At 41.9% G+C, this 57,671-nt stretch carries 49 protein-coding genes (2 of these 49 running past the window's edge); 17 read left to right on the plus strand and 32 right to left on the minus strand.

Annotated elements, in window-relative coordinates:
• Window positions 1-12, minus strand: partial view of a TetR/AcrR family transcriptional regulator gene (locus tag QQK00_RS16160; protein WP_284218711.1) — the beginning only. Its footprint begins 651 nt before the window's first position; 12 of the gene's 663 nt are visible here — the first part of the coding sequence; the start codon lies at window positions 10-12; the stop codon falls past the left edge of the window.
• A 140-nt stretch (window positions 13-152) separates the two neighbouring features.
• On the opposite strand from QQK00_RS16160, the gene QQK00_RS16165 reads away from it, so the two are divergent.
• The 3 genes from QQK00_RS16165 to QQK00_RS16175 all read left to right on the plus strand — a co-directional run bounded on the left by QQK00_RS16165 (window position 153) and on the right by QQK00_RS16175 (window position 5,339).
• Complete coding sequence (locus QQK00_RS16165) at window positions 153-1,334, plus strand: efflux RND transporter periplasmic adaptor subunit (RefSeq protein WP_284218712.1); 1,182 nt, start codon at window positions 153-155, stop codon at window positions 1,332-1,334.
• Window positions 1,331-4,498, plus strand: coding sequence for an efflux RND transporter permease subunit (locus QQK00_RS16170; protein WP_284218713.1), 3,168 nt, complete (start codon window positions 1,331-1,333; stop codon window positions 4,496-4,498). The genes QQK00_RS16165 and QQK00_RS16170 overlap by 4 nt, the downstream gene beginning before the upstream one ends.
• Window positions 4,499-4,631: 133 nt before the next feature.
• Window positions 4,632-5,339, plus strand: a complete 708-nt coding sequence (locus tag QQK00_RS16175; protein WP_284218714.1) for a DUF2982 domain-containing protein — start codon at window positions 4,632-4,634, stop codon at window positions 5,337-5,339.
• A 41-nt stretch (window positions 5,340-5,380) separates the two neighbouring features.
• Here QQK00_RS16175 and QQK00_RS16180 read toward each other — a convergent pair whose 3' ends face one another.
• Window positions 5,381-8,497, minus strand: coding sequence for a response regulator (locus QQK00_RS16180; RefSeq protein ID WP_284218715.1), 3,117 nt, complete (start codon window positions 8,495-8,497; stop codon window positions 5,381-5,383).
• A 164-nt stretch (window positions 8,498-8,661) separates the two neighbouring features.
• Between QQK00_RS16180 and parC the strand changes: the two genes are divergently transcribed.
• Window positions 8,662-11,019: a DNA topoisomerase IV subunit A gene (gene parC / locus QQK00_RS16185; RefSeq protein ID WP_284218716.1), complete on the plus strand. Its 2,358-nt coding sequence runs from the start codon at window positions 8,662-8,664 to the stop codon at window positions 11,017-11,019.
• A 65-nt stretch (window positions 11,020-11,084) separates the two neighbouring features.
• On the opposite strand, the gene QQK00_RS16190 is transcribed toward parC, so the two are convergent.
• From QQK00_RS16190 to rpe, 8 genes are all read right to left on the minus strand, one after another.
• Window positions 11,085-11,891 (minus strand): DUF1338 domain-containing protein, encoded by an 807-nt coding sequence (locus tag QQK00_RS16190; RefSeq protein WP_284218717.1) that lies wholly within the window; start codon window positions 11,889-11,891, stop codon window positions 11,085-11,087.
• A gap of 43 nt (window positions 11,892-11,934) precedes the next feature.
• Window positions 11,935-13,404, minus strand: coding sequence for a succinylglutamate-semialdehyde dehydrogenase (gene astD / locus QQK00_RS16195; RefSeq protein WP_284218718.1), 1,470 nt, complete (start codon window positions 13,402-13,404; stop codon window positions 11,935-11,937).
• 24 nt (window positions 13,405-13,428) lie between these two features.
• Window positions 13,429-14,472: an arginine N-succinyltransferase gene (gene astA / locus QQK00_RS16200; protein WP_284218719.1), complete on the minus strand. Its 1,044-nt coding sequence runs from the start codon at window positions 14,470-14,472 to the stop codon at window positions 13,429-13,431.
• A gap of 51 nt (window positions 14,473-14,523) precedes the next feature.
• On the minus strand, window positions 14,524-15,729 hold the full coding sequence (locus QQK00_RS16205; protein ID WP_284218720.1) for an aspartate aminotransferase family protein: 1,206 nt from the start codon (window positions 15,727-15,729) through the stop codon (window positions 14,524-14,526).
• Window positions 15,730-16,038: 309 nt separating this feature from the next.
• Window positions 16,039-17,229 (minus strand): HDOD domain-containing protein, encoded by a 1,191-nt coding sequence (locus tag QQK00_RS16210; protein WP_284218721.1) that lies wholly within the window; start codon window positions 17,227-17,229, stop codon window positions 16,039-16,041.
• A 3-nt stretch (window positions 17,230-17,232) separates the two neighbouring features.
• The gene (locus tag QQK00_RS16215) at window positions 17,233-17,811 is read right to left on the minus strand and encodes an anthranilate synthase component II (protein ID WP_284218722.1); all 579 of its coding nucleotides are present in this window, start codon (window positions 17,809-17,811) and stop codon (window positions 17,233-17,235) included.
• A gap of 3 nt (window positions 17,812-17,814) precedes the next feature.
• Window positions 17,815-18,822, minus strand: a complete 1,008-nt coding sequence (gene trpS / locus QQK00_RS16220; protein WP_284218871.1) for a tryptophan--tRNA ligase — start codon at window positions 18,820-18,822, stop codon at window positions 17,815-17,817.
• Window positions 18,823-18,869: 47 nt separating this feature from the next.
• Complete coding sequence (gene rpe / locus QQK00_RS16225) at window positions 18,870-19,526, minus strand: ribulose-phosphate 3-epimerase (protein WP_284218723.1); 657 nt, start codon at window positions 19,524-19,526, stop codon at window positions 18,870-18,872.
• Window positions 19,527-19,823: 297 nt separating this feature from the next.
• Between rpe and QQK00_RS16230 the strand changes: the two genes are divergently transcribed.
• The 3 genes from QQK00_RS16230 to QQK00_RS16240 all read left to right on the plus strand — a co-directional run bounded on the left by QQK00_RS16230 (window position 19,824) and on the right by QQK00_RS16240 (window position 21,157).
• Complete coding sequence (locus QQK00_RS16230; protein ID WP_284218724.1) at window positions 19,824-20,489, plus strand: TorF family putative porin; 666 nt, start codon at window positions 19,824-19,826, stop codon at window positions 20,487-20,489.
• Window positions 20,490-20,657: 168 nt separating this feature from the next.
• On the plus strand, window positions 20,658-20,954 hold the full coding sequence (locus tag QQK00_RS16235; RefSeq protein ID WP_284218725.1) for a hypothetical protein: 297 nt from the start codon (window positions 20,658-20,660) through the stop codon (window positions 20,952-20,954).
• Between the two features lie 11 nt (window positions 20,955-20,965).
• Window positions 20,966-21,157 (plus strand): DUF2970 domain-containing protein, encoded by a 192-nt coding sequence (locus tag QQK00_RS16240; RefSeq protein WP_284218726.1) that lies wholly within the window; start codon window positions 20,966-20,968, stop codon window positions 21,155-21,157.
• Between the two features lie 16 nt (window positions 21,158-21,173).
• Here QQK00_RS16240 and QQK00_RS16245 read toward each other — a convergent pair whose 3' ends face one another.
• Together QQK00_RS16245 and QQK00_RS16250 are read right to left on the minus strand one after the other, a co-directional pair.
• On the minus strand, window positions 21,174-23,561 hold the full coding sequence (locus QQK00_RS16245) for a putative bifunctional diguanylate cyclase/phosphodiesterase (protein ID WP_284218727.1): 2,388 nt from the start codon (window positions 23,559-23,561) through the stop codon (window positions 21,174-21,176).
• 313 nt (window positions 23,562-23,874) lie between these two features.
• A complete protein-coding gene (locus QQK00_RS16250; protein WP_284218728.1) occupies window positions 23,875-24,447 on the minus strand; it encodes a DNA N-6-adenine-methyltransferase in 573 nt (190 codons plus the stop codon).
• Between the two features lie 403 nt (window positions 24,448-24,850).
• Here QQK00_RS16250 and QQK00_RS16255 point away from each other — a divergent pair, with 403 nt between their 5' ends.
• Window positions 24,851-26,926: a putative bifunctional diguanylate cyclase/phosphodiesterase gene (locus QQK00_RS16255; RefSeq protein WP_284218729.1), complete on the plus strand. Its 2,076-nt coding sequence runs from the start codon at window positions 24,851-24,853 to the stop codon at window positions 26,924-26,926.
• 7 nt (window positions 26,927-26,933) lie between these two features.
• Here QQK00_RS16255 and QQK00_RS16260 read toward each other — a convergent pair whose 3' ends face one another.
• From QQK00_RS16260 to pilM, 8 genes are all read right to left on the minus strand, one after another.
• A complete protein-coding gene (locus tag QQK00_RS16260; protein ID WP_284218730.1) occupies window positions 26,934-28,475 on the minus strand; it encodes an SPOR domain-containing protein in 1,542 nt (513 codons plus the stop codon).
• Between the two features lie 75 nt (window positions 28,476-28,550).
• Window positions 28,551-29,624: a 3-dehydroquinate synthase gene (gene aroB, locus QQK00_RS16265; protein ID WP_284218731.1), complete on the minus strand. Its 1,074-nt coding sequence runs from the start codon at window positions 29,622-29,624 to the stop codon at window positions 28,551-28,553.
• 26 nt (window positions 29,625-29,650) lie between these two features.
• The gene (aroK, locus tag QQK00_RS16270) at window positions 29,651-30,166 is read right to left on the minus strand and encodes a shikimate kinase AroK (RefSeq protein WP_284218732.1); all 516 of its coding nucleotides are present in this window, start codon (window positions 30,164-30,166) and stop codon (window positions 29,651-29,653) included.
• Between the two features lie 255 nt (window positions 30,167-30,421).
• Window positions 30,422-32,173 carry a type IV pilus secretin PilQ gene (locus QQK00_RS16275; protein WP_284218733.1) on the minus strand — a complete coding sequence of 584 codons (1,752 nt, stop codon included), beginning with the start codon at window positions 32,171-32,173 and terminating at the stop codon, window positions 30,422-30,424.
• Entirely contained in the window at window positions 32,166-32,705 is a 540-nt protein-coding gene (locus QQK00_RS16280) for a pilus assembly protein PilP (protein WP_284218734.1), read from the minus strand. The genes QQK00_RS16275 and QQK00_RS16280 overlap by 8 nt, the downstream gene beginning before the upstream one ends.
• Window positions 32,698-33,306, minus strand: a complete 609-nt coding sequence (locus QQK00_RS16285) for a type IV pilus inner membrane component PilO (protein ID WP_284218735.1) — start codon at window positions 33,304-33,306, stop codon at window positions 32,698-32,700. The genes QQK00_RS16280 and QQK00_RS16285 overlap by 8 nt, the downstream gene beginning before the upstream one ends.
• Window position 33,307: 1 nt before the next feature.
• Entirely contained in the window at window positions 33,308-33,895 is a 588-nt protein-coding gene (locus QQK00_RS16290; RefSeq protein ID WP_284218736.1) for a PilN domain-containing protein, read from the minus strand.
• Complete coding sequence (gene pilM, locus QQK00_RS16295) at window positions 33,883-34,947, minus strand: type IV pilus assembly protein PilM (RefSeq protein ID WP_284218737.1); 1,065 nt, start codon at window positions 34,945-34,947, stop codon at window positions 33,883-33,885. Before pilM ends, QQK00_RS16290 begins: the two co-directional genes overlap by 13 nt.
• 139 nt (window positions 34,948-35,086) lie before the next feature.
• Here pilM and QQK00_RS16300 point away from each other — a divergent pair, with 139 nt between their 5' ends.
• On the plus strand, window positions 35,087-37,849 hold the full coding sequence (locus tag QQK00_RS16300; RefSeq protein WP_284218738.1) for a penicillin-binding protein 1A: 2,763 nt from the start codon (window positions 35,087-35,089) through the stop codon (window positions 37,847-37,849).
• Between the two features lie 69 nt (window positions 37,850-37,918).
• Complete coding sequence (locus QQK00_RS16305; protein WP_284218739.1) at window positions 37,919-39,613, plus strand: NAD-dependent malic enzyme; 1,695 nt, start codon at window positions 37,919-37,921, stop codon at window positions 39,611-39,613.
• Between the two features lie 43 nt (window positions 39,614-39,656).
• Here QQK00_RS16305 and QQK00_RS16310 read toward each other — a convergent pair whose 3' ends face one another.
• From QQK00_RS16310 to QQK00_RS16345, 8 genes are all read right to left on the minus strand, one after another.
• Window positions 39,657-39,884: a VF530 family protein gene (locus tag QQK00_RS16310; protein WP_284218740.1), complete on the minus strand. Its 228-nt coding sequence runs from the start codon at window positions 39,882-39,884 to the stop codon at window positions 39,657-39,659.
• Window positions 39,885-39,954: 70 nt separating this feature from the next.
• A complete protein-coding gene (gene argA, locus QQK00_RS16315) occupies window positions 39,955-41,259 on the minus strand; it encodes an amino-acid N-acetyltransferase (RefSeq protein WP_284218741.1) in 1,305 nt (434 codons plus the stop codon).
• A gap of 11 nt (window positions 41,260-41,270) precedes the next feature.
• The gene (argH, locus tag QQK00_RS16320) at window positions 41,271-42,662 is read right to left on the minus strand and encodes an argininosuccinate lyase (RefSeq protein WP_284218742.1); all 1,392 of its coding nucleotides are present in this window, start codon (window positions 42,660-42,662) and stop codon (window positions 41,271-41,273) included.
• A gap of 23 nt (window positions 42,663-42,685) precedes the next feature.
• A complete protein-coding gene (locus QQK00_RS16325) occupies window positions 42,686-43,900 on the minus strand; it encodes an argininosuccinate synthase (protein WP_284218743.1) in 1,215 nt (404 codons plus the stop codon).
• Between the two features lie 9 nt (window positions 43,901-43,909).
• A complete protein-coding gene (locus QQK00_RS16330) occupies window positions 43,910-44,839 on the minus strand; it encodes an ornithine carbamoyltransferase (protein ID WP_284218744.1) in 930 nt (309 codons plus the stop codon).
• A gap of 18 nt (window positions 44,840-44,857) precedes the next feature.
• Window positions 44,858-45,676 (minus strand): acetylglutamate kinase, encoded by an 819-nt coding sequence (gene argB, locus QQK00_RS16335; protein ID WP_284218745.1) that lies wholly within the window; start codon window positions 45,674-45,676, stop codon window positions 44,858-44,860.
• Window positions 45,677-46,702, minus strand: a complete 1,026-nt coding sequence (gene argC, locus QQK00_RS16340; RefSeq protein WP_284218746.1) for an N-acetyl-gamma-glutamyl-phosphate reductase — start codon at window positions 46,700-46,702, stop codon at window positions 45,677-45,679. It lies immediately after the preceding gene.
• Between the two features lie 313 nt (window positions 46,703-47,015).
• Window positions 47,016-47,759: a Spy/CpxP family protein refolding chaperone gene (locus QQK00_RS16345; RefSeq protein ID WP_284218747.1), complete on the minus strand. Its 744-nt coding sequence runs from the start codon at window positions 47,757-47,759 to the stop codon at window positions 47,016-47,018.
• 279 nt (window positions 47,760-48,038) lie between these two features.
• On the opposite strand from QQK00_RS16345, the gene QQK00_RS16350 reads away from it, so the two are divergent.
• Genes QQK00_RS16350 through trmL form a run of 4 tightly spaced genes read left to right on the plus strand, consistent with a single transcriptional unit; the run spans window position 48,039 to window position 51,757 of the window.
• On the plus strand, window positions 48,039-48,722 hold the full coding sequence (locus QQK00_RS16350) for a response regulator (RefSeq protein ID WP_284218748.1): 684 nt from the start codon (window positions 48,039-48,041) through the stop codon (window positions 48,720-48,722).
• A gap of 48 nt (window positions 48,723-48,770) precedes the next feature.
• Window positions 48,771-50,240: a HAMP domain-containing protein gene (locus tag QQK00_RS16355; RefSeq protein ID WP_284218749.1), complete on the plus strand. Its 1,470-nt coding sequence runs from the start codon at window positions 48,771-48,773 to the stop codon at window positions 50,238-50,240.
• Window positions 50,241-50,282: 42 nt separating this feature from the next.
• Window positions 50,283-51,272 (plus strand): alpha/beta fold hydrolase, encoded by a 990-nt coding sequence (locus QQK00_RS16360; RefSeq protein ID WP_284218750.1) that lies wholly within the window; start codon window positions 50,283-50,285, stop codon window positions 51,270-51,272.
• A gap of 20 nt (window positions 51,273-51,292) precedes the next feature.
• A complete protein-coding gene (gene trmL, locus QQK00_RS16365) occupies window positions 51,293-51,757 on the plus strand; it encodes a tRNA (uridine(34)/cytosine(34)/5-carboxymethylaminomethyluridine(34)-2'-O)-methyltransferase TrmL (protein WP_284218751.1) in 465 nt (154 codons plus the stop codon).
• 34 nt (window positions 51,758-51,791) lie between these two features.
• Here trmL and gpsA read toward each other — a convergent pair whose 3' ends face one another.
• From gpsA to QQK00_RS16385, 4 genes are all read right to left on the minus strand, one after another.
• A complete protein-coding gene (gpsA, locus tag QQK00_RS16370; RefSeq protein WP_284218752.1) occupies window positions 51,792-52,799 on the minus strand; it encodes an NAD(P)H-dependent glycerol-3-phosphate dehydrogenase in 1,008 nt (335 codons plus the stop codon).
• Window positions 52,800-52,833: 34 nt separating this feature from the next.
• Window positions 52,834-53,340: a protein-export chaperone SecB gene (secB, locus tag QQK00_RS16375; RefSeq protein WP_284218753.1), complete on the minus strand. Its 507-nt coding sequence runs from the start codon at window positions 53,338-53,340 to the stop codon at window positions 52,834-52,836.
• Window positions 53,341-53,401: 61 nt separating this feature from the next.
• Window positions 53,402-53,659 (minus strand): glutaredoxin 3, encoded by a 258-nt coding sequence (gene grxC / locus QQK00_RS16380; protein WP_284218754.1) that lies wholly within the window; start codon window positions 53,657-53,659, stop codon window positions 53,402-53,404.
• 26 nt (window positions 53,660-53,685) lie between these two features.
• Window positions 53,686-54,111 (minus strand): rhodanese-like domain-containing protein, encoded by a 426-nt coding sequence (locus tag QQK00_RS16385; RefSeq protein ID WP_284218755.1) that lies wholly within the window; start codon window positions 54,109-54,111, stop codon window positions 53,686-53,688.
• Window positions 54,112-54,433: 322 nt separating this feature from the next.
• Between QQK00_RS16385 and gpmI the strand changes: the two genes are divergently transcribed.
• The 3 genes in view from gpmI to QQK00_RS16400 are tightly spaced (at most 30 nt apart) and all read left to right on the plus strand, a layout consistent with a single transcriptional unit that may run on beyond the window.
• Complete coding sequence (gene gpmI / locus QQK00_RS16390; protein WP_284218756.1) at window positions 54,434-55,963, plus strand: 2,3-bisphosphoglycerate-independent phosphoglycerate mutase; 1,530 nt, start codon at window positions 54,434-54,436, stop codon at window positions 55,961-55,963.
• Window positions 55,964-55,993: 30 nt separating this feature from the next.
• Window positions 55,994-57,199, plus strand: a complete 1,206-nt coding sequence (locus QQK00_RS16395) for a murein hydrolase activator EnvC family protein (RefSeq protein WP_284218757.1) — start codon at window positions 55,994-55,996, stop codon at window positions 57,197-57,199.
• Window positions 57,200-57,207: 8 nt separating this feature from the next.
• Window positions 57,208-57,671: the 5' portion of a UPF0149 family protein gene (locus QQK00_RS16400; protein ID WP_284218758.1), read on the plus strand. Its footprint extends 163 nt past the window's final position; the window shows 464 of its 627 coding nt (coding positions 1-464); its start codon is at window positions 57,208-57,210; its stop codon lies off the right edge, out of view.

Raw genomic sequence — 57,671 nt, forward strand, 5'->3', positions numbered from 1 at the left:
CTTTTTCGACATCTTTTTGCTTCTCTACTGCTTTCCATCTTGGAACATGATCAAAATTTAACATTATCAAACTAGACAGTCTAGTATTTATATTCTAGGATGTTAGTCCAATGGCGCATAAGTTTGTTTCAGGTTTCATATAGGTATCATTTATGGCACAAAACGTTAGTAAAATAATCGCAATTACGATGATCAGTTTTGCTTTGCTCACATTACTAATGCTTTCTTCCGGTGATCACAAGGCCGTTGCATTTACTGAAAATGAATTAAAAGTATTGAACAACGCAAAAGTCAATGTGGTGCGCACCATAGTGCAGTCAGATTATACAAAGCAGCAACTTGTTTATGGGCAAGTGCAGGCTGCACAGCAAACACTCATAGGCTTTGAACGCAACGGTATTGTCGCAAAATTGAACGTGGAAAACGGTAGTAAAGTCGAAAAAGGGGAGCTGCTCGCTTTACTCGATACTGCAAGAATTCGATCACAAAAACAAGAACTTGAAGCTGAGCTAAATAAAGCAAATGCAGAAGCAAAGTTAGCTGAGTTAAGCCAACAGAGAGTTCGTAATTTAGTACAAAATAAACTTGAATCTGAGCAGCGACTGGATGAAGAAAGTGCCAGAGTCGATGCCGCAAAAGCGCAAGTGGCTGCGGTTCAAGCGAAGCTACTTACCTTGCAAGTAGCGTTTGACAAGTCCATGCTCTTCGCCCCGTACTCTGGGCAAATCATATCTCAGTTTATTGATGTCGGCACGCCAGTAAGTACTGGGCAAGGGGTGTTCGAAATTATAGATAATGGTCCTTTAGAGGTTCATCTTGGATTACCAAAATCTACTGCGTTTACGCTCGAGCCACAGCAAAACATTGTGCTAGATATAAGGGGGGAGAAGGTATCTGGTACAGTTAAATCTATCTCGAGCAATAGAACGCTACGTACCAGAACTATTGAGAGTGTTATTACCTTAGATTTGCCAGACCTTGTTTCTCAGGAGGGGGAATCTCAAAATATTGCATCACAGGAGATTGTGCCGGGGGATTTGGCATCATTTAGTTTAATGCGTTCAATCGACGAAACTGGAATATGGTTACCCATTTCTAGCTTAGCCAATGGAATTCGAGGCTTATGGACAGTGTTTGTCGTTGATGAAAATGACGGCATATTGACGTCACGCTTGGTCTCTATTGAGTATTCAGACGGTACTCATGTCTATGTGAAAGGCGCACTTAAAGAGAACGACTTGGTTGTTATTGATGGTACTCATCGCTTAACACCAGAACAAACGGTGTCTAACGTAAATATTGTAAACATTGAGCTAGCTAGGGTAGACAAGTGAGTACTTCATTACCGCCGAGCAAGGGAGAAAGTAGATCTTCGGGCACTAAACGATCCCAAAAACATTATTGGTACACGGCATTTTTCCGACGTGGGCATTTGCTTATATTAAGTATCATCATTATTTTGGTAGCGGGTGTATCGGCATTGCAGAGTCTGCCTCGCTTAGAAGATCCAAGAATTGATTTGCGCAATGTGTCGGTGTTCACAAGTTTTCCTGGGGCTTCTGCAGAGCGTGTCGAGGCGCTAATTTCAGATGTCTTAGAAGATGAATTACGTCAGTTATATGAAATAAAAAAGATAAATTCTACATCTAAAGCCGGCTTTTCTGCCTTAGCGATTGAGCTACAGGATTGGACGGATGATTCGAACAATCAACAGATTTTTTCGAAAATAAGGGATGCTATCGACGACGCCGCTAAATCGTTCCCACAAGGTGCAGGTCAACCTATACTCGAAGACAAACGCGGTGCAACGGCGTTCACGATTATGTATGCAATTACGCCATCCGCGGATACGTTGAGTGACATTGCCTACATGGGTAGAATGGCGGATGAATTAGCAGACAGATTACGAAACGTAAATGGGACTGAATTAGTTAGAGTGTATGGCGCGCCCGATGAAGAAATTACCGTCAACCTAGATATTCAACAATTAGCATTGTCCGGTATCAGTTTGGCACAAGTGAGCCAAAGAATTGCGTCAGCAGATGCAAAGTTGCCGGCGGGCGTGCTACAAAATGATGCTAGAAACATGCGCATACAAGTATCAGAACCCCTTTCTTCTGTCGATGTCGTGGCAAATATTCCGGTTTTGACGCATGACAACAGTTATTTGCGGGTAGGTGATATTGCAGACATTCAGCGCAGTGTAATAACGCCAGAAAAAGAAGTGGCGCTGATGGATGGTGTGCGGACGATCTTTGTTGCTGCCAGAATGCAACCCTCAACGCGAGTGGACCGTTGGACAAACGCGATTAAGGACAAAGTTGAGGTATTTAATCAGATGTTTACAGGCAGTATTGCCGCCGAAGTTGTATTTGAACAAAATAGATATACTGAGGACCGCTTAAATGAGTTAAGCAATAATTTGTTGTTAGGTTCTGCTGTTGTGATGTTTGTTGTGCTGTTTTTTATGGGAGCAAAAGCAGCGTGGATTGTCGGCTTAGCTCTGCCCTTGTGCGCTGCATTCACTATTTTCTCTTTAAGCTTTCTCAATCAACAAATTCATCAGATGTCCATTTTTGGAATAATCATTGCGATAGGTTTGTTGATTGACAATGCGATTGTTATTACCGACGAAATCCGGCTTAATTTGCTTGATCAAAGCTTGTCTCGCTTAGCGGTGCTCGAAAAGAGTGTTAAGCATTTATTCTCTCCCTTGTTTGCATCAACGCTGACGACAATTCTTGGGTTTATGCCGATATTTCTATTGAACGGTAATATCGGCGATTTTATTGGCCCAATCGCTATTAGTGTTGTTATGGCGCTTGTTGGTTCTCTTGCTATCTCGCTGACGGTGATTGCGGCATTGGCAGCCAGATATTTACCTCGAGACGCAAGTACTGAACATCAGTGGTATCGTCGCGGTTTTCAGTGGCCTGAGGTGTCTGCTACATTTCGCCTTTGGTTGGCATGGATGCTTGGCAAACCTATTGTTGTATTGCCGTTGATCGTGATTTTCTGTGTCAGTGGTTTTGCATTGTCTTCGCGCTTAGACAATGTCTTTTTTCCTAGTGCAGACAGAGATCAATTTGAAATTTATGTGTTTTCTCCAAATGGCGGGAGCATTGAAAATACGCTCAATAGCACCTTAGAAATCGACAAATATATCCGTGCTAAAGGTCAAGTATCTCAAGTGACATGGCTCATTGGAGGGTCAACACCATCGGTTTACTACAACCAAGTGATGAATCGTGACAACAGCCCTAATTTTTCAAATGCTGTGGTTACCACTGAAACGGTTGAGCGCGCTACCGAGCTTATTGCGGAGCTACAGTTTGAGCTGCAAAATACGTATCCTGATATGAAAGTTGTCGTCAGAAAATTTGGCCAAGGGCCGCCGATTGCTGCGCCAATTGAGGTGGATATTTTTGGCCCAGACCTGGAAGTGCTTATTCAGTTAGGTGAGAAGGTTAGGCTAGCCATGACCAAAGTACCTGGGATTACGCAGACCATTCCATCAGTTTCAAATAACGAAGTTGAACTGGCCTATGACGTTAGCGAGAACGATTCGTATCTTATGCAGTTGGCCTCGAATCAAGTGGCTTTGCAACTGCAACAGGCTATCTCTGGCGCAAAGGGTGGTTCAATATTAGAAGGTACAGAAGAACTACCTGTTTCTGTGAGGCTTTCTAAGGACTCTCGGCAAGATTTGCGCGCAATTGAGAGTTTACCGCTGCTGGCAAATGGTATCACTAGTGTCGATGCACTAGGTGCAATACATATGGTGCCTAGCGTCAGTGCAATTACGCGTTTAAATGGGGAGCGAGTAAACAAAGTTACCGCTTATCTACTTCCAAATGTTCCTGCCGTTACTGCGAGTCAGCAGTTACGAGAAATACTAGATAACGGTGGATTAGAACTTCCTTTAGGGTACCGAATAAAAATGGCGGGCGATGCAGATGAGCAAGCACAGGCATTAGGCAAACTCTCCACTTATGCGCCTGTCTTGTTAGTACTAATGCTGACGGCATTGATTTTGAGTTTTTCTAGCGTACGTTTTGCCGGTGTCATTGGTTTGGTTGCGATATTATCAGTCGGATTGGGCTTTTTTAGTTTATGGTTGTCCGGTTTACCTGTTGGCTTCAATCCTTTATTAGGAAGCGCTGGTTTAATAGGTGTAGCCATTAATGGGTCGATTGTCATTATTGCTGCAATCGCAAGTAATCCTGAGGCAATGAAAGGAGAGATAAACGCGGTGGTAGAAGAAACCATGAGTTGTAGTCGACATATATTATCTACGACATTTACGACCGTGGGTGGATTGATTCCGCTACTACTATTTAGTGAAGGCTCATTCTGGCCGCCCTTAGCGGTAGTGCTAGCGGGTGGTGTTGGGTTTTCTATTATCCTTTCCTTAGTGTTTACACCCACCTTAATCACGCTACTATGCCATTTACGTGAAAAACGTCGACAGCTAGTGCATAATTTTAAACATCGTTAAGCGTTAACTTTTGAGTGAACATTGAATAAACCGTTTCAGCACGTTAAAAAATGGTGGAATACTGAATGTGCTTTTTGCCGCCGTTCTCGGTATATCATTGTCTGGGGTTTGTTAATGGTGTTATTGTATTTTTATGTCTGGCAATAAAACGTTCAACGACGATAAGAGCGACGAAATTTTGATTCGCGCATCCTCCGCCAATAATGGTTTTACTACCAGTTTGATTGGCATTGCCTTGTTATTGTTTGGCACGACTGGATCGGTATTGCTTCCTGAGGTGTTTTTTCTTGCTGCTATTTTGATCATGGCAGCAGGTATCGTTGCCGTAGTGATGGGGTTTTTCAAACTCAAAGAACCTAAATATAGTTTGTCGATTTCGCGAGAATCGTTGACTTACTTCCATCGTCGTGGCCAGTGGAAGGTAAATTGGGACAATATTCAACGCTTTGATATTCCTCGTGTGCAAAAAGGCTTATCTCAAGTGGAACTAGAAATGGTGGGTATAAGGCTGAAAGACGCTGAACAAGTGCTTGGTGAAATATCCCCAAGGCTAATTACTCACTTACTTATGGAACAACGTCCGTTAGTCACTCAGATAGATAGCGCCAATTGTGCAGATGGGAAGTGTTACGGCGATGATTTAATTGAAGACACTAAATATAAATTAAAAGACGGTAATATTATCAACGGGATATCTGCAATGTTTGCTAATCGTATGCGGAGGCTTCAAACCGGGCTAGGTTATGATATATATATTTCAGCCAATGAGTTAGACCGCAGTCCACAAGCATTTATTCATTTATTGTCTGAGTGTCAAACATCCAGAACGAACGGGCAATAACAATCGGTCAATAACAGTCAGTCAATAACCGCTAGCCAACGCTACCGGCAAATACGCAGTTTGCGCTTGGGCCATTCATTGACTATATGTTGTATTTCCATCAGCAATTCTGAAGTTTGGTCGTCGTGACTTAACTGAGGGGATTGCTTTAGTAATACTTCTAAGTCATGACAATATGTTTGTAACTTTGGTACGCCGGTGTAGCAGCACGCGCCATGTAATTTATGGATGTTAGCCAACAGTTGCTCATTACTTTCTTGTCCCTTTAATGGCTCTAATATGGAGAGCTGTATTTTTAGGTGTTCGACAAATTCATCCATAAAGGATATCGCAAGGTTTTCGCTGTTATTTGAGCGTGAGACGGCAAGCCGCCAATCAATGCTGTCTTGAGAGAGTTCACAAATTTCAACCACCTCTTCGTTCAAGGTTTGTTTTGGCACATGGGTGTCTTCGCACCACTGATTCACTATTCTGACTAATTCTGGCAACTTAATCGGCTTTGACAAGAAGTCATCTAAGCCGTTATTTAGGAAATTTTGTTTTTCTTCACTTAGCGCGTGAGCGGTGACAGCAACTATTGGTGTGCCGATGTTATACGTTGTTTTACGAATATGTTTACTCGTTTGTATACCATCCATATTTGGCATTTGAATATCCATTAAAATAATGTCGTATTCTATTTGTTCGCACTTTTGGATGGCTGAAGGCCCATCATAGGCTAAGTCGAGCGTTACCGGTGAGTTTTTAAGCCAAGTCTCGATGAGACGCAAATTAAGCTCCATATCATCAACCGCCAACATACGCACAGGTGGCAGGTTGATGACGCTTGGACGAGCGTTAGACTGATGCGTCTTCGATGATGGGCCTTCCAAAAATTCTAATTTTCGTGCCGTTAGGGGCAATCTAAGCATGTAAGGCAGTGTATTTACATGGCCAAATAATTGCGAACTTGGCACTGGGCCTGAATATAAAAGTGTGATTGCAGCGGGGTTCACCATGCTTAGTTCGTTTAGCCACTTTGCTCTAAAGTTGATGTATTTTTGTGGTAATGTCATAAATACATAGGTGTTTGAATGCACGTGCTGTACAGCTATTTTTAGTGTCTCGAATGATGCAACGTCGAAGCCTGCTAACAGGAGCTGTTTAACGATAGACCGTCTGGATTCTCCCCATTTATCAATGACAACAGCATTTTTCTTAACAAATGAGCTTAGATGTTCTGAACCATATGCTTCGTCTTCGACCTTAAATGGAATCGTAATGGTGAATTTTGAGCCCACGGTCGGCGTGCTGGTTACTTCCACTTTACCGTCCATCATGTGGGCAAGCTCCTGGCAAATGACCAGCCCTAAACCGGTCCCTTGGTAGGAGCGGTTTAAATCATCGTCTAATTGATGAAAAGCTTTGAAGATTTTATTGATATCATCTTGACTTATGCCTATCCCAGAATCCTTAACCTGCATTTCGAGTATCGCTTGCTCATCAGAGGTTTCGAGTACTTTCACCGATAAACCGACAAAACCGTAGTTGGTAAACTTAAGCGCATTACTTATTAAGTTAGTAAGTAATTGCTTAACTTTAAACGAGTCGCCCAATAGTAGGTTGGGTAAATCACCAACGTCATATAAAAACTCTAGTTGTTTTAAATGCGCCGTTTTCGACATTGTGGCTGCGATATCTTCAAACAATTCTTTGGGAGAAAATGGACGTTGATTGAGCGTCAGTTGGCCAGCCTCCATTTTAGAAAAGTCAAGGATGTCATTGACGATAGTCAGCAAGTCTGTTGCAGCAGAATTGATGATTTTTACATGCTCGTCTCGTTCTGCAGGGTTATTTCCCGCTTCTAATTCCTTGCTAAAACCAACAATTGAATTTAGCGGCGTGCGAATTTCATGAGACATATTTGCCAAAAATTGAGATTTTACTTCACTCGCTTTAACGGCATCTTTCCTTGCGATATCCAGGTGTACATTTTGTTCTTCGATGATAAAAAAATTGTTTTCTGCATCTGCTTTTGCTTGAGTCACTTCCAGTTTTAGTTCGTATTGATTTTTGTCGACAATGGCATACAAAAAAGCACAAGCCTGAAAGCACAAGATTGCCTGAAATACCTGCGCATAAAACGTAAAACTAGGAATCATGCCTGTTATGTACAGAGTGCTTAATAGACAACCAGTAGCGCAGGTTATCCAACCTAGCAATATCGGTTTTACGGGCGTGTACCCGCGCAAGTAGGCGATTGTGCCGATCCAAAAATTTATACCAATAGAAATGACAATAATGGCACTTGATATTGCGAGTTTCACTGGATGGGAAGGAATACCACCGACAAACAGTATTAGCATTACGGCAACTACGAATAAATATACCTTTAATATTTTTCTCAAAATTAAGGGGTAATCACTACTGGGTATGAGCGTTAAGGTAAATATGCTCGAAGTGATGCAGACAAGAAGCAACAATTCTTCTGAATGAATAGCCGAAATAATGCGTGACAAATATTCGTTAATTAATACTGCATGGCCGCTCCATTGAAATTGCCAAAGTAGAACTAACGTTATATGCAAAAAAAACAGCACATTAGTCATGCTTACATTACCAAAAGAATAAAAAATTGCATATCCGGCCAATAGTAAAATGGCACCATAAAAAACGCCCCATAGCAAAAAGTCGAATTGATCAATTTGATTGCTAATGGCCTCGTTAGTGGCATAAATTGGCACGCGAGTGGTTAAACTGTTCGACGAAGTATAAATATAAAGTTGGTACTCCTTATTTTCCTTTAAATCGGCTATAAAGGTTGGCAATGGATATGTGCTTGTTTTATTTGATATTCCATCAGTCGAGCTGAAGAGTAATGTGTCATTCTCAAAAATATAGATGCGCACATCGTTTAGTTGAGAAGAGCGGAGCGAAAATGTCCATCGCGTATCATTACTTTTATTTATTATCGGCGCGTAAAACCAGAGACCTTTGTCAACAAACCCAAAATTCGTTTTGTTTGTGTTGGTATCAGGAAGGTATTCTTGATATCGCTTAAAATAATATATGGATACGTCGTCAGCGCGGTGTTCATGTACACTAAATTTCGAGGTGATTTCTTGATGGCGTATACTGTCGTCCAAAATGATTGCAGATAAATCAGTTTGAGCGTCCACGCCAGAAAGAAACATGGAAATAAAAAACAGCGTGAATAATTTACTGGCTAAAATACGCAATGGGACGTTAAGCTTTTATTAAAATTAATATACTATGTAGTCTAATATAGTGCGTATACGCTTGGATGTATACAAGCCAAATTGGATTATGACAGCCCTCTTTTATGAATAACGATATAACAATAAATAGCGATGGTGTTGAACAAGTCTCACTAGGGCGTTTTACCGAAGACGCTTACTTGAATTATTCAATGTATGTGATTATGGACCGGGCACTCCCTCATATTGGCGACGGACTTAAACCCGTTCAACGGCGTATTATCTATGCTATGTCCGATTTAGGACTGAGTGCCACGGCGAAATATAAAAAATCGGCTCGCACGGTGGGTGACGTATTAGGTAAGTTTCACCCTCATGGGGATTCGGCCTGCTATGAAGCGATGGTATTGATGGCGCAACCTTTTTCTTATCGATACCCATTGGTTGATGGACAAGGAAACTGGGGAGCGCCGGATGATCCAAAATCCTTTGCCGCTATGCGTTATACTGAAGCGCGCTTATCGAAATTTTCTGAAGTTCTGTTAAATGAGGTTGGGCAAGGCACGGTCGATTGGGCACCAAACTTTGATGGCACATTAAACGAGCCTAAAGTCTTACCAGCACGTTTGCCGCATATTTTACTCAATGGGATTACAGGTATCGCGGTTGGTATGGCGACTGATATCCCACCCCACAATGTCAGAGAGTTAGCCAATGCTTGTGCACACTTGCTTGATAATACAAAAGCGGACTTATCTGATTTATTGACGTTTGTTCAGGGGCCAGATTTTCCTACTGACGCAGAAATAATAACGCCTAAAGACGATATTCGAAAGATCTATGAAACGGGTCGAGGGAGCTTAAAAATGCGTGCCGTCTTCCATGAGGAAAACGGTGAAGTGGTAATTACTGCCTTACCACACCAAGCGTCCGGCGCAAAAATACTCGAGCAAATCGCTGGACAAATGCAGGCGAAGAAATTGCCATTTGTGAGTGATTTGCGCGATGAATCCGATCATGAAAATCCAACACGCTTAATTGTGACGCCACGTTCAAATCGCGTGGATGTTGAACAAGTCATGCAACATTTGTTTGCAACGACTGATTTGGAAAAAAGTTACCGTGTTAATCTAAACATGATTGGCTTAGATGCTCGGCCAAGAGTCAAAAATCTACATGATATTTTGTCTGAGTGGTTAGTGTATCGAAAAGATACGGTCACCAGACGTCTGCAATATCGTCTGGACAAAGTTCTAGCGCGTCTTCACATATTAGATGGCTTACTCATTGCGTTTTTGAATATCGACGAAGTCATTGCCATTATTCGCCACGAAGAAGAGCCAAAAAAAGAATTAATGGCACGTTTTGGATTGAGTGATAAGCAAGCTGAAGCAATCTTAGAATTAAAATTGCGGCACCTTGCTAAACTTGAAGAAATGAAAATTAAGGGCGAGCAAGACGAGCTAGCGAAAGAGCGAGATTCGCTACAGTTGTTGTTAGGATCTGACAGACGTTTAAAAACGTTAATCAAAAAAGAAATATTAGCAGATGCCGAAAAATATGGCGATGAGCGTCGTAGCCCGATAGTTGCTAGAGGCGAAGCTAGGGCCTTGACCGAAAAAGAGCTGGTCCCGTCTGAGCCAGTCACTGTAGTGCTTTCAGAAAAAGGCTGGGCGCGCTGTGCAAAAGGGCACGATATAGATGCGCCGAATTTAAGTTATAAATCCGGTGATACTTATTTACACAGTGCTAAAGGTCGAAGCAATCAACCGGTAGTCTTTTTAGATTCTTCTGGTCGCACATTCTCATGCGATGCGCATAGTTTACCGTCTGCGCGCAGCCAAGGTGAGCCTATCACCGGTAGGTTTAGCCTGGTCGCAGGCGAAAATGCAGAACACGTCATTATGGGGGATGAAGCACAGCAATATTTGGTGGGGTCGGACGCCGGTTATGGTTTTGTTGGCAAATTTAACGATATGCTCACTAAAAATAAAGCGGGTAAAGCGTTTGTTTCCTTGCCTGTTGGCGCAAAAGTGATGAACCCGCAGGAAGCCGTTAATGTTGATACCGACTGGTGTTTGAGTATTTCAAATCAAGGCAGAATGTTATTGTTTCCGCTGAGAGACTTACCCGCTCTAGGGAAAGGTAAAGGGAATAAACTGATGAATATTCCGTCTGCAAAAGCTAAGAGTAGGGAAGAGTACTTAACGCAGCTCGGCGTAGTACCAGAGAATGCTAGTCTTAAAATTATCGCAGGGAAGCGGGCAATGACTTTATCGCCTGCTGATCTCGCGCATTATCAAGGCGAGCGTGGTCGGCGAGGGAATAAATTACCGAGAGGTTTACAACGGGTTGATGAGATTGAGATAGTACTTGCTTCAGCGAGTGATACTTCAATGAGTGGTGCACCAGGTGATATTACGGAGACGATAGAGCCGCAGCAGGTTAATATGCCTAATAGCAATTCGAATGACGACGTCTAAAGCTTAATATCGTTGTTTACTTACAAAAAGGGCGATGAGTATAATCGCCCTTTTTGCTACATGTGTTATGAGGCGTTTGTACTCTCAAATATTTTATCTGCCGATGCCGCAACAAAGCCTTGATAGAGTTCGCCTGTCGGTAGTATAAAACGCTCTGCAAACTCGTAAAAGCAGCTGGGTATGACTAGTGCTTTATCGCTGAACTCTACCGTGGCTTTGTCGGCCATTGTTGACGATTGTGCTAAACAGACGTCTTTGCCACCTTTTACTTCACCACCTGACGTGTTTAAGGTAAAGCCAGCGCTTTTTAATATGTCATTTATTTCTTCAAGTGTATGTTTTTTTGCTAAGTGATTAATGCTGACAGTAAAGTGGTTTGCACGATACCCCCAAGCAGCCATCCATGCCGCGTATTCTGATTCAGCGAGAAGTGTTTTATAGTCTTCGCTAGACACTTGCCAATGCGTGCCTGAATATAAAAAGTCATCTGCTTCGGTAATGTTATCCGGCATTTGTGCAAGCATCGAACTAATAATGCCTTGTGTCGCCGCTGACATTTCTTCGCTTTTTAACTCACTGATAAACACCTTGGGTTTTGTAAGGTCTGCGTGTTCAAAATGCTTTGCATTAAGTTTCTTTGCGCTGAAGTCATATTCCCCCTTGGCTTCATAGCCTAACGACAAAAAGTGTTTGGCGAGTACCGCTAAGTTCACTTTAGCATGATTAAACGTACGCAAGGCAATGTGGTCGTTGACGATTGTTGTTGCGCTTGTTTTCTCTTTTAACAATTGGTGTATTGCCGTCGCTGAGGGAGTTATGCGGATATAGTCTTGCCACAAACCAGTAAATAGATCATCAATAGTAGCGTGCATATTTTGGTTCCTCTATCCTTATAATAAGTGCATTAGACATTGCTTAAATGTTTAAGCCAGGGCTAAGCGTGGCTGGAAGCTCAACTTCATCAAGCTCTACTGATGCCACTGGGTATGCGCAATAATCGGCAGCGTAATATGCACTAGCCCGATGATTCCCACTTTCCCCAATACCGCCAAACGGCGCTGCACTGCTTGCGCCGGTAATTGGTCGATTCCAATTGACAATACCTGCTCTAATACGTGGCAAAAAATAATCGTAGTCTTCTTTCTTGTCGGCAAGTAAGCCCGCTGATAGTCCAAACTTAGTATTATTTGATTCTTTGATAGCCTCATCCAAGGAAGAATAGCGATAGACTTTAAGTAAAGGGCCGAAATGTTCTTCGTCTGGCAAGTTTTTTACTTCATTCACATCAACAATTCCTGGGCTGACGAAGCCGGTATTATTATCGATGTGTCGGAGTTCAACTAATATTTTGCCGCCCAGCGCTACGATGTCATTCTGCGCTTTGACCATCATTTTCGCCGCACGAACAGAGATCATCGCGCCCAAAAAGGGTTGTGATTCGTCATCATATAGCCCTATTTTTATCGTGTTGGTGGCGCTAATTAACTTGCTGAGTATTGCGTCGCCATTGGGTGTTGCGGGCAAAAATAGCCGACGTGCACAGGTGCAACGTTGACCAGAAGTGACAAATGCTGACTGAATAATATCGTGCACCGCTGCATCAATATTGTTTACTTCGGTTACAACGAGAGGATTATTCCCCCCCATTTCTAAGGCTAAAATTTTCCCGGGTTGTCCTGAGAACTGTTCATGCAATAGTTTTCCCGTTGTTGAACTGCCGGTAAAAAACAAGCCGTCAACTTGTGGGTTACCCGCTAGCGCCTTTCCAGTCTCAACCTGTCCTTGTACCAAATTGAGTACACCTGCGGGTAAGCCCACCTGTTCCCAAAGTTGTACCGTAAATTCAGCGACTAAGGGCGTTAAATCACTAGGCTTAAATACAATTGTATTTCCTGCTATTAGTGCAGGGACTATATGCCCGTTTGGAAGATGCCCAGGGAAATTGTAAGGGCCAAAAATTGCCACGACGCCGTGGGGGCGGTGACGAAGTATCGCTTTTCCCGCAGGCATTGGGTTTTCAATCGTGCCAGTGCGCTCGTGATACGCTTTTTCTGATATACCCAATTTACCAATCATGGCACCCACTTCTGTCGCGGTTTCCCACTCGGGTTTACCCGTGTCTATTGCGATAATCTTGGCTAGTTTGGCCTTGTTTTCTGTAAGTAACTCACCAAACCGCTTAATGTAAACTAGTCGCTCGTCTACCGATAACATTGACCAAGAAGTAAACGCTTTCCGGGCGGCGGCAACGGCTGTGTTTACTTGCTCGTTTGTGGCTTCATTGCCTTGCCACACTGTTTGATTTTTTGCTGGATCAATGGATGTAAAAGGATCGCCCGATCCTGCCACCCATTCACCATTTATGAAATGAACATTCTGTCGCATGCTTTAATCTCCAAATATGGATTTTTATTTTCTTCCTGCACAAGGGGCATGATAAACGGTGTCCCCATCAACCACTTGAAGCGCATCAGCACATTCTTGAGGTATCAGAAGTTCATCGAATGAATGCTTAGTTGTGTCTACTGGCACTAAACATGCCCTAAAACCAGCGACTTTATTATTTATGACTAAGCGTTCTTGTGTGGATTGTGATTGATTGTGCTCGTTGGTGATTTTTACCAAAGAGTGTTTGCTATTTTGTATGGTAGTTAGGTTGTGAATATCGGCTTCAACTGTGGGTCCTGCATCGAATATATCTACATAACCTCGACATCTAAACCCCTCTTGCTCTAGTAGGTGTAATGCTGGCTTTGTTTTTTCGTGTACCTTTCCAATACAAGCTTGTGCATCTTTAGAGAGTAAATTGACATAAATAGGATATTTAGGCATGAGTTCCGCAATAAATACTTTTTTGCCAATACCAGTGAGATAATCTGCCGTTGGGAAGTCCATAGAGAAAAAATGCGCTTCAAGCCATTCCCAGAAGGGGGATTTTCCGTTGTCGTCAGAGACGCCGCGCATCTCTGCTATTAATGTATCTGAAAAACGCTCAGGATGTTGCGCCATAAACAAAAAGCGAAACTTGGAGAGCAGCCGACCGGCCAAGCCCTTTCGGGCTTTCTCTCTCAAAAATAACGTGCATATTTCACTTACGCCAGTGTAGTCATTGCAGAACGTTAAAATCTCCACGGTATTGTGAATCCCTAACTCACGCGACGCATGAACTACTTTCCCTAGATGATAGTGATAAAATGCATCGTTTAATCCGACTGACGCCTCAATGCCCGATGTACCCAGTACTTCACCACTTTCAGTATCCTCTAGCACAAATAAATAACTTTGATTGCCTGGTTGGCTCGGTTGCGCTTGAAATGCAGCCTGCGCTAAATCAATTTTTTGTTGAATTAAGGCTTCGTTGACCGGCAAAGATGTAAAACCAATGCCTGACTCCTGGGCTATTTCGAAAAGCGCTGCATAGTCTCGCGCTTCAATCGGACGAATAATTAACATGATCAGCACTCACTCAAATGTTTTGTATTTGAAAATAGTGTTTAGCGAGAACTACTTCGCTACTAGACTAGCTATTCCGCGCTCAAACCTTGTGAGTCCTTCAATAATATCTTCATCAGGTATAATTAAAGAAGGCGCAAAACGTACTACATTTGCGCCAGCAATAAGGCACATTAAGTTTTGTTCGTTTGCGGCAACCATAAAGTCTCGAGCTTTACCTTGATAATCATTTGACAATGCAGAACCTAAAAGCATGCCTTTGCCGCGTATTTCAGTGAATACACGATATTTGTCATTGATTTCATGTAGCTTTTCTCTGAATAAGGCTTCTTTGCGTTTCACGCCTTCGAAAACGTCAGGCGTATTTATTATATCAAGTGCTTTTTCAGCAACGGCACAGGCGAGAGGATTACCGCCGTATGTGCTACCGTGGGTGCCGGCAGCTAAAGCCGCTGCCACGTTGTCTGTTGTCAGCATAGCGCCAATTGGAAAACCGCCCCCCAAAGACTTCGCTGTCGTCAGAATGTCGGGTGTTACGCCTAAGTTGATATACTCATAGAGTGCACCTGTACGACCCATACCTGATTGGACTTCATCAAAGATCAATAAAGCATTGTGTTTGTCGCATAAGGCTCGTACGCCTTCTACAAAGCTAAGATCTGGCACTATAATGCCGCCTTCACCTTGCATTGGCTCCATCATAACTGCACAAGTTTTGTCCGAAATGAACTCAGATAGCATCTCAAGATTATTGTATTCTGAATGCACTATATCGCCAGGTTTGGGACCAAAACCGTCGGAATACGCAGGTTGCCCGCCTACGGTTACTGTGAAGAAAGTTCTACCGTGGAACCCTTGTTTGAAAGATATTATTTCACTTTTTTGTTCACCAAAGTTGTCAAGGGCAAATCTCCGCGCAAGTTTAAGTGCAGCTTCGTTAGCTTCAGCGCCAGAGTTTGCAAAGTAGACCTTGTCTGCGAAAGTTGCATCCGTTAGCTTTTTTGCTAAACGCAGCGCTGGCTCATTGGTAAACACATTGCTTAAATGCCAAAGTTTATTCCCTTGCTCCGTCAATGCGCTGACAAGACCGGGATGACAATGTCCTAATACGTTAACCGCTATACCGCCTGCAAAATCAATATACTCACGACCATCCTGATCCCAAACGCGTGAACCTTCTCCTCGCACCGGCACCATAGCCGCTGGATTGTAATTCGGTACCATAACGTCGTTAAAGGTAGCTCTGGTCACTTGCATATTTACACCTCATTAGTAATGTCGAACTTTCATTTTAAAGTGCTGAGTATGCCAGAAAAAACATCAGTAGTCGCTAACATATATTGAGTAAAAACCTTGTTTTATAAGGCGTATGCAGTTGTTTGCATAAATTTTGAATAGTTATGCGAGAAGACATTTTGATCTCAAAGTGATTGCTATACCATCTAAAATGTCGATGAGAATTGATTTCTATTTGTCGGCTTTATTTAACGTACTTGTTCATGTTGAATATTCATGCAGAATATTTTTTCAAAAATATTGCGAATTACTCGAAAAAAATAATGCAATCTAGGTACTTTCAGCGATTTTTAACTCTAAGCCTGTTAAGTTGACGGTGCGCAAATTGCCCAAATCGGCCGCAGTAATACCAAAATTTCTTAGATATAACATGGATGCCTCTTTAGACATTAGCTGGTTCTTTTGCATGAGTTTAAACTGCATGTAGCCAGCTGACTTAAAAAGTAACTTAGCCAAAGGGTGTAGGTTGTGCTTTTCAACATATTTAAATGATACTTCTTTAATGCTCGCAATCCCAGCAACGCCTGGTGTAATGTTTAACCATCTTAAGTTAAGTGCGCTTACAATGTTATAAGACACTTTTGCGGCATACATTTTCCATAAACTCCTAATGTATTTATGCGAAGGCGATAGATTTGCCAGAGATTTCGCTAACATGCGATTATTCTTTTCTTTGGCTTCAATGATTTCCGCTCTTAGTTGCACGTCGAAGGCTTTTAAGTAGACGGTGGCGACAACGGAATGACCAATACTCGCTAACAAACCTAAATTAAAGCCTAAATGCGGTTTGACACCGAACTCTTTAGATAGCTCTCGGGCAACGTTGCCCGTACCAATCGTATACAGCCATAAATTTTTAAGTAAATCAGGTGTAAATTCAGAATTAGGGGGCATTACATGTTTCGAAACTAATACGGGGATTAACTGACGCAAACTATCAATACCAATAAAACTAAGGGCAGCTTTGGTGGTGTTAATAATGACTGCATGCCCTTTAGAATCAACACGTCGGTATTTAGGTTGTTTGACAAATTTGATAACCGCACGTTGTAACCATGGGAGTTCGTCTATGTGCGTAACGAGCTTAGATATCGTACATGCCTCCATGTACAATACATCTAGCAATTTACCTAAATGCAGGTTTATATCAAGGATTGAAGACAATATTGTGTCAGTGTCTTGTAGGCGTTGTTCAATATCTGCGATAAGTTTTTGATGGAATTGAGATTCAATTTTTAGTTGATGAGTCATTTCCTCGCCGGCTTCAATCTCCCGCTTCCTATTGGCAATTTCTTCGACCATGAGCAATTCGCGCCTTGCATCATGTTGCTCGGAGTCTTCAAGCATTTTCATTTTGTCTGTTTTTTTGCCAGATAACACTATGGCTTCGTCCAGCGATATCAAAAGCTGGAGAAAGCGATCGTTAAAAACACCTGCAAGTTGCGTTACGCTTTGTTTCATTTACTACCCAAATAAAATAAAGTTATTTAGTATTTCATGCCCAAATTCTGTTAATAACGACTCGGGGTGAAATTGGACGCCGTACACACGATTTATTTTGTCTTCGATAGCCATGATTTCTTTGTCTCCGAAATCATCACACCATGCGGTAACACGAAATGTGTTAGGCAAAGTGTTTGGGTCAATTAATAAAGAATGATAGCGAGTAGCGCTAAAGGTTGATCTGCATTCCTTAAATAATAATGACCCTTCCGCATTCTTAATGGTCGATATTTTTCCATGTCTTACAACCTTCGCAGTGACAATGTTTGCACCTGCGTGTTGTGCAATGGCTTGATGTCCTAAACATACACCCAGTATTGGTTTATGGCCCCAAAAAGCCTCAATAATAGGCAGTGTCATTCCTGACTCATTTGGAGAGCAGGGGCCAGGTGAAATAACAAGATGATCAAATGTCATGTTAATTAACGCATCAACACTTATTCGATCATTCTTATACACTTCGACTTGTTGACCCAACTCTTCAAAATATCTAACTAGGTTATAAGTAAACGAATCGTAGTTATCTATGATGATAATCAACGACTACGCCTTACTGACAAAACCCAGCGCAGAATAAACCTTACTTAATGTATCGGACGCTAGCGCTTGAGCTTTAATGCTGCCTTGCTGCATAACAGTTCTTAGGTATGTTTCATCTTGGCGTAATCTAGCAAATTCGGATTGGATGGGTTCAATTAGCGAAACGACTGCATCGGCCACGTCGCCCTTTAAGTGCCCATACATTTTGTCTTCGTACTCGGGTACTAAGCTTGATACTTCTTTACCTGTAGTGCACGACAACAGAGAGAGTAGATTGGATACTCCGGGCTTTTCATTTACATCAAAATAAATACGCGCTTTTTCATCACTGTCTGTTACTGCACGTTTAATCTTCTTGATAACTTTTTTAGGATCTTCAAGTAAGCCAACAAAATTATTGACGTTTGCGTCAGATTTAGACATTTTTTTGTTAGGATCTTGTAGGCTCATTACGCGTGCACCAGATCTAGGAATGTGCGGCTCGGGTAGTGTGAATATTTCGCCGTAAATATTGTTAAACCGTGTTGCGATATCTCGAGTGAGTTCTAAATGTTGTTTTTGATCTTCACCAATAGGCACTTCATTCGCCTGATAGAGTAATATGTCAGCCGCCTGTAAAACCGGATAGGTATATAAGCCGACATTGATATTATTGCTATGGGTCTGTGACTTATCTTTAAACTGAGTCATCCTATTTAGTTCACCCATTTGCGTGTAACAATTTAATGCCCATGCTAACTGTGCATGCTCAGGCACATGCGATTGCATAAAAATAGTACTTTTTTCCGGGTCTACACCACATGCCATGTACAACGCCAAACCATCTAAGCACGCGTCATTAAGCGCTTTAGGGTCTTGACGTACAGTAATTGCGTGCAGATCAACTATCATATATACGCAGTCGTGAGTCTGCTGCATGGCCACCCATTGCTTTAACGCGCCCATATAATTGCCGATGGTTAATTGCCCTGACGGTTGACAGCCACTTAATACTCTTGGTTTGGTTGTTATTGTCACTTATGTTGCATCCTATTTAACTGCATTACTTTTTAACTGCATTACTTTTTAATTGCGTCGCGTAATGCAGAGATACTTTGTTTATAATCTTTTGCGTTGAATATGGCTGAACCGGCGACAAATATTTCTGCACCAGCATCATATGCGCTTTTGATAGTACTTTCGTTGATGCCGCCGTCTACTTCAATGGCGACCGATAAACGCTTGTCTACAATGAGTTGTTTCAGACGTTTTATCTTGTCGACGGTTTCTCGGATAAATGTTTGACCACCAAAGCCTGGATTTACTGACATGATCAAAACATAATCTATTTTGTGTAACACTTCTTCGATCACATAAAGAGGCGTGCCAGGGTTTAGTGCTAAACCCACTTTACATCCTTTGTCTTTTACCAAAGAAATACTTCTATCTAAGTGAATACTTGCGTCTGGGTGGAAGCTGATCATGCTTGCCCCAGCATCAGCAAATGCTTCTATCATGCTATCCACTGGTGTCACCATTAGGTGGACATCTATATTGGCACTAACGCCATGCTTTCTTAACGCACTGCATATCATTGGGCCAAACGTTAAGTTAGGTACATAGTGATTATCCATTACGTCAAAATGGACAATATCAGCACCAGCCGCTAGCACGTCGTCGACCTCTTGGCCTAATTTGGCAAAATCTGCTGACAGAATGGAAGGGGCAATAAGCATGCTAATAACCTTATATGGCACAAAAGACGAAGTTTATCGAATATACGCTAGAGACTAAAGTGTTTGTTACGCTCTATTTTTGTGAGTGTGCACCAAAATAGATCTAGCTGAAGATGAATTTGCACCAAAATGGGTTTTGTTTGTTTTTAGTTGACACCCAAAAAAATACAAAGTTTAATTAAAACAAATGGTTAGATGTGCAATGTAAATGGCACCGTGTTTGCTTTAATCGCCCTAGCTATAAAATAATAATAATAACGGCAGATTTACAAATTTCTAATAAATCGGAGAACACACATGAAAAAATTTACAAAATTGACATTGGTAGCTGCTGCTCTTTCTAGTTCATTATTCGTAAGTCAGTCAGCGCTTGCTGAAGTTAGTGCGAATATTGGCGCAACTTCAAACTACTTATGGCGTGGTGTAAGCCAAAGTAGTGATTCTGCTTCAGTTTCTGGTGGTTTAGATTTCGCTGCAGACAGTGGTTTTTATGCCGGTACTTGGGTTGGCTCATTAGGCGACGGGAACGGCGCAGAAACAGATTTTTATCTTGGTTTCGGTGGTGAATCAGGTAGCTTCTCATATGATGTTGGTTATATCTACTACGCTTACACTGATTTGGATGATAGTGATTTCGGCGAAGTATATTTCAATGGTGCAGTGGGTAACTTTGGTTTTGGTGTTGCTTATACTGTAAATAGTCAAGTGGAAGGCGTATCGGCATTTGACAGCGGTGACATCTATGCAAACATTAGCTACGGCGGTATCGATTTAGGCAATGATTTTGAACTGGGTTTCACAGTAGGTACTTATGCTTTTGACGCTGATGGCGATTTCGATTACAGCCATGTACAAGCTGACATAGCGAAAGGTGATTTCGCGTTTTCTATTTCTAAGGCTGAAGACGAAGGTATTGCTGACGGCGACCTTAAATTTGTTGCTAGCTGGTCTACAAGTTTCTAAAACAGTCTAAATAATTTACTTTAAAAACCCAGGATTTCTTTAAATCTTGGGTTTTTTGTATTTGCAGGCTATATTTTTTATGGAGAAAAGAAAGTAATTGCGAAATCAGTAGTCGCGTTTTTTGTCAAAAGCGAGTAAACTTTAACCAGCTTTACAGGAGACAAAGCGATGACGTCACGGAAATATTCTTTAAAAAGGTTGTTTTCAACCATGTTGCTTACTTCGGCAGCAATGGTTTTGGTCGTCAATACCTTGTTGGCAAGTACCGACCAACATTGTAAAAATTATACTTCACTTGATTCTGTGCCGGAAGTTTTCAGTGCACAAGCTAATGTTTCTACGATTGATTTATCCAGATGTCGGAAAGATTCACATCATGTTACTTGGGTGTCTTGGTTATTCGGTAAACCTGAAAGTATGCAGTTTCACTATTTGGAACTTCTCGAACTTTTGAATAGAAAATAAGTTCAATTATTGTGAAAGCCATAAAACAAGTATGGGAGTTAGCTCTGAGTGTTTTGGCTGGGTTTTTTGGTGTGCAAAGCGCCAAGAATTATAAAAAAGACTTCTCTGAATATGACTCCATTTTCCCCTTTATTGTCATGGGCTTGTTAATGCTTGTTGGTTTTATATTCTTTGTTATAGCGTTAGTGCAATTGGCTTCGTAGTAATACCTTGTTCGGGTTACTTATCTAAAAACAATACCAATTCTTCATGTTCAACAGGTCTGCAAATTAAATAGCCTTGGATATAGTCGCAACCTAAACTTTTTAATTGTGCAAAATGAGCTTCTGTCTCAGCACCTTCGGCAACTATTGGTACCGAAAGCCCATGCAGCATCTGTGTTAAGGAACCTACGATTCTTTGTTGCGTTTCGTCCTTATCGATATTATTTAACAATGATCTGTCTAACTTAACCGTGTCGTAAGGAAACGCCGTGAGATATGACAATGATGAATATCCTGCACCAAAATCGTCGATGGCGATTCTAAACCCAAGTTCTTTCGCTCGTTGGACCCATTGCTTCGCCTGTCTGAAATTGGAAATTAAGGAAGTTTCGGTGATTTCTAGTTCTATTCTATATGGCTCAATATCGAAAGAAGCCAACTTACTATCTAAAATAAGTAAAGCGGTATCGTTGACCAACTGAGACGTACTTAGATTAATAGACACAACGACATTGTCTAAACCAATCCCATCTAAGTATCGAATCTCGCCGATAACATTATCCACTATCCACTCGAATAATGTATTCATGTTTTCGCTTTCTTCGAGAACATCAATAAATACCGGGGGTGGAATAAAACCTAGTTCAGGGTGATTCCAGCGACACAATGCCTCAAGTTTAACCACAGCTCTATTTTTGCTACTAACAATTGGCTGGAATACCACATAGAGTTGGGCGTCTGCTAAAGATGCAACGAAATCGTTTTTGATCGTAAATCTACGTTGTGCATTTTCACGCATCGACTCGTCGAAAAATTTGAAGCGGTTTTTACCTTCTTCTTTTGCTTGATACATTGCGATATCTGCATACCTGAGTAAGGTATCTGGCTCAATCTCTACCGCTTTTTGCTTAGCAATGCCGATACTTGCGCTAATTGATATGCTTGTATCGTATACGTGAAAGGGTGCTGAAAATAAATCTACAACAGCATCGGCCATTTTAAGTAAGGCTTCACCATCACTGTAGTTTGTGTAACAAATGACAAATTCGTCACCACCAATTCGATATACGCGAATAAATTTATTGATGACGCCTTTGAGTCGATAACCGATTTTTTTCAGCATAATATCCCCGGCTTCATGGCCAAGGTTATCGTTGACTGGTTTAAATCCATCGAGATCCAAAAAGAAGATGGCAACATTTTTGATATGATCTTCTTGGTTCATTTTTGCTAAGTCTTCAACCAATACATTCCGAGTAAATAACCCCGTAATACTGTCGATTGTTGCCTGTCGCACCAGGCGCTTTTGAGAATTACTTAATTCTTGTTCGTAGGTTTCCAGTACGTCAATTGCATATCTAAACTCTTCTTCTAAGTCATCTAGTTCATCGGGGAAAATTGGATGTCGCGCATTACCAAGTCGATAACGTGCAATGTTATATTCTTTTGAGCCTATCAATTTTATCGCCCGTTTGAGCTGATTGATTTTTGATATTGGAATAATGGAAAACAGCATCAAGAAGAGCAATACACCGAATGTTAAGGTCACAAATGTGACGATGACTTGTTGTTTTTGTTCTCTTTGCTGAGACATCATTGATGAAATGTCTCGAATAAACATGAGTCTTAAATTTTTACCTAACTGATCAAAATTAGCAAACCAAACAAAATAATCTTTTTGCCTCAAGGTCACATGAAGTCCTTTGGATTCTAAGGCATTTATTTGTTCATCAGTTAATGTAACATCAAACAAGTCTCTGTTTTCAGTGAAACCCGTCATAAACTCAGGAGTATAGCGGCTAAGTGTGTCGTCTGCTTGATTCGGTTGTGCTTCAGGTTTAATAACGGCGATATCACTATCAATCACGGTTTTAAGTAGATAAATTGGCCTTGATATATCTGATAAAATTGAGAGTGACCAATTGTTACCATTCACTGCAATTGGTACCGCAGTAGCAAGTTCACAAACATCGTGACAAATTATGTGTTTTTGAGGTTGTAGAGTAGTTTCGGCTTGTTCTTTTAGAGGCTGCATTTTCTCAAATGGAAATTTACCAAAACTGTAGTTAACGTCTTCTTTTGAAAATGACATTGAAGAAAAATAAAAACTTAACAGGACGCGAGGCCATGTATCTTTAAGAAACTCGTTTACTTCTTCTGGTGTTTTAGTTTTTACCTGCCCGAGCTGGACAATCTCTTCGGTTATCAACTCTTGAGCGTCTAAACGATTATTAAATAGTATTTTTGATGAGCGCAGGTGATTTTCTTTAATCGCCAGCATATTTTTGTCGAGCGTACGTTTTTGTTGAATACTGACAAACGTATATGATGCAGCGAGTGAAATGATCGCAACGATCACCACTAATAAAAGCATTTTAGATAATAAGCCACGCATCATATTCATCGAGTAAATTGCACCTTTCCTTTCTAGTCATCATATTCATCGAGTATCCATGTCTTAAAACGCCTCGATATTTATCAACATTTAGCGTGTGATCAATTTATCACATAGCGTGGTGTGCCTAGCCCCGTCGTTGGTAATACTTACTAGGCAATTTGTTATAAATACATCTACATTGTTCTGTTAGACTTATCGACCGCTATACAATTGTTTTTAGGTGATTATTGCCAAAAGTATGGGCAATGATTAATGTTGAGCCCGAAATTTCACGCCATTTGGAAATGAGGAACATGTATATTATAGCGCGACTTAAAATTTATTTCGTGGGTGTCATTACAAACCCGTGTTTCGCAAAGACTTTCTTGAAACGCGGCCTTTTTTCGCCAAAGTAGAAAAACGCTTGTCCTCTAGTATTTCCAGACACGTTTTTTCTGTCAGCATTCCAAAAGCTAATACGATGATTGGTAAAACATATTGCGTTGCAGCAAGCAACCAGCGCGCTAAACCATTTTGTATCTGTTGCGTTATTTGCCAGCACGATGCCTTCGACAAAACTCCCCGCCTGGTATTGCTCAATGAATCTATTGACCGAATGACCACATAGACCCGCTGAGTAGGGAGGATTCATAAACACCTTCATGTTTTCTGTTACCTTCCAGTCGTTTTCAAACGCGCTATTTTCTTTTGTGAAAATATTTGCAGCGCCAACGATTTCATTGGCTGTTTCTGAAGAAAACGGGTCTAAGTCAATTGTGCCCAATACATCTTTTACTGACGCTAGGTATTCCGGGGGGGTAAACCACGAATCTGAGTCGCGTTTTTTAGCGCTAGCACTACCCGGCAGAGCACCGATGTATGCGAGCTTGTTAGTATTGGCTTTAGAATTCAAAATTCACTCTTTAATACAAAAGGCGTATAGCTTAATGTCACATTTATTGTTTATTTGGATATAAGTTCGAGAGTATATAGTTTCGGCTACTAGATTTGTACATCATATCTATAAATACAGGGCATGTTTTATATTTTAGTCGTGGTTTTTTGGCAGATGAGCCTTGCTAACGCATCTATGCTTTTTTGCTTAACTTTTTGTTATATTACGCGATACAAACTATGAGTGAGCTGAAAGGCTAAAACCAACAGGTGCCAACATTAAAAGTTTCGCGAGCGAAGAATCCGCTATTTCTCAGTTTTTTATTAACGCCCGACAGTCGGGGCTGTTATCCATTGTTAATTTTACCAGTTTTATTTATATCTTTGTATTGGGTCTTACATTTAAAGATTTGTATGCGTTCATGCCTGCATGGGTGGTTGTCATTCAAGCGGTGGGTGTTTCGATTATTCTTTGTAACGTGTATGTATACCACAAAACAAAGAACACATCCGTTGCCGCGGGTATCATGTTGTTTTGTATGTTCTCCATTCATATGGCGAACGTTACATTTGCCGGTGGTATTGATACGGTTCATTACGCATGGATTTTTATTTTTCCAGTGTTGGCCGGTGGCACGATGGAATGGCGTGGACAAATATTTTTCTGGGCAATAAGTGTTGTTGGCACTGTGTATTATTATGTTTGGCCGGAACAGATGGAAGTGCTTCCTTATGAAGGAGACATGTTCTATACCGTGGCGACACGGCTAATGTGTATTACGATATTTAGCTTAATCATGTTGACCTATTATTTTACGCTTCGCGAAAAAATACAGCATATTCAAAAGGCACTTAAGCTTGCCAATTTTGAAAGTGATATGTTTGCCGGTGTATTTAACTCAAACGCTCAAAGCGTGCTATTAGTTGACACTAACGGCATTATTCAGCGCGCCAATAAAACAGCACATCAGACCTTTGGCTTTGGTGAAAATGCGTTATTAGGCAGTGAAGTTAGTCACATTTGCATGGGTAGCGGTGATGTGTTTGATCACCGTTTACCGAGTTTTGATGGTCAAGAAGTACAAATAACCACCAAAAGGCATCACACACTTTGGATTGAATATTCCTCAATGCATGTAATCGATGAGAACGAGCGGCGCCATACCTTGTTCACGATAGAAGATATTACAGAGCGTAAACGTTTTGAGTCAGAGCTTTCGCATCTTGCACATTATGACCATTTGACAAAGATTCCCAACCGTTTGATGGTGCACGAGCAGCTACGCAGTTTAATTTCGAATAATGCTGACGGTACATTTGCAGTTATATTCATCGATTTAGATAAATTTAAAGACATCAACGATATGCGAGGGCATGAAGCTGGAGACGCAGTATTACTTGAGGTCGCCAATAGACTACAAAGTAACATACGTGCAGGGGATTTTATTGGTCGTTTTGGCGGCGATGAATTTATTTTACTTAGCAAAACGAATACTTCTTCAAACGAAATAATTGATCTAGTCAAGCGTCTCCAAAATCTCCTTAGCCTGCCTATTTTTTATGAGTCTACTGAAAACAGAGTCGGGTCGAGTGTCGGTATTGCCCAGTATCCTATTGATGGTAACCAACCAAATGACCTCATTCGTAAAGCAGATGCGGCAATGTATCAAACGAAACAGAATGATAAAGGCGGGTATTCTTTCTACAACCTAGATTATGATAAAAATTTACAACGTCAATTGGCACTCAATACAGCGCTAAATTCAGTGATTGAAAACGGCGAACTATCATTGGTGTTTCAGCCAGTTTTTGACAATCAAAAAGCCATACTAGGTGCTGAAGCATTACTGCGCTGGCAACACCCAGAGTATGGCATGGTTAGCCCTGATGAGTTTATTCCCATTTGTGAGGACAATGGACAAATTTTAGACATCGGGCTTTGGGTATTGGACACTGCGTGCGAGGTACTTAAATCCTGGCAAGACTTGGGTTTTACTCATCTCTCTATGTCCGTTAACATTTCAAACAAGCAATTTTTAGGGACCAATTTAGTTGAAGATATTCGTAGGTTGCTAAATAAATATGCGCTTTCTGGTGAAAGTTTGGTACTTGAAATTACAGAAAGAGTCATTGCTGAAGATCTTAATTTAGTCCGGAAAAACCTTGAGCTATTAAAAGAAATGGGTATTACGGCAGCAGTGGATGACTTTGGCGTTGCCTATTCAAGTTTGAGTTACTTACAACAAGTCGACGTTGACATATTGAAAATTGACAGAAGTTTTGTTGCTAACATTGATAGTGATGAAGATGCGTTAAACCTCTGCAAAGCGATTTTATCTATGGCAAAAAGTCTAAAATTGGAAGTGACTGCTGAAGGGATTGAAAACGAAGCGCATTTTCTTACATTGACTGAGGTTGAGGTAGATAAGTATCAAGGTTTCCATTTATCTAAACCTATTTCTGCACAGGCGTTTTATCGTTTATTGAATAACAACTAAAAACCCGCTACTGCGTAATTTCACTGCGAATTTGTGCAATACTTTTTGCGAATGGTTGAGCGCTTTTTATGCTTTCAGGTAACGAACCCGCTGTAGAAAGTGCCGCATCAATCGAATCGAACGTATCATTATATAAAACAACATACCAAGGGCCACCATAACGTTCAGTTTGGTAAATCCACGTGCTTTCACTGAGATTGTTCGAACGAATATAGGTTTCTAATACTCGCGGATTTTGAATACCGGAGAGCTGTAGAACAACTAAGTCGCTGGGAAGCTGCAAAAGCAATGCTTCATCGAACCTGTACTGATCTATAGGTGAAGTGTCGACCGGCGCAAGCGTTGATTCTTCTGTACTTTCATTGAACGTAGCAGCTGTCTCTTGATTGTCCGCAACGCTATATTCTGGGTCGTCAAGCAGTATGGTCTGCCCTAACTTAGCATCCAGTTGTTCAATACTGAGTATATCCGGTACTTGAAAATCACCTTCGGCATCAGCCACGACTTCGTTGACAAGGGCTTCATTGTTTGATGTAGACACATCGAAATGCGCCTTCGCGTCGTCATTTATTACCAATTGTTCATCAAGTTGTGCCGTCAATCCTTGTGCTTGTGCTTCCTCTTGAACAACTGCGTTACTATTCGTTTGAGAAGATGCTAAATTATTTGTGTGTGTGTCATCTTCGTGAGGCGCGTTTGAGTCGGTTTTATTCTTAGTTTCTTCAACATATACTTGCCAATCAGATACTAGTAACTCATCTGTTATTGAGTTAAGTGATGTGTCAGTAGTATCTAATATAATGTCGTCTGTATCGGTTTCTTTTGGGGTCGGTACAATGGATAGGTCAACGTTTTCAGGTATCTCGCCGGAATCTATGAATGCTTTGACTTCTGCAGGGTACTGCCACGCGATTAATGCAGAAAATACGACAAAAAATGTGCACATGACGGTGGAAATGAACCATCGACGATTTACAAATGATTCGGAACCAGATGTGCCAAATATTCCTTTACCAGCGAAAAATGCTCTTTTTTGCGCCATCAGTGATTCTAAGGCATTCACATCAAAACCGACAGCGTCGACAGAATGAGATGATAGCAAAACCGGGCTTGCATGATTTTGTTGTGGTAGCCAATTTTGCGCTGTTTCTGCCCAATGTGCACTGCCAAACAGAATCACATTTAAATGTAACGTAGACGTGGACTTTCGAATACTCGCAATCCATTGCCAAAGCTCTTCTAGAAAATCGTTGGCAATGTTATCTGCTTGAGCGATGCATATTAGGTAGTTTGTATTGTTTGAATCAGGTAACTCTGCGAGTAACTCGCCTATTGGTCGTATGAAACTGCCGACTTGGTGATCGGCAAGTTGACGACATATGGTACGCCTATGATCGACACTTTTTTCATTTTGTTTTGCAGTAAAAAATGAGACTTCAGTATGGTCACCTTGTTGACTCAAAAAATCAGTGAGGTATTTTTGTTGGTCAGCAACAGCATCGCTGCCTACAAAAATAAGCTGCGATGAGTAGTTTACTAAATGTGTCAATCGTTTCTGTAGGTCAGACACGGCTTGTATTTCGCACTCCGATGATTCACTGACACGGTAAAATGCGTGCCTCAGTTAATCAAGTAAAACAGTTAACTCTTGCGTGCTGACATCACTTACTACAACGGCGCTTCCAATACCAATGGGCAGAATAAAGCGCATCGTCCCACTAAGTACCTTTTTGTCTCGTTTCATATGCTGAATGTATGTTTCAGCAGTCATCGTAGCGGGACCATCTACTGGTAAGTCGAAAAACTCAATAAGTGATACAATGTCTTGCAGTTGTGTCAAACTAATGTCACCACGCATTTTAGATAACTTAGCAGCAAGCACCATGCCAGCTCCAACAGCTTCACCGTGTAGCCAATTCCCGTAGCCTTGTTCGGCTTCTATCGCGTGACCAAAGGTATGCCCTAAATTGAGTAGAGCACGAACACCATGTTCTTTTTCATCTTGATTGACAATGTCGGCTTTGATTTGACAGCATCTTGATATCATTGTTGCAAGTAAGGCTTCTTTTTTCTCTTTTATGCCTTGTTTATTTTCATTTAACCAAGTGAAAAATTCGGCATCGTAAATGATACCGTATTTTATAACTTCAGCCATCCCTGCTGCATATTCTCGCTCGGGTAAGGTCGTTAGGGAATGTGTATCAATATAGACCGCTTGAGGCTGATAAAATGCGCCAATCATGTTTTTACCCAATGGGTGATTGACAGCAGTTTTACCACCAACGGACGAGTCAACCTGAGATAAAAGTGTTGTTGGTATTTGGATAAAGTCAATGCCGCGCAGATAACATGCGGCGACAAAGCCGCATAAGTCACCAATTACACCGCCTCCCAAAGCCACAATTACAGTATCTCTAGCCGCGGGTATTTCTAGCAATTTACTTAATACAAACTCAAAGGAATCTAGTGTTTTAAATGATTCGCCGTCTTCAATAATAATGTGATCAACATTTTTTTTATGGGCTTCAAGTTGTTGAGTTAAGCCCTCTAAATAGAGGGGAGCGACTGTAACATTGCTTAATATGACGACATGTTGACCGCGTATTTCAGAAAATAAAAAACCGGTATTCTTTAGAATACCGGTTTCTATATAAATCGGATAACTGCGGTCATCAAGGTCAACAGTAATGGTTGGCATTGATGTATCCTTTCAGCTAGGGCTTTTTACAAGCCAATTTTATTGATAATTTGATTGGCAACAGAACGAGCGCTTTGGTCGTCAGTTTCAACCACATAATCAGCAACGTCTTCGTATAGCGGGTTGCGTTTCTCAGCAAGGTCGCGTAATACTTGTTCAGGTTCGTCATTTTGTAATAATGGACGACGTTTATCTCGTTGTGTTCTTGCTACTTGCTTGTCAATGGTCGTTTGCAGATAAACAACAATGCCGCGCGCTGACAGTCGATTACGTATTTTTTTAGATATTACAGAGCCACCACCGGTAGCCAATACAATACCTTGTTTGTCTGTTAATTCTTCTATGATATTTTCTTCACGTTCGCGGAATCCATCTTCGCCTTCAAGGTCAAAAATCCACGATATGTCTGCGCCGGTGCGACGTTCTATTTCTTGGTCTGAGTCAAAAAATTCGAGGTGAAGCTCGTCTGCAAGGTGTTTTCCTATTGTGCTTTTTCCAGCGCCCATAGGCCCTACAAGGAATATATTACGTTTTTCAGCCATATTTGCCTAATTCACATCTCAATGTTGTTTATTGTTAACGCGGGTGTGCATGCTTCCACACCTACTTGTGTGCATGGGCCTTATTTATAGGGGCCTCGACCACAAGTTGGTGGTCTATTAATGCACTTGACACTCCTCGGGATATTTCGAGTGGGGCGGATTATCTCAGTTATCTTATTACTTTTGCAAGTACCGAAATAAAATATGCAGTCTGATTTAGTTCTCAGACTGCATATTTCTTTATACTTACGGGGGTTAGATACCTTCAGTGATTATTTTTGGTGTAACAAAAATCAACAATTCCCGTTTTTGTTCGAGCTTTTGCGTAGATTTAAACACATTACCGATGAGTGGCAGGTCACCAAAAAGTGGTACTTTTGCAACATCATTCGTACTAACTTGCTGGAATATACCACCGAGCACAATGGTTTCTCCATTTTCTACTAGGACCTGTGTGCTGATTTCTTGCGTGTCAATGGCGACCGCAGGACCGGTAGATGTTTGTACTGTTTCACCACGAGTATCTTGCGTGACGACGAGGTTAAGAATAATTCGATTGTCTGGTGTAATATGGGGCGTTACTTTTAAACTAAGTACTGCTTTCTTAAATTCTACGGACGTTGCGCCACTTGAAGTTGCCTGTACGTAAGGAATTTCTGTTCCTTGCTCAATATAGGCTTCCTGTTGGTTAGCGACGGTAATTCTTGGACTTGCAATAATTTCACCTTTGTTTTCAGATTCTAGTGCACTGAGCTCAAGGTCAAGAATATTGCCGTCTAAAAGGTTTGCTACCTGAAACCCAATGCGGCCAGCAGGGTTTGCCACGGGTAAATTGACATTTAGCCTGTCAGTGATACTTGGCACAAGGCCTCGGCCGGCAGTATCTGCACCTGACAGTGAACCTGACACACTATTATCACTGCCACGCCCTGTAAATCCCCACCTAACACCTAGCTGCTCATCAACATTGTCGCGTACCGTAACCATTCTAGATTCAATAAGCACTTGTCTTACTGGAATATCTAAAGACTCAATGACGTCTCGAGCACCATCGATTGATTCTTGTGTATCTCTGATCAATAAGGTATTGGTTCTTTCGTCTATGCTGACTGAACCTCGTTGCGACAATATACCGCCTTCAGACGATTTTAAAATTGACGCTAATTCTGCTGCTTTTGCGTAGTTCACGGTGATATTAGCTGATTTAAGTTCAGCTAAATTTTGTACTTGTTGTTTTGACTGTAACTGTTGTGTCTCCCGGGCTGAGAGCTCTTCTGATGGTGCGATAAGTAATATATTACCTTCTAAACGTTTATCTAGGCCACGAATCTTCAATATCATGTCGAGTGCCTGATCCCATGGGACCGCCGACAGACTGATCGTAACGTTACCCGTAACCGTGTCCGTGGTTACTAAGTTAAACCCGTTAACTTGCGCGATGATTTGAAGGACTTGGCGAACAGGTACATCCTGAAAGTCTAAAGAAATAGGTTTACCGGTGTAGGCTTTTTCCTCGGATTCTTCGAGTTCTTCTTTGGTCAAAGGCGACAACGAAAATACATAACCATTGTCGGTTTGATCTTTGCGAATTTTGATTTGGCCGTCATATCGCATTTCTAGTCTAGACACATTTTCATTCTGAAATGTTTCAATATTCGATAATGCAGTACCAAATTGGCTGACATCAATTTCTACATATTGCTCTTCACTCAGATTTGTATCATTAAATGAAATCGTCACTCGACCTTTTGCTTCAATCAGTGATGCTGTCGGAATAGGGCCAGAAAATGCTACTGTTACATTTGCATTGTCACCAGTGCGTGCAAAACTGATATCATCCAATACAGTAGGTGTTGCGATTTTAGCGCCCTTGGGGTCAACTAAACTTACTTCTGGTTCTTGTGCGACAACGCCAAAGGTAACAATGCCAATAAGTATCGCAGCGGCTACATACCAAATTGGCTTCCGGCGATTTAGTTTTTGGTTGAAAATGTATTGCTTAGACATTGTTATCATCCCCTATTACCGTTGACATGCTCATGGTTGCTATTTTTTCTTTCCAGCAACCGCCACCGTCAGGTAACATTTCTTTAATTTGAATTTCTGAATTTGTAATGCTTACGATTCGGCCATGGAATAAACCGATGTAAGTGCCAATACTCGCTTTGTGAAGGCTGCCGTCATTCGCGCTAATGAGGGCGAATCGTTTTCCGTTAGTTGTAAATACGCCTGACATTTGCATTGCATCTATACCGTAACTCTCAAGCGCTTGCTTCTTTCTACCCAAGTTAGGTTGATTGCACTTCGGTGAACTCACCACTTTTTCTACTGTTTCCGTGTTCAACGATCGTTTGAATGGGCTTCTCAAATTCGTCGCTTCGTAACTGACAGGGTCAAGTTTTTTAAATTCTGGATATGCGTCGATGGTCACGGCGGTGGTTTGCTTAACTTTTTCAGTATATGCCACCAAGTCATCTATATTTGCACCACATGCAGACAGCAATACAACGGCGGGAAAAAGCGTGGAATACTTATTCATTGCTTTCTCCTTCGTTGGCTGATTCTGCACGGTACGTTTTTGCTTGCATCGACAGCGTTAGTTCTCCATTGGCAGACGTTAGATCAAAGTCATGTAAGGTCACAATTCTGGGTAAGTTTGCTATGTTAGAGGCAAATTGTCCGAATTCATGGTAGCCACCCGCCACTTCGAGTTGTATCGGCAATTCGGTATAAAACTCTTTAGGTATGTCACGTTGCCACTGAAGCAATTTAAAGGATAATCCGGCGTCTGTGCCAACATACGTAATATCGTCCAATAATCCAGGTGTCTCGTTGCTAGTGGGCAAAGACTTTAACATTGACGAAAAATCATCTTCAATCCGTGCTAGTTGTTCCTTATGAGCCTCTAAATTCACCGCAATGCGATACTTTGCTTCAAAAGATTGACGTAACTCGGTTTCTTTCGCTTCGGCTTTGCTCAACTGGGGTAATTTGCTGCTAATAATGGCGTAATAACTAATACCACCCACTACTAGTGCACAAACGAGAGCGACGACAATTTTTATTTCTTTCGGCCATATAGCGACCTGTTCAAAATCTAATTCATTGAGTTCTTTTAGCTTGTTGAAATCAAATGCCATGCTACCGTCCTGATGCTTCTGTTGTAGTTTCAATTGCAACAGGTGCAAATGCTGCACTTACCTTCATTGATAACTCGAAATCACTGATCGCATTTGCGGCACTGGCATCTGCAACGATTGAAGAAAGCTCAGCCTCAACAAATACTTTAGATTCATCTAACGCCCGCATAAAATCAGAGAGTCGATTATTTGATTCGCTTACACCAACAATTTTTATGTTATTGCCGCTGCGCGATAATGTATTAAAGGATATGCCCGGTGGTACTGTGTTAGCGAGTTCCTCAAATAGAATGGGTGCTAAGTTACGGCTCACTTGGAGTTGTTCAATTAATGACATTCTTAAGGCAATTTCATCTTTCTTGTCTTTAATGGTCTTAATTTCCGCTATCTGTGTGTCCAAGACTTGAATTTGCTGAGTAAGGTAGTTGTTTCGAGACTTTTGATTGCGGATTTGTTGTTCGATGAATTGCCCGGCAAGCCAAAACAAAACAAAGATCGATACTGCGACTAAGCCTAACGATATGATGTACTGCTTTTTTTGGGTTTGCCTAAGTGACTCACGCCAAGGCAATAGGTTTATTTGTGCCATTGGCTTAGCCTCCGAGTTGCTAGACCTGCCGCGATTGCGAGTTGTGGGGCAACGTTAATAAGTAATTCTTCGTTTACTTTTGCATCGAATATCATGTCTTTGAATGGGTTAAATATGCTCACTTGCATGCCCATGTCATTACTTAATTCTTCTGCAATATTTGGTAAATTAGCGGCGCCACCGCTTAAGATAAAGTTGCTAGGCATAGTTTTATGCGAGGTAGCGACAAACATTTGTAATGCTCGCTGTATTTGTTGTTGCATGCCGCCAATGAAAGTGGACAGACTATCCTTAAACCATTCATCTGGTGCTGTGTTATCAGCAATCTGGCGTTCTACTTCCTGCGTATCAATAGCGTGTATCAATGCTAAATCTTGAATGTAGCTATTTAAACCAAAACTATGCTCTTTTATATAAATAACTTCGTTATTTTCTATCACGCACAGTTGCATTAACGCGGCGCCCATGTTGACGCAAACGGTTATTTCATCTTCTATTTGATTCCCAAATTGAATAACTGCATCAGCCAGTGCATTGCTTTCAATATCCACGATTACCGGATCAAAAGGTGCTTCTCTGACAATTGTGATACGGCTATCTACCATATCTTTATGCGCTGCACTTAGTAACACTTCTACTTTGCCGGGGTGTGCCTCACTTAAGCGAAGTTGTTCGAAGTCTAAATACACTTCATCGAGTGGATATGGAATAAGAGAGTCTGCTTCTAGCTCAATTTGAGTCTCTAACTCAAAATCGCTCTGGTCAGGATCCATGAATACTAATTTACTAATCACCGATGCCCCTGCGACCGCGATGACGGCTTCTTTAGTTTTTGCTTTTAAAGACAAGTTTACTTTTTTGAGTGCTTTACCTATAGCATCAAAATCCTTAATTTCGCGTTCAGCAAATGCCATCCCTTGGATGGGTTCTGACGCAAAGCTCATTACCTTAGGTGTGGCGCCGGATAAGTCGAGGCAAACAGCCTTAACAAACTTAGTACCGATGTCCAAGCCAATAATAGTGTTAGCTTTTTTTCGAAAAAGCGACTTCATTCAATAGCAGCCCGTTAACAGTTACAGTATGATTACAGATTGATAATACTAATTTTTGTAAAATCGTATGTATTAGTTAACGACACATACGTATAAAAATTGAGTGGAATATTTGTTCTCTTAGGATGTCTAGACTAACGTGAAGTACATTAAAACCTTATTTATCCTCATGCTTGTAGGCGGTGTCCTTGGTGTCGCATCTGTCATCGGTATGTATTTTTATCTCAAACCGGACCTACCTAGTGTTGATGTGTTGAAAGATGTTCAATTGCAAACACCGATGCGAATTTATACCCAAGACGGCAAATTGATCTCTCAGTATGGCGTTAAACGGCGTATTCCTGTGTCTATTGAAGAAGTGCCTGAAACGCTTATACAGGCGGTTATTGCTACAGAAGACAGTCGTTTTTACGATCACTATGGTGTTGATCCCATTGGTGTTGTCAGAGCGGCCTTGAACTTAATTGTGACAGGTGAAAAGGGACAGGGGGCAAGTACACTAACGATGCAGGTGGCAAGAGGTTTCTTTTTAAATCGAAGAAAGGAGTTTTCTAGAAAGCTGAAGGAGCTGTTTATTGCCATTCATATGGAGCAAGTGCTGACAAAGGAAGAAATTCTTTTACTTTACCTAAATAAAGTTGAATTAGGGCATAGAGCATTTGGCGTGGGTGCTGCTGCGCGTGTGTATTACGGCAAAGCCTTAAGTGAATTAAATTTAGCACAGTTGTCAACCATTGCAGGTTTGTACCAAGCGCCATCGCGATTAAATCCTATTAGCAATCCTGAAGCGTCAGTTAAGCGTCGAAGAATTGTCTTACTGAGAATGTTAGATGAAGGATATATCGACAGGGCTGAGTTTGACGAAGCCGCTGCTGCGCCTGTGACGGCAAAATTTCATGGGGCAGAAATTGAGCTAGATGCGCCTTATTTAGCTGACATCATTTACAATGAGATGGTTGGGATATACGGCAAAGAAATTGCGGAGACAAGTGGTTTTAATGTGTATGCGACGGCAACGTCAAAAGGACAAAAGGCAGCACAGTTCGCTGTGACCCAAAATTTACATGATTACGACGAGCGTCACGGATATAGAGGCCCAATTGATGTTTTGTGGCGGCCTTTGGATGACGAAATAATTAAAGGTCTAGGTATTGAATTACCGCTGTCGGCAGACGACGCTGAGCGCTTAAATGAGGAGTTAGGCAACTACCAACCACTCTCGACGGAAGAGATAGATGACGTCCTGTTAAACACAGATAATATTGGTGAGTTGGTGCCTGCGGTTGTGACACAAGTAGATACTCGCGCGATTGAAGTGTATACATTATCAGACGCAAATTTACGGATAGAATGGGACGGATTGGATTGGGCTAGGCCTTATGTCACCGACTATAAACAAGGCCCTGATCCTGAAGAAGCCAAGGATATCGTACATGCTGGGATGTTAGTCTATATTCGAAAGAGAAAAGATGACCAACAGTGGCAGCTAGCTCAATTCCCAGATGTCAGTGGTGCGTTTGTATCACTTAACCCTTTAGATGGCGCCGTTCAAGCGGTTGTCGGTGGCTATGATTTTTATCACAGTCAGTTTAATCGCGCAACGCAAGCAAAACGGCAAGTCGGTTCTAACATCAAGCCTTTCATATATTCAGCGGCTTTAGACAACGGTTATACCATTGCCAGTATTATTAATGATGCGCCAGTGAATCAATGGGATGCCAGTTCAGGTTTGGCCTGGCGGCCGAAAAATTCAGATGCAATATATGACGGCCCGGTGCGCATGAGATATGCATTAGGGCGCTCGAAAAACGTGGTGTCTATACGACTTTTAAGGGGAGTAGGGCTTGATAATACACGTGAATATTTAACCAAATTTGGTTTTCAAAAGGATGAAATTCCTAGAGATGAGACGATGTCGTTAGGGTCTGGCGGCCATACACCATTAGAAGTAGCAACGGCGCTTGCCATTATTGCGAATGGTGGGTTTGGCGTGCAGCCATATTTTATTCAACGAATTGAAAATGCTGAAAGTGAGGTACTCTGGGAAGCTGAGCCACTTTATGCCTGCGACCCTTGTAGCAATACACATTTGAGCAACGCGGATATAGGTAAAGAGAATGAGGCCAATGTTGAAAATGAGGCTCTTGAGCAAGGAGTAGGTGAAGCACTACCTGAAGTCGGTAACGATTTAGAAGCTTTGTTAGCAGCGGAATTTGGAGATAGTCAACTGCCTGAGACAGAAGTCTTGGAAGAAAAACCGATGTTGTCTGCGCCTAGAGTTATTAGTGAACAAACAGCATTTTTAGTGCGAGAAATGATGCGTTCTGCTGTGCGTGCAAACGGTAGCTGGAATAATAAAACGTATTGGTTGGGTACTGGCTGGCGAGCACGAAACCATCTTCAACGTACAGACATTGGCGGAAAAACAGGCACGACAAATGAAGCAAAAGATACTTGGTTTAGCGGTTTTGCGCCGGGTTATGTCGCGACTGCTTGGGTTGGTTTCGACGACAATAGCAGAGAGCTAGGAAAGGCGTCGCGAAACCAGAATTTGATAAATAAGAACCCGAAGAAATTTAACTGGTTGGGCAATGCCATGATTGGTGGTGAGGACGGCGCGAAAGCTGCTCAACCTGCATGGATTCGATTTATGTTGGAAATGATTCCCGACGTTCCAGAGCAAGCGATGATGCAACCTGAAGGTATTGTCAGAGTGAGGATTGATCGCAAAACAGGTAAGTTGACGCGTCGTACGGATGCATCATCAATGTTTGAATACTTTGTAAAAGGCACAGAACCGACTACCTTTGTAAGTGAAAACGAAATGCTTATGCCGGTTGAAGAACTAAAAACTGATGCAAAAATAACAGAAGAAAATCTGATAACCGACGATATTTTTTAAATTAAGTCATAAAAAATAATAATTTGGGCGAGTAACTAAATGCTCATAACCGACAGAACTAGGTGAATAATGTCTGCAAACGAAAGCAATGATCACTTATACATTCCCTATGCAGGTCCTGCATTGTTGGAAACGCCACTTCTCAATAAGGGCAGTGCCTTTACAGAGCGAGAGCGAAAATCTTTTAACCTACTCGGCTTGTTACCCCCGCGCTATGAAACGATTGAAGAGCAGGTGGAGCGGGCGTATAAACAATATAGTAGTTTTTCTGAGCCTCTGAACAAGCACATCTATTTACGTGCTATTCAAGATAACAATGAGACGCTGTTTTATCGTCTTTTACAGGCGCATATAGAAGAAATGATGCCCATCATTTATACCCCAACGGTGGGTGAAGCATGTGAGCAATTTTCTGATATTTACCGGTCATCTCGTGGCTTATTCATTAGTTATGAAGAACGTCATATGATGCAAGACATACTTAGAAATGCGACGAAGAGTAAAGTCAAAGTTATTGTTGTAACTGACGGCGAGAGGATTTTAGGCTTGGGTGACCAAGGCATTGGTGGTATGGGTATTCCTATTGGCAAATTGTCATTGTATACAGCCTGCGGTGGCATCAGTCCTGCGTATACCTTGCCTGTCATGTTGGATGTGGGCACAAACAACCCTAAATTACTTGAAGACCCAATGTACATGGGCGCAAGACACGAAAGAATTAACCAAGAACAATACAATGAGTTTCTCGATATTTTCATCCGAGAAGCAAAACGTCGCTGGCCGGGTGTAATGATCCAGTTTGAAGATTTTGCGCAGCCAAATGCGATGCCGTTGTTGACAAAATATCGCGACAAAGTCTGTTGTTTTAATGATGACATTCAAGGCACTGCTGCGGTGACCTTAGGAACGATTTTAGCGGCGTGTAAGGCGCGCGGAGATAAATTGTCTGAGTTAAACATAGCGTTCGTTGGTGCAGGCTCAGCGGGATGTGGCATTGCTGAAATGCTTATCCAGCAAATGGTTGAAGAGGGGTTATCTGACACAGATGCGCGTAAGCGCGTATACATGGTTGACCGTTATGGGTTGTTGGTCGAAGGTATGAACGATTTACGTGATTTCCAAGCGGCGCTTATGCAGTCTGCATCTGATGTATCAGAATGGCAATTTAGTGGTGAATACCCTTCACTACTTGATGTTGTGCACAACGCTAGGCCTGACATTCTAATTGGTGTGTCTGGACAATCAGGTATATTTACTGAGCAAGTCATTACGGGTATGCAAAAGTATTGTAGGCAGCCAATTATCTTCCCTTTGAGTAATCCGTCACGGCAAGTAGAAGCGAGACCTGAACAAGTAATTCAATGGACGAAGGGTAATGTGGTGATTGCGACAGGTAGCCCATTCGCAGATGTAGAATATGAAGGCAAAACCTATCCAATTTCTCAGTGTAACAATAGCTATATTTTTCCTGGTATTGGCTTAGGTGTACTGGCGGTAAAAGCTAAACGCATTACTGATGAAATGCTGATGGCCGCGAGCAATGCATTGGCGGACGCGTCGCCTATGGCGAGTGGTGACTCGAATCATTTATTGCCACCGCTAACTGATATCATGTCATTGTCAAAAGCTATCGCATTTGAAGTGGCTAAAGTGGCGATGCAACAAGGCTATGCCTTAACAGTTGCTGATGACGTACTGCGCCGCCGAATTGAGGACAAATTTTGGCAGCCAGAGTACCGTCCATACAAAAGAGTAAGTCTGTAATAGGGCTTAGAACTTGTCTACGTGCCATCAGGCCTTCTTACGTCTAACAAAATGTTTTGATGTAGAGGGCTTCTACCTTATTTCGTGCCCATGGGGTTTTGCGCAAAAATTTGAGGCTGGATTTAACTGATGGATCGGATTTGAAGCAATTGATATTTATTAGTTGCGCTAATCCCTGCCATCCAAATTCCGCTTCCAACTGTTCGACGATGGTTTGTAACTTAACGCCATGAAGCGGATTATTAACTTGGGTGTTTTCGTGTGCAGCCATTATTTGTTAGTCACTGTTTGATAGGGCGGTATAAGCTAAGTATAGCCGCGTTCTGAGAAAGTTTCTCATGCTAAAGGCTTAGCTTAAACACCTTTGAGTTACGTGTGTAGTTGTACATTTGTTTTCTTGATTCTGGCAAGGTGTCTATTTTCATTTCAACAAAACCTTGTTCTAAAAACCAATGCGCGGTCACCGTAGTGAGTACGAATAAATGCTTGAGATCTTGTGCGCGTGCTTTTGCCTTTAAAGCATCAAGTAAGCGCTCGCCTCGGCTTTTACCTCGATATTCGCTATGCGTTGCCACGCAAGCGATTTCGCCGCTTTTATCTTCGTATGTATAAAGTGCTGCGCAGGCGATAATCATGCCGTCTCGTTCAATGACCGTGAACAAGTCAATCTCGTTCTCTAGCCGCTCTCTGGAGCGCTTGACCAACACACCTGATTCTTCGAGTGGACGAATGAGCTTAAGTATGCCGCCGACATCGTCAATAGTGGCATCACGCAATTGTTCATAATGGTTTTGCATGACGAGTGTGCCAACGCCATCACGCGTGAATAGCTCTTTTAACAATGCGCCATCAGATTTATAGCTGACACAGTGGGTGCGATCTATACCCGCAGCAACCCCTGCGACCATTGCGGATAAACACGTCGACTCTGCGCGCACAAGATCCTGTGCAATCAATGATTGAAGATGACTTAGCTCAACAGTGCGAAGCATTTTTTGTTCAACAAACAGACCATCAAGTTCAGACAATGTGATTATCTTGTCGGCACTGCACGCGATAGCGGCCTGCGTTGCCACGTCTTCATGCGACAAGTTAAATACTTCGCCGGTGGCAGAATAGCCCATGGGAGATAGCAGCACGATTGAACCATCGTCGAGTTGATCTTGAATGCCTTCAACGTCAATACGTCGTACTACACCTGTGTGCTCAAAATCGATACCGTTTTGCACACCAATAGGTCTTGAAATAACCAAATTACCTGAGCATACCCGAATACGCGCGCCATGCATGGGCGAGTTAGGCAAACCCATGCTCAATAGCGCTTCTATTTGGCTGCGCAAAGAACCCGCGGCATCTTTTACGCATTCAAGTGTTTCTTTTGTTGTTACACGCACGCCATCGACAAACTGGCCTTGTAAACCCCTAAGGCGCAGTCTTTCATCGATCTGAGGACGCGCGCCATGAGTAATGATAATGCGCATGCCTAGGCTGTGAAGCAAGGCAATATCTTGTATCAGGCGAGGGAAGTTTTCATCTACCACCGCTTCCCCGCCAAACATGATCACAAACGTTTTTGCTCTGTGCGCGTTTATGTAGGGTGCAGAGTTCCTAAATAGATGAATACTATCGTCGTGTGAGAGCGTCATTCCATTGAGCCTTAGCTAGTCGCTTTTAATTTATCGAGCTTTTCCAACTCAAGGTAAAGCGCTTGAGTTACTTGCTTATGCCCAGTACCGCCAAGTTGATTTCTTTTCTCTAGTACTGCCTCTAGTTGTAACCAATCATAAACGTCTTCGTTTATCTCTGGGTGAATACTTTGTAAGTGCGCTATGGGTAGGTCTTCTAGTGCAGACTTTTCAGCGATTGCCATCACCACAGCTTGCCCAGCAAAATCGTGTGCGTTTCTAAAAGGCACGCCTTTTTCAACTAGGTAATCAGCTAGTTCTGTGGCATTCGCATAGCCTTGCTGCGCTGCTAAACGACACTTATCTGCGTTCAACGCAAGAGACTGCATTACCTCAACACCAATGCGTAAACAAATATGGTATTGGCTCACAGCATCAATCGCGCCTTCTTTGTCTTCTTGCATATCCTTATTGTAGGCGAGGGGCAGTCCTTTCATAGTGACTAATAAGGCTTGTAAATGACCAAATACTCGACCACATTTTCCGCGCATTAATTCTAATGCATCGGGGTTTTTCTTTTGCGGCATTAAGGAAGAACCAGAGGTAACATCATCGCCCAAGACTAAAAATCCAGCTTCACCTGAATTATAAAATATCAAGTCTTCCGACAAGCGAGACAAGTGCATCATGCCAGTGCTGGCGACAAATAATAGTTCGAGCACAAAATCTCTATCCGACACCGCGTCAAGGCTATTTAAACAAGGACTATCAAAACCCAGCTGATCAGCAATTTTATAGCGGTCAACTGCAAAGGTCGTCCCTGCAAGGGCACCACAGCCCAACGGTGACTGATTCATGCGGGCCGTCAAATCGTCAATTCTGCTGACATCTCTTTTTAACATCTCGACATACGCAAGGCACCAATGAGCGAAGTACACCGGTTGTGCGCGTTGCAAATGGGTATATCCTGGAATAATCACATCTGCGTTGCGTGACGCGCACTGAAGCAATGCGTCAATCATAGCAACAACGTCGCTCTTGAGGCCGAGGAGTTGTTGCTTTACCCATAGTCTAAAGTCGGTGGCCACTTGGTCGTTACGACTTCTTCCTGTATGTAGCTTGCGCCCGAGATCGCCGAGTTTATCGGTTAGCCAAGCTTCGACAAAACTGTGAATGTCTTCTTCAGACGATTGATCAAAATCAATTTCACCCGCATCTGCTTGCGCTTTAAGCACACTCAATGCCGATTCAATATCGGCTTGTTCTTCTGACGTAAGTACGCCTGCTTCTGCAAGCGCTCTAGACCAAACGATTGAACCGAATATATCTTCACTAGCCATTACTTGATCAAAGGGTAAAGAATCATTTACTCGTTTGAACATTGCACTAGTGTCGCCGGCAAATCTGCCACCCCATAACGCCATTTTTATAACTCCTTTTTAGCCAACTACTTGGCAACACCTTGTGCTTTAAGTGCTTTTATTCTGCTTGATAAGCTAAATAAGCGGATGAAGCCTTCAGCATGTGATTGGTCATATACATCATCAGCACCAAAGGTCGCAAAATCTTCCGAATATAAACTATTTGGAGATTGGCGTTGCGTAACGGTCGCATTACCTTTGTATAGTTTAATGACCACTTCTCCCGTCACTAAGTCAGCGAAACTCGCGGCGGCATTAAGTAAACTATCATTTAACGCAGTAAACCAACGTCCGTCATACATGACATGAGAAAATTCCAAACCGATTTGTTCGCGGAATTTAAGCGCAGACTTGTCAAGTACCAGACATTCGATAGCCTTATACGCTTTCATCATGACCGTGCCGCCTGGGGTTTCGTAACAGCCACGAGATTTCATGCCTACCAGTCTATTTTCAACAATATCAATACGCCCAACACCGTGTGGTGCTGCAATGTTATTTAATTCAACGAGGGCTTGGTATGGAGAAAGTGTTTTTCCGTTTACTTTAGTTAAACGCCCTTTTTCGAATGAAAGTGTAACGTTTTCAGGCGTATTTGGTGCATCTTCTGGATCAGCTGTCATTGTCCAAATTTGTTTTGTTGGCGCGTTCCATGGTTCTTCTAGTTCACCGCCTTCATGCGATATATGCCACGCGTTAGCGTCGCGACTGTAAATTTTCGTCGCAGATGCAGTCGTCGGGATGTTCCGTTCAGCTAGGTAATCTAATAAGTCTTCACGCGAGACCATGCTCCACTCGCGCCATGGCGCAATCACTGTTAAGTCAGGCGCAAGTGCGGCAAAAGCACCTTCAAATCTTACTTGGTCATTCCCCTTTCCTGTGCAGCCATGACATAAGGCATCAGCCCCTACTTTACGCGCAATATCAACTTGTGCTTGAGCAATTACAGGGCGTGCCATAGAGGTGCCAAGTAAGTATTCGCCCTCATACACTGCGCCGGTAGTAATGGTAGGGTATATGAACTCACTCACAAATTTCTCTTTGAGGTCAACAATGTGACATTCACTGGCACCGCTAGCTATCGCCTTGGCTTCCAAACCTTCGAGTTCTTCATCACCTTGGCCAACGTCGGCGGCATAGGCAACAACTTCACAGTCGTAGTTTTCTTTTAACCAAGGTACGATGGCCGATGTGTCAAGCCCACCAGAGTAAGCAAGTACTACTTTGTTCACGGATGTCATGAAAATTCCTTACGCGTTATCAAATGATAAATCTGTTAATAAATAAGTTAAAATGGCGTTTTGGGCGTGCATTCTATTCTCAGCTTGTTGCATTAATAATGAATGCTCGCTATCCATCAGTTCGCCGGTAATCTCTAAATCTCTATGTGCTGGTTGGCAATGCATCACATATTTTGCCCCTGAAGATTGCATCAATGCTTCGTTGACTTGGTAGGGCATTAGTGTTTCTTTAATTTCGTCTAAGGGCGTATCGTCACCCATCGATAGCCAAGTATCGGTATACAGGACGTCAGCACCTTTAACATCGGCTATCTTGCTGCTAAATGTCACCATTACATTCATTAATTCTGCTAACTCGCTCACATAGCGATGGATCTCATCGTCGATTTCGTGGCCTTTAGGCGTAATAACTATTTGGTGCACACCCAGCAGTATTCCAAGGATCAGCAAGCTATGGGTGACGTTGTTGCCATCACCAATATAGGCCATTGTTTTGCCTTTTATTTGTTTGTCTTGTTCAAACAGCGTGATGTAATCTGCAAGCGCTTGGCATGGGTGGTACATATCACATAAGGCATTAACTACTGGCACCTTAGCACCTTGTACTAGTTGTTCCAGTGTGTTGTGTTCATAAACCCTTGCCACTATTGCATCTGCCCATTGCGATACATTTGCGCCGACATCTACAGGATCTTCACGTTTTTTAAGTGGCTCGCCCTGACTATCCACATAGACCATGTGACCGCCAAGTTTGTTGATGCCGATATCAAAACTTACTCGTGTACGTAAACTTGGTTTTTCAAATAGTGCTACGACAGACTTTCCGGCTAGAGGCTGCGGATAAAAGTCTTGCTGCTGTTTTAAGTGTACGGCTAAATCTAAAAGAGCAGTGGCTTCTTCGGATGTCCATTTACGGAACGTCAATAAGTCTTTATGCATTGTTCGCTTCCTTCGTGATTAGGAATGAGTTGCGTTAGAAAGGGTTGGTAACACGGCGGTTCCCAACTTTTGTTCATCGATGAGTAGTGCTTTAGCATTATCCCAACTAGCAATCGTAATTTGTTTTCCTAAGCGATTAGCAGCCTCTTGTGAGGCTTGCACTTTTACTACCATACCGTCAGTAATTACATCTGCTTCAATCATCTGCTTAGCGAGCATTTTGTCTAAAATTGGTACTAGCTGTTTTTCCGCATTGAGTACACCTGGCACATCGGAAAAAAAGTATAACTCAGCATTGAGGATTTTGGCTACATGTATTGCTGCGTGATCTGCGTTCACGTTAAACAAATTTGAATGTTGATCTGCACCAATAGATGCAATTACTGGCACAATACCAGCATTTAGTAGGGTAGTAAGTAAATTAATATCACCGCCAATAGGTGTGCCAACACTCCCTAACACCGTATCTTTTTGTTTACAGTCGGCGATGTCGCCATCTGCTAAACTAATACCGACAGCATGTATTGCCAATGCTTTCATTTGAGCAACAAGTGACTTATTCAAATCGCCAGCAAGCACGCCAGTAACAATGGGCATGTCCTGAGGAGGCGTGACGCGCAGTCCATTATGTTTCAAGCTTGGTCTATTCAGTGCTTTCATTAAGGACTGGACTTGGTCACCGCCGCCATGAACTAGAACAACCATCCGGTCTTGTTTTTGAAGCAATGCGATAGCGGATAAAAGCTTTTGGCTGCCACTATCAGCAATATTCAATTGCTCAAAAAATTTGCCACCAACTTTTATAACAATTGGCGTTGGGGATGTTAACGTGCTCATTTAAAGTAGCCCTGCATCGTCTGGTAAATTAAATGCAAGATTGGCACATTGTACCGCTTGCGATGCCGCGCCTTTTAGCAGATTATCAATGGCTGTACATACCACTAAACAGCGCTTTGTTGGATCAAATTTCCAGTAAACATCGCAGTAGGGAGTATTTGCAACCTCATCTACTTTTGGCCAACTATTGCGTAACCTGACAATGTTAGACCTTGCATAAGCGTTGGTGTATGCGTTCGCTACGTCCGTTTCACTTATGCCTTCTTTTAGGAACATCGTCGTGGTTGCTAATATACCTCGTTTAAAGGCTCCTAAATGTGGGGTAAAGATGACTTGCGTTCTTGCGTGCTCTTCAATTTCTGGCATGTGCCGATGATTCAATACACCATAGGCACACAAGCTGACTTCATAAAAACTTGTTGTCATTGATGCTTTGCGACCAGCACCACTTACGCCGCTGGTTGCGTTAATTACAGGTATACAATTGTCGGCTAAGAAGGCGCTGTCAACGATTGGTTTAAGCGCTGTTAACGACGCTGTTGGGTAACAACCAGGCACGGCAACTAATTGAGCGTTGGAGATCGCTTCGTAATTCCATTCTGCCAGCCCGTATACAGCTTTATCAGCGAGAGTTGGGTACGCATTTGGAAACGCATATGCGTTCTCAAAAACAGCTAAATCGCTTATTCTATAAGCGCCTGAGAGGTCAAACACTTTCGTATTAGTATTTAGCGTATTAGTATTTAGTAATTTTGCCGCCCAGTGATGACTTACTTCGTGAGGAAGTGCTAAAAATATAGCGTCATGCTGAGTTGCAATTTCAGCTAAATCCGCTTCTCCAACACCTTGCAATATATGATTGCAAGATAAATCAAGAAAAGCGTGAAGATCAGAGATTCGCTTATTTTTATCAGCACTGCCTTCAGAAACGTAGCAGTTTACTAGTTCGAATTTTGGGTGTTTATGCAATATTTTAACGAGTTCCGCGCCAGTATAACCACTGGCACCAAAGATACATGCTTTCATTGACAAATTCTGTATGTGTAAAGGGGGATAAAAACGGTGCATGGTAACATTATTTTTCTCATAGTGTCACCAATGCACCAAGCGCTATTCTTTTAGTGTTGGACTAACTTCGTCGTAACCAACTTACATAGCGTATCGAGGGAGAAACCGTATACATTTATAAATCTCTAAAAAGAAAGGAATCAATTACCATGATTGTTTATTGATTCCGAATCTACACTGGAGACAAATGGTACACGTGTTTTAATAAGTATGCAAATAAATTAAATAATTATTCTTTATGTTGGAGCGAATTAGTTGTTACCCGATGTCGCTATCCTCTTCGTTGCCCGTGTTTTTTTCTATTTTCTATTTTACTCAATTTTTCTAATTGCACTTCATTCAGCACTTTTCTGAAGTTAAAGCGAGTTTCTAACTTAATTAGTCGAATTGACGCTCGCGTACTCGCATAGTTCATTTGTAAGTTGTTCCACGCGTCTTGATCAAATTCGTCAGCTTGAATAAGTGCTTTCTTTGCTAGTTTGTGGGCGTTTATTTCGCTTTCAAATGCCGAAATGTCGGCGATTTGTTTTTCCATGAGACTTTCGAGATCAGCGTCTTGTGTTTCAGATAAGTTTAATCGTCGGCTTAACTTTGCTATTTTTTTCTGTGCACTTTTTTGTTTGTTTGTTGATGGCGTTTTTTCGCTTAGCTCTGTTTTTTGCTCATCTGTTAATACTTGAAATGCTTGATGTTTAGCTGTTGCGATATTCAAGGCAGTTTGTGTTGAGCTCAATATTTGCATGTCAACAATGCCGTTTGCCAATGCGCTATCCCAGGTGTCTAGGGCAAATAGTGAATCTATTTGCAATTTTATCTCCGATTTATCTGCTGCATACAGACTATTGTCTTCGCGTAATTGCTGCATGATCGCACGTACTTCTTGTTTTTGTGAGCGAGATAAATCGAGCTGCTTAAACATCGAAATAATTTCATCTTTACCCGATGGCTGGGCATAAACGCCGGCGCTTGCAAATAAAATGGAGCCAATCGCCGCTGCAAGTAGTATTTTTTTCATAAATCACCTTTTATTTAACGTCGTACTATACTTTTGTTTTCGTGTTACTTGAATTACACGCTTTTAGACATGAATTTTGTCTATCAACTTGTAATATAGCGTTTGCAGTGCAAAGTAACGCCAAGGGAGTGTAAATGTTGTGTAAATATAGATGGCGTGTATGCCCACTGATGTATTATTTGGTGTTGCTAGTATCAGGTGGTATCTACATAGGTAGTACTCGTTGCAGCAAGTATTAGATAGTTCATGTAATCACTCAAAAGCAAAAGAGATACATTCGTGAATAAGATTTTAATTATAGATGATGATGCAGATTTAACGGATTTACTGTCGGAATATTTGCAACAGCAAGGCTTTTCAACCGATGTCGAAAACTTACCGAACGCTGGCATTAATAAGCTCAGAGAGCATTCGTTCGACATTTTGTTACTTGACGTGATGATGCCAGAAATTGACGGTTTCGCTGCCTTAGCTGAAATACGGAAATTTTCTAAAATTCCAGTAATTATGCTGACGGCGAGAGGTGATGACTACGATAAAATACTTGGTTTAGAGTTAGGTGCAGATGATTATCTACCAAAACCTTTTAATCATCGTGAATTGGTTGCGCGAATTAAAGCGCTCATTCGTAGAGTTGACCCGAAGGGAATGCTAGCCGATAACGACGTTATCGACTTACATGGTTTGCGTATTAATGTCAGCAATCAAGTCATTCAATATAAAGATAAAGTAGTGGAAACTACCGGGACTGAATTTCAGCTTCTTGTTCATTTGGTTAATCATGCTGGACGCTTGCAGTCGAAACAAGTGTTATGCGAAAAAGTACTGGGTAGAAAACTTAGTCCTTTCGATCGCAGTTTAGATATGCATATAAGTAATTTACGTAAAAAAATCGCCGAATATGGTGTCAAGGACGTTATTAAAACTGTGCGCGGAAATGGTTACATGATTTCTGTCAGTTGATCAGAAGGTAATTTCCGAGAACATAGACATATAGAAGATATTGAGTAGATGCGCATTACAGAAAAAATAAACCCAGCAAATAGCTTGTTTGGCAAAATTTTTGTCTGGTTTTGGATAACCGTTGTAAGTATGTTGGTAGGCGCGTTTTTCATTTCGACCTGGCTTAATGGGCAACCGCAAATTGTTGCTGCTGATATGTTGCAATACGAAAGACATCAGCGATTCATACAAAATTTTCAGCGACAGCTTGATAAAGGTGTTCCTATTCATCGAGCATTTAAACGCCTGGGTGGAAAGGGCCGCCCCTTGGCTATCGCTGTCAATCTTGATAGTCGGAAAGTTATCATGAATTTTCCTGCGCCTATGCTTCACGACCCAATGAATGACTATCGTGCATTGTTAAGAGAAATGACTGTGTCTGAGCAAGTTGTCTCCATAAGAACGGGTAACATGGAATTATTTGGTCCGTTTAAAATAACTGGTAACAACAATGAATACGGCGTTTTTTTGGGACGTCTGCTCAAGCGCCATGAACGAACACGTTTGAGTTTTGTCGCAGGTTTGGCGTTGATGCTTACATTGGGGACTGTCTTGTGTTTATTTTTGGCGTGGCGATTGAGCAAACCATTAAAACAGATGCGCTTGACCACACAAAAAATTCAGCAAGGTGATTTAACTTGCAGAGTAAAAGACTATGAACTGCGACAGGATGAAGTGGGTGCACTGGCCAGAGACTTCAATGCGATGACCGATAAGCTAGCCTCTAGTTTAGAGCAACAGCAGCAATTGTTGGGTAACGTATCTCACGAATTGCGTACACCGTTGACCCGCCTGCAACTTGCTATTGCAATGCTGTATGACAAGCTTGGTGATGACCATGCAGATTTACAACGTATCGAAAAAGAAATTTCTGAAATGGATCGCTTGATAGGCGAAGTTTTACGCCTTACGCGCCTGTCATTGCACCAATCAAAAAATGTACACTTTGAAACCATGCGTATAGATAAATTTCTTTATAGGTTGCTGGATGACCTTAAATTTGAATCTCAAGCGAGCGAAATAGCTGTAAAGACGGAGATTGAATCTTCAGCACTTGTTGATATTAATACGGACGCGCTTAAAAGTGCGTTTGAAAATATAACTCGCAATGGGCTGCGTTTTGCAAACTCTATTCTCTACGTTAAGGTGTATGATGTGACGGTTGATACCGTAGCCATTCAAATTTCTGATGATGGGCCAGGTATTCCGGATCTTATATTTGAAAAACTGCTTCAACCTTTTTACTATGTCGCAACGTCAGATATGAATAAGACAAGTGATGAGCATAAGGCTGATACTGACCAAGCGAAACGAAGAGAACATCGGAGTTCAGGTTTAGGTTTGGCCATTGCAAACGCGGCTGTGAAAATGCATAAAGGACGGCTTTTTGAGAAAAAGGCACATAAGGGAGAGCAACTATTGTGCGGATTAAATCTTGTGATTGAACTTCCTCGCTCAAAGGCCGCGTTTAATAAATGACTTGTATTTACCCTCTATTTTATCCCCTAAGTAGTATCAAACATGTTTTATAGTGCAGAAAATAACCTTAATGCTAGTTATTGGGATACATACATTCCATTTGTTGATGAACAAATGACGTCAGGGTATCTAAGAGTGCCGGACGGTGTCGAATTGCACTACCGTTTTTATGTGCCGCAGCACGCAATAGGCTTAGTGCTGGTTATGACCGGTAGAGCCGAATCAACAGACAAATACGCTGAGCTGCTGTTTGAACTTTACCAAAATGATTATGCCGTGGTTATTTATGATCATAGAGGGCAGGGGCGGTCTACACGGCAATGTAAAAATCCGAATATTGGTTACGTCACTGATTTTGAGTACTACGTTCAAGATGCTTCGGCGATTCTTGATCAAGTGATAAAGCCGTTAAATTTACATAATTTACCGCAATTTTTGATTGCGCACTCGATGGGAGCTGCCATTGCGACAAAACTTTTAGTCTTGAGGCAGCAGGAGTTTTCTGCTGCAGCATTAATGGCACCCATGTACGGTATTGCGGCGCCCATTCCCATATGGCTTGGAAAAACGCTTGCGTGGATAAAAATTGCTATAGAAAAAATATGCCGTAAGGACGCTAGCTATTTTATTGGGCAAGGTAATTATTTTCCTGTCGCTTTCGAAAAAAACCATCTAACGCATAGTAAAATTAGATATTCGAAGTTTATTGAGACGCATGCAAAAAGAGCGGAGCTTCAACTAGGGGGAATTAGTCCAAGATGGCTACTTTCGGCTATTGAAGGCATGGAGTCTATTTTCGAAGCGGCGAAAACAGTGTATATTCCCTGCTCAGTTTTCCTCGCAGAAAAAGATACTGTCGTCAGTAAAAGTGCAATTAGGCATGTGGTTAGTGCAATGCGAAATGCTTCTTTATATCAAATGCATGACTCACAGCATGAAATATTGTTTGAGATAGATACCGAACGCAAACAAGCAATGACATCTATTTATGCCTTATTTAATAAGCACACCTTAACGCCGGTCTCTGAATAGCAAAATAAAATAGGCAATCTATGTTAGATGTTGTGTTGTACGAGCCAGAAATCCCCCCAAATACGGGCAATATTGTGCGTCTATGCGCGAATACTGGATACGCCCTACATTTAATTGAACCTTTAGGTTTTGATATAGATGAAAAGAAAGTGCGACGTGCGGGGCTTGATTATCATGAATTTACAAAAGTAAAACGCCATAAATGTCTGGAGGATTACTTTCAATTTGCGTCACCTAAGCGTGTGTTTGCATGCACGACAAAAGGCAAAATATTTCACTCAAATGTCGAATATCAGCCGGGCGATGCCTTACTTTTTGGCCCAGAAACTCGAGGTTTGCCGGTTGATATTATTGAGGCCTTGCCTGAAGAGTGTAGGGTCAGAATTCCTATGGCAGAAGGAAGTCGTAGTATGAATTTATCGAATTCAGTTGCGGTATTTGTCTATGAAAGCTGGCGTCAGTTGGGTTATAAAAATGGCACTTAAGTATGCTTTAATAGGGATAAAACCTGAGCGAAACCTACTGCTCGCTTTTTTGCTCTCTGCCAAGCAATGCTAGCGCGGCTTCTTTAGCCGGCTTTCCATCATATAGTACGGCATAGATTTGTTCGCAAATAGGCATCTCAACTTGTTGTTTTTGAGCGAGTATATGTACTTCTTCAGTATTTCGATAGCCTTCAACTACCTGGCCTATACTATCCATTGCTTCGCTGACAGATAAACCTTGGCCAAGCGCTAAACCAAAACGGCGATTTCTGCTCTGGTTATCTGTACACGTTAAGACCAAATCACCTAAACCAGACATTCCCATAAAAGATTCATAACTCGCGCCTAATGAAACACCCAAGCGGGTTAACTCGGCTAACCCTCGTGTTATTAAGGCTGTTCTGGCATTTGCACCGAAGCCAAGCCCATCACCGAGCCCTGCACCAATAGCGATAACGTTTTTGACCGCGCCACCCAATTGAACACCAACTAAATCATCATTTAGATATACGCGAAAGCCCTTTGGGTTATGTAACATTTGCGAGAACGCAGACGATAAGTCAGAATTTGTACTAGATAGAGTGATTGCAGTAGGTAAACCTGCCGCCATTTCTTTTGCGAAAGTCGGGCCAGACAGCACAGCTTTTGGAGTGTTTGTTCCAATTATTTCATCAAATACATCATGTAATAATCGGCCTGTTTTGGGTTCTAAGCCTTTACTCGCCCAAATAACTTTATGTGCTGGCGTTAAATGAGGTTTAATGTCTATTAAAACGTCTGAGAACGCATGGCTAGGCACTACTACCAATAAATATTGGCTTTGCTGAAGGCAGTCTGTCAGTGACGAATTTGGAAGTAGGCTTTCTGGAAAAGTAAAGCCGGGCAAATACTGCTCATTCGTACGGCTCTGTTGCATAGCTGAAATAGCGGCGTTATCCCTACCCCATAAAAAGGTTTTTACGCCGTTTCTGGCTAAACAAAATGCAAGTGCAGTGCCGTAAGAGCCTGCACCAATAACACTAACCGAAGAAGATTGTTTCAAGTTTTACCCGTTACTAACGCGTCAACGTTGATGCTTAAGCATCTAGTTTTTGCTGTTCGCCTTGTTGTTGCTCAGCCTGACGCTTTTGCATGTATGCGGCAAAAATAGCGTCAAAGTTGACTGGCGCAAGATTTAGTGGCGGAAACGTACCTCTATTCACTAAGTTTGATACAGTTTCACGGGCATATGGGAAAAGCATATTCGGGCAGAAAGAGCCTAGCGTATGTGCCTTGTTTGCTTCTGGCATATCGCCAATCGCAAAAATACCTGCTTGCTGCACTTCACAAAGGAAAGCCGTCTTGCTTTCTACGCTTGCGGTAACAGTAACCGACAATATAACTTCGAACAGGTTTTTTTCTAGTTCTGTTGTTCGTGTGTCGATGTCGAGTTTGACTTCTGGTTTCCATTCTATTTGAAATACTGCAGGAGAATTGGGGGTCTCAAATGAGATGTCTTTTGTGTAAATACGTTGAAGATTAAATTGTACTTCTTGCGGTTGAGCAGGCTGTTGACCCGCAGCACTGTTTTGTTCATCAGCCATGTTAAAGCTTCCTATAAATAAGTGGTGTCTAAAAGAATTATTTTGTACTGTCTATTTGGCGTTATGCACTTAGCAAGCTATCTAATGTGCCTTGACGTTCCAATGCGAATAGGTCATCGCAACCGCCGACGTGGGTATCACCGATAAAAATCTGTGGCACAGTAGAGCCGCCATTTGCACGCTCGATCATGACGTCACGCAATTCAGGATTTTTGTCTATTTCAAAATCAGTATATTCAGCACCTTTTTGTGCCAGTAACGCCTTTGCGCGCTTACAATATGGGCAGTAGCCTTTTGTGTACAATTCTATCTTTGGCATTCGTTAAAACCTTAAATCAATATATTTTACTTCGAAACAGGTAAGCTAGCAGATTGCCAAGCATTCATTCCGCCTTCAAGCACGCTAACATTAGAAAAACCTTGTTTGCTCATCTTGTTTGCCGCGCCAGACGCTAAGTTACCCATTGCACATACCACTATAATGGGTGTGTTTTTATCTTTTTCAAGTTGGCTAAAATTACCCTCTCTAACATCTTCGGGTTTGATTTGTTTAGCGCCGTGTATATGACCGGATTTAAAGTCTTTTTGTGCCCGGATATCTAATATTATTGCGTCTTCCTTATTTATCAATAGGGTCGCTTCGTGATTGTTAACTCGCTTGATTGCAGACAACATGGGCGCAATGAATGAGTATATGAGCATTATGATTAGCGCAACCCAAATACCCGCTAATATAAGATTGTCTTGCGCAAATTCTAGAATATGATCCATCTGAGATGATTCCTGCTACTTCACCAAAATTTTAGTGGCGCAAGTATATAGAAAACGATGAGAAAACTCATCAGATAAATCATGCTTAGTCGCCATTTAGATCCTTTACGCTTTAACTTATTCTGCTTTAATGTTTATAGATCTGTCATTTATTGGTAAATTAGTAATGATCACATTTCAATGTAAACGCTAGGTGTCTATTCGTTGTTGCTGCATATACATGTTTTTGAGGCTGGGTATCAGCAAGCTTAGATGCTCACTAAGGCAATTGAGCAGCAGGCAACAATCGCATAGCTAACGTAAATATAATCCTGGGAATCCAATGAGTTCAAAAAAAACACCATTAGCACTACTTATCCTCGACGGATGGGGATATCGCGAAACGACTGAAAGTAATGCAATCGCCGCGGCAAATACGCCAAATTTAGACCGGCTTGCAAAAGAATACGCCAATACGCTGATTTCTGGTTCTGGTCTTGATGTTGGCCTTCCTCCTGGGCAAATGGGTAATTCTGAAGTTGGGCATGTAAATCTAGGCGCTGGTCGCGTTGTATACCAAGACTTTACTAAAATTACTAAGGCGATTGATGACGGTAGTTTTTACGCTAACGACGTATTGGTAAAAGGTGTCACTCAGGCTGCTGACAATAAGGGTGCTGTGCATATACTTGGCTTGCTATCGGGCGGCGGTGTGCATTCTCATATTGACCATTTATTTGCCGCTGTAAAATTAGCTAAAAAACAAGGTGTTGACAAAGTTTACGTGCACGGCTTTTTAGATGGTCGAGATACGCCACCGCAAAGCGCTATCGATTATGTGAAACAAACCACCGATTTTTGTGCTGAATATGAGGGTGCTGAACTTGCGTCGGTGATTGGGCGTTATTATGCAATGGATAGAGACAACCGTTGGGATAGGGTCCAGCAGGCTTATGACCTTATTGTGTCTGGTATCGCTGAGTTTACTGTGAACGATATGAATGCCGGTATTCAAGCGTCTTATGATAACGATATTTCGGATGAATTTGTTAAACCTACAAAAGTGAGCACTTATGAAGGGATTAACGACGGCGACACTATCTTATTCATGAATTTCCGGGCAGATAGAGCTCGCGAATTATCGCATGCATTGGCAACCCCTAGTTTTAGTGGTTTTGAGCGAATAAAACTAGCTAACACAAATTTTGTAATGTTGACTGAATACGAAACAACACTAAAAGTACCTTGTGCATTCCCCACCGTAAACTTGGTGAATGTATTTGGTCAATGGTTAGCCGATCACGGAAAAACACAGTTGCGTATTTCTGAAACAGAGAAGTTTGCGCATGTCACATTCTTTTTTAGTGGAGGCAAAGAAGATGAATATGCAGGTGAAACACGTAAGCTGATTCCTTCTCCAGATGTTGCCACGTATGATTTACAGCCAGAAATGAACTCAGAATTATTGACCGATGAGTTAGTTGCAGCGATCGAGTCGGGTGATTTCGACGCCATTATATGTAATTACCCGAACGGTGATATGGTGGGGCATACGGGTAATTTTGGTGCTGCCGTTAAAGCCTGTGAAGCCGTTGATGCCTGTATAGGCCGTGTCATTGCCGCTTTGGAAAAAGTGGGGGGAGAATGTCTAATTACCGCTGATCATGGAAATGCAGAACAGATGGTTGATCCGTCAACTGGCGTCAAGCATACTGCTCACACAAGCGAACCTGTTCCGTTCATTTACTTTGGTCGTCATGCCAACATACGTGATAACGGTGTATTGAGTGACGTGGCTCCCACCATGTTACACCTGATGGGGATGGAGCAACCCGCCGAAATGACGGGAACACCAATTGTTACGCTAAAATAGTGACGTAATAATAAGAAAATTAGGTAATTAATGAAAAATCATCAGCACGTAGAGGCGCACTTTTATTCCAAAAAATTGCGTGCTTTGTCAAAAAGCTTTTCTCATGGGCTGATGGTTTTTGTTATTTCTATTGTTTTATCAACCGCAGTATTCGCACAGGATCAACGGGCTGACTTACAAGATATTCAGGCACTTATTGCGCAAACTAAGTCTCAACTAGCTGAAAAACTAGAAGATAGTGAACGAATTCAACAAGAGCTAAAGCTCGCGGAATTGGAAATTGCGGAAGCCGCAACCCAACTCAATCAAACCGATCAATTGTTAAAGCAAACCAGCGCAGATATAAATGCGCTTAAGCAAGAAAAAGCGCAAACTGAAACTCGTATTCAGCGTCAACAGAGTTATCTTGCAAATCAACTTAAAAGTGCCTACATGGCTGGTAGCTATGACTACGCCAAATTGCTTTTTAACCAAGATAAAGCAGGAACATTAGAGCGAGTGCTTACTTACTACCAATATCTTAACAAAGCGCGACAGAAGCAGATCGATGGATTTAAGACACTTATCGACACGCTTGAGAGTGTTACCCTTGAGTTATCAAATAAACAAAATGATTTGCAGAGTCTACAAAAGACGCAGCTTGCGCAAAGTACCAAATTGCGAGACAGGCAACAGGTTCGATTTGAAAAGCTTGCCGTCTTAAACAAACAGATTGAATCTGACCAAGTAAGAGTAAATCGCTTGGAGCAACAAGAAAAAGATTTGCTTAGTGCAATTGAGCGCGCCGAACTTGCCGCACAACGAGCTAAGGCAACATCTAATCTAGACATAGAGTTAACGGGGTTAACTGACAAGCAAGGACAGCTTTTGCTACCGACGTCTGGCCAGGTACAACGTTTGTTTGGTAAACGAAGACAAGGACAAGTTCGATGGAAGGGAGTTGTGTTTCAGACCTCCGCTGGAACGCCTGTATCGGCAGTGGCAGAAGGGCAAGTGTTATACGCAGATTGGCTTAAAGGTTTTGGTTTGGTCGTTATCGTTGATCATGGCGAGGGTTATATGTCGGTATATGGGCGCAATCAAGCGGTACTGAAAAATGTCGGCGACGCGGTACTAGCAGGAGATACAATTAGTCTTGTTGGGACTAGCGGTGGACAAGCTCGTGCAAGCTTGTACTTCGAACTGAGACACAAAGGAAAAGCACTTAACCCAAGCAAATGGCTTAAAAGAGGCTAAGGCGACACATGAAGTCATTAGATGTTTTATTTAGCAATATTGGTGATTCACATTTTTTGCAAAACCAATTTTTTGTAGAAGGTACTATTCTTGGTGCTTGTAGTTGTCCAGAAATTCCTTTACCCGATGATTGGTTGCCATGGACAATATTGCATCACAATAAAATTGAAGATACCGTGCAAGCGGATCGAGTTTTTTCGCAGTTGTTCGAGTATTTTAGGTGTGTTTTGGCGGAAATGCGTAATAACATCTACGCGCCACCAAGGTATTTGCAGTATTCACTAGCGTCGTCAAATCTTGAATTACAAAGTTTTATGCAGGGCCTAATATATGCACATCAACAATGCGAGAGCATATGGCAAAACGCTTGGGCATTAATGCAGGCTAAAAGTGCAGAAAAAGCACCTTCATTATCGAAAGACTTGAAACATTGCATTTTAATGTTTTCCACATTTGCAGATATAAAACAAGC

Origin of the sequence: Agaribacter marinus (genome assembly GCF_030160655.1) — a bacterium.
In the GTDB taxonomy this organism is placed as follows: domain Bacteria; phylum Pseudomonadota; class Gammaproteobacteria; order Enterobacterales; family Alteromonadaceae; genus Glaciecola; species Glaciecola marina.

Bases quoted from the DNA above. Each gene is read 5' to 3' on its own strand.
- QQK00_RS16245 (WP_284218727.1), bottom strand. From the start codon at position 23,561: ATGAATATGATGCGTGGCTTATTATCTAAAATGCTTTTATTAGTGGTG.
- QQK00_RS16360 (WP_284218750.1), top strand. From the start codon at position 50,283: ATGTTTTATAGTGCAGAAAATAACCTTAATGCTAGTTATTGGGATACA.
- QQK00_RS16290 (WP_284218736.1), bottom strand. From the start codon at position 33,895: ATGGCACAAATAAACCTATTGCCTTGGCGTGAGTCACTTAGGCAAACC.
- QQK00_RS16275 (WP_284218733.1), bottom strand. From the start codon at position 32,173: ATGTCTAAGCAATACATTTTCAACCAAAAACTAAATCGCCGGAAGCCA.
- QQK00_RS16230 (WP_284218724.1), top strand. From the start codon at position 19,824: ATGAAAAAATTTACAAAATTGACATTGGTAGCTGCTGCTCTTTCTAGT.
- grxC (WP_284218754.1), bottom strand. From the start codon at position 53,659: ATGCCAAAGATAGAATTGTACACAAAAGGCTACTGCCCATATTGTAAG.
- QQK00_RS16345 (WP_284218747.1), bottom strand. From the start codon at position 47,759: ATGAAAAAAATACTACTTGCAGCGGCGATTGGCTCCATTTTATTTGCA.
- QQK00_RS16255 (WP_284218729.1), top strand. From the start codon at position 24,851: ATGCCTGCATGGGTGGTTGTCATTCAAGCGGTGGGTGTTTCGATTATT.
- secB (WP_284218753.1), bottom strand. From the start codon at position 53,340: ATGGCTGATGAACAAAACAGTGCTGCGGGTCAACAGCCTGCTCAACCG.
- QQK00_RS16175 (WP_284218714.1), top strand. From the start codon at position 4,632: ATGTCTGGCAATAAAACGTTCAACGACGATAAGAGCGACGAAATTTTG.
- QQK00_RS16305 (WP_284218739.1), top strand. From the start codon at position 37,919: ATGTCTGCAAACGAAAGCAATGATCACTTATACATTCCCTATGCAGGT.
- QQK00_RS16355 (WP_284218749.1), top strand. From the start codon at position 48,771: ATGCGCATTACAGAAAAAATAAACCCAGCAAATAGCTTGTTTGGCAAA.
- trmL (WP_284218751.1), top strand. From the start codon at position 51,293: ATGTTAGATGTTGTGTTGTACGAGCCAGAAATCCCCCCAAATACGGGC.
- QQK00_RS16205 (WP_284218720.1), bottom strand. From the start codon at position 15,729: ATGCAAGTGACCAGAGCTACCTTTAACGACGTTATGGTACCGAATTAC.
- astD (WP_284218718.1), bottom strand. From the start codon at position 13,404: ATGCGACAGAATGTTCATTTCATAAATGGTGAATGGGTGGCAGGATCG.
- QQK00_RS16210 (WP_284218721.1), bottom strand. From the start codon at position 17,229: ATGAAACAAAGCGTAACGCAACTTGCAGGTGTTTTTAACGATCGCTTT.
- QQK00_RS16235 (WP_284218725.1), top strand. From the start codon at position 20,658: ATGACGTCACGGAAATATTCTTTAAAAAGGTTGTTTTCAACCATGTTG.
- QQK00_RS16310 (WP_284218740.1), bottom strand. From the start codon at position 39,884: ATGGCTGCACACGAAAACACCCAAGTTAATAATCCGCTTCATGGCGTT.
- QQK00_RS16325 (WP_284218743.1), bottom strand. From the start codon at position 43,900: ATGACATCCGTGAACAAAGTAGTACTTGCTTACTCTGGTGGGCTTGAC.
- argB (WP_284218745.1), bottom strand. From the start codon at position 45,676: ATGAGCACGTTAACATCCCCAACGCCAATTGTTATAAAAGTTGGTGGC.
- QQK00_RS16285 (WP_284218735.1), bottom strand. From the start codon at position 33,306: ATGGCATTTGATTTCAACAAGCTAAAAGAACTCAATGAATTAGATTTT.
- gpmI (WP_284218756.1), top strand. From the start codon at position 54,434: ATGAGTTCAAAAAAAACACCATTAGCACTACTTATCCTCGACGGATGG.
- QQK00_RS16395 (WP_284218757.1), top strand. From the start codon at position 55,994: ATGAAAAATCATCAGCACGTAGAGGCGCACTTTTATTCCAAAAAATTG.
- rpe (WP_284218723.1), bottom strand. From the start codon at position 19,526: ATGCTTATTGCCCCTTCCATTCTGTCAGCAGATTTTGCCAAATTAGGC.
- QQK00_RS16280 (WP_284218734.1), bottom strand. From the start codon at position 32,705: ATGAATAAGTATTCCACGCTTTTTCCCGCCGTTGTATTGCTGTCTGCA.
- parC (WP_284218716.1), top strand. From the start codon at position 8,662: ATGAATAACGATATAACAATAAATAGCGATGGTGTTGAACAAGTCTCA.
- argH (WP_284218742.1), bottom strand. From the start codon at position 42,662: ATGGCGTTATGGGGTGGCAGATTTGCCGGCGACACTAGTGCAATGTTC.
- QQK00_RS16385 (WP_284218755.1), bottom strand. From the start codon at position 54,111: ATGGATCATATTCTAGAATTTGCGCAAGACAATCTTATATTAGCGGGT.
- QQK00_RS16330 (WP_284218744.1), bottom strand. From the start codon at position 44,839: ATGCATAAAGACTTATTGACGTTCCGTAAATGGACATCCGAAGAAGCC.
- pilM (WP_284218737.1), bottom strand. From the start codon at position 34,947: ATGAAGTCGCTTTTTCGAAAAAAAGCTAACACTATTATTGGCTTGGAC.
- argC (WP_284218746.1), bottom strand. From the start codon at position 46,702: ATGAAAGCATGTATCTTTGGTGCCAGTGGTTATACTGGCGCGGAACTC.
- astA (WP_284218719.1), bottom strand. From the start codon at position 14,472: ATGTTAATTATTCGTCCGATTGAAGCGCGAGACTATGCAGCGCTTTTC.
- aroB (WP_284218731.1), bottom strand. From the start codon at position 29,624: ATGCCAACCATTACTGTTGACCTTGATGACCGCAGTTATCCGATTTAT.
- argA (WP_284218741.1), bottom strand. From the start codon at position 41,259: ATGACGCTCTCACACGACGATAGTATTCATCTATTTAGGAACTCTGCA.
- aroK (WP_284218732.1), bottom strand. From the start codon at position 30,166: ATGGCTGAAAAACGTAATATATTCCTTGTAGGGCCTATGGGCGCTGGA.
- QQK00_RS16190 (WP_284218717.1), bottom strand. From the start codon at position 11,891: ATGCACGCTACTATTGATGATCTATTTACTGGTTTGTGGCAAGACTAT.
- QQK00_RS16165 (WP_284218712.1), top strand. From the start codon at position 153: ATGGCACAAAACGTTAGTAAAATAATCGCAATTACGATGATCAGTTTT.